The 56,330-nt window shown below is 39.4% G+C and carries 65 protein-coding genes and 1 rRNA gene (1 of these 66 running past the window's edge); 43 read left to right on the top strand and 23 right to left on the bottom strand.

Going from position 1 to position 56,330, the window contains the following annotated elements:
- From PQ578_RS18220 to ytvA, 4 genes are all read right to left on the bottom strand, one after another.
- Positions 1-3, bottom strand: the start of a protein-coding gene (locus PQ578_RS18220) for an STAS domain-containing protein (RefSeq protein ID WP_273835862.1). The gene continues 786 nt to the left of window position 1, outside the view; only the first 3 of its 789 coding nucleotides appear in the window; the start codon lies at positions 1-3; its stop codon lies beyond the left edge, outside the window.
- A gap of 65 nt (positions 4-68) precedes the next feature.
- A complete protein-coding gene (locus tag PQ578_RS18215) occupies positions 69-341 on the bottom strand; it encodes an acylphosphatase (RefSeq protein ID WP_273835861.1) in 273 nt (90 codons plus the stop codon).
- A 25-nt stretch (positions 342-366) separates the two neighbouring features.
- Entirely contained in the window at positions 367-1,134 is a 768-nt protein-coding gene (locus PQ578_RS18210) for a YwaF family protein (RefSeq protein WP_273835859.1), read from the bottom strand.
- A gap of 99 nt (positions 1,135-1,233) precedes the next feature.
- Positions 1,234-2,040: a YtvA family blue-light photoreceptor gene (ytvA, locus tag PQ578_RS18205; protein WP_273835858.1), complete on the bottom strand. Its 807-nt coding sequence runs from the start codon at positions 2,038-2,040 to the stop codon at positions 1,234-1,236.
- Between the two features lie 240 nt (positions 2,041-2,280).
- Between ytvA and PQ578_RS18200 the strand changes: the two genes are divergently transcribed.
- From PQ578_RS18200 to PQ578_RS18175, 6 genes are all read left to right on the top strand, one after another.
- Positions 2,281-3,495, top strand: a complete 1,215-nt coding sequence (locus PQ578_RS18200) for an EAL domain-containing protein (RefSeq protein ID WP_273835857.1) — start codon at positions 2,281-2,283, stop codon at positions 3,493-3,495.
- 110 nt (positions 3,496-3,605) lie between these two features.
- Positions 3,606-4,007 (top strand): secondary thiamine-phosphate synthase enzyme YjbQ, encoded by a 402-nt coding sequence (locus tag PQ578_RS18195; protein ID WP_273835855.1) that lies wholly within the window; start codon positions 3,606-3,608, stop codon positions 4,005-4,007.
- A gap of 2 nt (positions 4,008-4,009) precedes the next feature.
- Positions 4,010-4,480: a low molecular weight protein-tyrosine-phosphatase gene (locus PQ578_RS18190; protein ID WP_160920719.1), complete on the top strand. Its 471-nt coding sequence runs from the start codon at positions 4,010-4,012 to the stop codon at positions 4,478-4,480.
- Entirely contained in the window at positions 4,477-5,337 is an 861-nt protein-coding gene (locus tag PQ578_RS18185) for a fructosamine kinase family protein (protein ID WP_273835853.1), read from the top strand. The genes PQ578_RS18190 and PQ578_RS18185 overlap by 4 nt, the downstream gene beginning before the upstream one ends.
- Positions 5,338-5,406: 69 nt before the next feature.
- On the top strand, positions 5,407-5,808 hold the full coding sequence (locus PQ578_RS18180) for a YtxH domain-containing protein (RefSeq protein ID WP_224883577.1): 402 nt from the start codon (positions 5,407-5,409) through the stop codon (positions 5,806-5,808).
- 22 nt (positions 5,809-5,830) lie between these two features.
- Positions 5,831-6,652: a YihY/virulence factor BrkB family protein gene (locus PQ578_RS18175; protein WP_098446280.1), complete on the top strand. Its 822-nt coding sequence runs from the start codon at positions 5,831-5,833 to the stop codon at positions 6,650-6,652.
- A gap of 26 nt (positions 6,653-6,678) precedes the next feature.
- On the opposite strand, the gene PQ578_RS18170 is transcribed toward PQ578_RS18175, so the two are convergent.
- A complete protein-coding gene (locus tag PQ578_RS18170; protein WP_420541595.1) occupies positions 6,679-8,592 on the bottom strand; it encodes a heavy metal translocating P-type ATPase in 1,914 nt (637 codons plus the stop codon).
- A gap of 299 nt (positions 8,593-8,891) precedes the next feature.
- On the opposite strand from PQ578_RS18170, the gene PQ578_RS18165 reads away from it, so the two are divergent.
- Complete coding sequence (locus PQ578_RS18165) at positions 8,892-9,689, top strand: VLRF1 family aeRF1-type release factor (protein ID WP_273835848.1); 798 nt, start codon at positions 8,892-8,894, stop codon at positions 9,687-9,689.
- A 34-nt stretch (positions 9,690-9,723) separates the two neighbouring features.
- Here the strand turns inward: PQ578_RS18165 and PQ578_RS18160 are convergent, their stop codons facing one another.
- A complete protein-coding gene (locus tag PQ578_RS18160; protein WP_273835847.1) occupies positions 9,724-10,899 on the bottom strand; it encodes a class I SAM-dependent methyltransferase in 1,176 nt (391 codons plus the stop codon).
- Between the two features lie 100 nt (positions 10,900-10,999).
- Between PQ578_RS18160 and PQ578_RS18155 the strand changes: the two genes are divergently transcribed.
- Positions 11,000-11,461, top strand: a complete 462-nt coding sequence (locus PQ578_RS18155) for a VanZ family protein (RefSeq protein ID WP_273835845.1) — start codon at positions 11,000-11,002, stop codon at positions 11,459-11,461.
- A gap of 41 nt (positions 11,462-11,502) precedes the next feature.
- Here PQ578_RS18155 and PQ578_RS18150 read toward each other — a convergent pair whose 3' ends face one another.
- Complete coding sequence (locus PQ578_RS18150; protein WP_273835843.1) at positions 11,503-11,961, bottom strand: TlpA family protein disulfide reductase; 459 nt, start codon at positions 11,959-11,961, stop codon at positions 11,503-11,505.
- Between the two features lie 142 nt (positions 11,962-12,103).
- The gene (locus PQ578_RS18145; protein ID WP_165999519.1) at positions 12,104-13,273 is read right to left on the bottom strand and encodes an MFS transporter; all 1,170 of its coding nucleotides are present in this window, start codon (positions 13,271-13,273) and stop codon (positions 12,104-12,106) included.
- A gap of 142 nt (positions 13,274-13,415) precedes the next feature.
- On the opposite strand from PQ578_RS18145, the gene PQ578_RS18140 reads away from it, so the two are divergent.
- The gene (locus PQ578_RS18140) at positions 13,416-13,805 is read left to right on the top strand and encodes an OsmC family protein (RefSeq protein WP_273835841.1); all 390 of its coding nucleotides are present in this window, start codon (positions 13,416-13,418) and stop codon (positions 13,803-13,805) included.
- A 46-nt stretch (positions 13,806-13,851) separates the two neighbouring features.
- On the opposite strand, the gene PQ578_RS18135 is transcribed toward PQ578_RS18140, so the two are convergent.
- Complete coding sequence (locus PQ578_RS18135) at positions 13,852-14,274, bottom strand: pyridoxamine 5'-phosphate oxidase family protein (RefSeq protein WP_098446626.1); 423 nt, start codon at positions 14,272-14,274, stop codon at positions 13,852-13,854.
- A gap of 185 nt (positions 14,275-14,459) precedes the next feature.
- Between PQ578_RS18135 and PQ578_RS18130 the strand changes: the two genes are divergently transcribed.
- The 6 genes from PQ578_RS18130 to rlmD all read left to right on the top strand — a co-directional run bounded on the left by PQ578_RS18130 (position 14,460) and on the right by rlmD (position 20,778).
- On the top strand, positions 14,460-15,815 hold the full coding sequence (locus PQ578_RS18130) for an MATE family efflux transporter (protein WP_273835840.1): 1,356 nt from the start codon (positions 14,460-14,462) through the stop codon (positions 15,813-15,815).
- A gap of 92 nt (positions 15,816-15,907) precedes the next feature.
- Positions 15,908-16,495, top strand: a complete 588-nt coding sequence (locus PQ578_RS18125) for a YczE/YyaS/YitT family protein (RefSeq protein WP_273836019.1) — start codon at positions 15,908-15,910, stop codon at positions 16,493-16,495.
- Between the two features lie 152 nt (positions 16,496-16,647).
- Positions 16,648-17,442, top strand: a complete 795-nt coding sequence (locus PQ578_RS18120) for a YfkD famly protein (protein ID WP_273835839.1) — start codon at positions 16,648-16,650, stop codon at positions 17,440-17,442.
- A gap of 145 nt (positions 17,443-17,587) precedes the next feature.
- Positions 17,588-18,367: a delta-lactam-biosynthetic de-N-acetylase gene (gene pdaA, locus PQ578_RS18115; protein WP_420541590.1), complete on the top strand. Its 780-nt coding sequence runs from the start codon at positions 17,588-17,590 to the stop codon at positions 18,365-18,367.
- A 125-nt stretch (positions 18,368-18,492) separates the two neighbouring features.
- On the top strand, positions 18,493-19,362 hold the full coding sequence (locus PQ578_RS18110; RefSeq protein WP_273835838.1) for a DNA-3-methyladenine glycosylase family protein: 870 nt from the start codon (positions 18,493-18,495) through the stop codon (positions 19,360-19,362).
- Positions 19,363-19,377: 15 nt separating this feature from the next.
- Positions 19,378-20,778 (top strand): 23S rRNA (uracil(1939)-C(5))-methyltransferase RlmD, encoded by a 1,401-nt coding sequence (rlmD, locus tag PQ578_RS18105; RefSeq protein ID WP_420541589.1) that lies wholly within the window; start codon positions 19,378-19,380, stop codon positions 20,776-20,778.
- Positions 20,779-21,070: 292 nt separating this feature from the next.
- Here the strand turns inward: rlmD and PQ578_RS18100 are convergent, their stop codons facing one another.
- The 5 genes from PQ578_RS18100 to PQ578_RS18080 all read right to left on the bottom strand — a co-directional run bounded on the left by PQ578_RS18100 (position 21,071) and on the right by PQ578_RS18080 (position 24,598).
- Positions 21,071-21,241, bottom strand: coding sequence for a YfhD family protein (locus PQ578_RS18100; RefSeq protein WP_205689130.1), 171 nt, complete (start codon positions 21,239-21,241; stop codon positions 21,071-21,073).
- A gap of 80 nt (positions 21,242-21,321) precedes the next feature.
- The gene (locus PQ578_RS18095; RefSeq protein ID WP_098446293.1) at positions 21,322-21,435 is read right to left on the bottom strand and encodes a YfhE family protein; all 114 of its coding nucleotides are present in this window, start codon (positions 21,433-21,435) and stop codon (positions 21,322-21,324) included.
- 130 nt (positions 21,436-21,565) lie between these two features.
- The gene (locus PQ578_RS18090) at positions 21,566-22,120 is read right to left on the bottom strand and encodes a GNAT family N-acetyltransferase (protein WP_273835835.1); all 555 of its coding nucleotides are present in this window, start codon (positions 22,118-22,120) and stop codon (positions 21,566-21,568) included.
- Positions 22,121-22,400: 280 nt separating this feature from the next.
- Entirely contained in the window at positions 22,401-23,516 is a 1,116-nt protein-coding gene (locus tag PQ578_RS18085) for an amidohydrolase (RefSeq protein WP_273835834.1), read from the bottom strand.
- A gap of 179 nt (positions 23,517-23,695) precedes the next feature.
- Positions 23,696-24,598, bottom strand: coding sequence for a TIGR01777 family oxidoreductase (locus PQ578_RS18080; protein WP_273835832.1), 903 nt, complete (start codon positions 24,596-24,598; stop codon positions 23,696-23,698).
- 133 nt (positions 24,599-24,731) lie between these two features.
- Between PQ578_RS18080 and recX the strand changes: the two genes are divergently transcribed.
- A complete protein-coding gene (recX, locus tag PQ578_RS18075) occupies positions 24,732-25,538 on the top strand; it encodes a recombination regulator RecX (protein WP_273835831.1) in 807 nt (268 codons plus the stop codon).
- Here recX and PQ578_RS18070 read toward each other — a convergent pair.
- Positions 25,525-26,196 (bottom strand): SDR family NAD(P)-dependent oxidoreductase, encoded by a 672-nt coding sequence (locus PQ578_RS18070; protein WP_273835829.1) that lies wholly within the window; start codon positions 26,194-26,196, stop codon positions 25,525-25,527. The genes recX and PQ578_RS18070 overlap by 14 nt on opposite strands.
- Before the next feature lie 95 nt (positions 26,197-26,291).
- Here PQ578_RS18070 and PQ578_RS18065 point away from each other — a divergent pair, with 95 nt between their 5' ends.
- Positions 26,292-26,612 carry a YfhH family protein gene (locus PQ578_RS18065; RefSeq protein ID WP_098446300.1) on the top strand — a complete coding sequence of 107 codons (321 nt, stop codon included), beginning with the start codon at positions 26,292-26,294 and terminating at the stop codon, positions 26,610-26,612.
- Between the two features lie 17 nt (positions 26,613-26,629).
- On the opposite strand, the gene PQ578_RS18060 is transcribed toward PQ578_RS18065, so the two are convergent.
- Both PQ578_RS18060 and sspK read right to left on the bottom strand, forming a co-directional pair.
- Complete coding sequence (locus PQ578_RS18060) at positions 26,630-26,788, bottom strand: YpzG family protein (RefSeq protein ID WP_224883550.1); 159 nt, start codon at positions 26,786-26,788, stop codon at positions 26,630-26,632.
- Positions 26,789-26,813: 25 nt separating this feature from the next.
- Positions 26,814-26,969, bottom strand: a complete 156-nt coding sequence (gene sspK, locus PQ578_RS18055) for a small, acid-soluble spore protein K (protein WP_098446303.1) — start codon at positions 26,967-26,969, stop codon at positions 26,814-26,816.
- Positions 26,970-27,097: 128 nt separating this feature from the next.
- Here sspK and PQ578_RS18050 point away from each other — a divergent pair, with 128 nt between their 5' ends.
- A complete protein-coding gene (locus PQ578_RS18050; protein WP_159781055.1) occupies positions 27,098-27,367 on the top strand; it encodes a YfhJ family protein in 270 nt (89 codons plus the stop codon).
- 67 nt (positions 27,368-27,434) lie between these two features.
- Here the strand turns inward: PQ578_RS18050 and PQ578_RS18045 are convergent, their stop codons facing one another.
- Positions 27,435-28,415, bottom strand: a complete 981-nt coding sequence (locus PQ578_RS18045; RefSeq protein WP_273835826.1) for a metal-dependent hydrolase — start codon at positions 28,413-28,415, stop codon at positions 27,435-27,437.
- A gap of 226 nt (positions 28,416-28,641) precedes the next feature.
- Between PQ578_RS18045 and mutY the strand changes: the two genes are divergently transcribed.
- Both mutY and PQ578_RS18035 read left to right on the top strand, forming a co-directional pair.
- Complete coding sequence (mutY, locus tag PQ578_RS18040; RefSeq protein ID WP_273835825.1) at positions 28,642-29,733, top strand: A/G-specific adenine glycosylase; 1,092 nt, start codon at positions 28,642-28,644, stop codon at positions 29,731-29,733.
- Positions 29,734-29,735: 2 nt separating this feature from the next.
- Positions 29,736-30,497: an SDR family NAD(P)-dependent oxidoreductase gene (locus PQ578_RS18035; protein ID WP_273835824.1), complete on the top strand. Its 762-nt coding sequence runs from the start codon at positions 29,736-29,738 to the stop codon at positions 30,495-30,497.
- Positions 30,498-30,546: 49 nt separating this feature from the next.
- On the opposite strand, the gene PQ578_RS18030 is transcribed toward PQ578_RS18035, so the two are convergent.
- Entirely contained in the window at positions 30,547-30,738 is a 192-nt protein-coding gene (locus PQ578_RS18030) for a hypothetical protein (protein ID WP_098446309.1), read from the bottom strand.
- A gap of 155 nt (positions 30,739-30,893) precedes the next feature.
- Between PQ578_RS18030 and PQ578_RS18025 the strand changes: the two genes are divergently transcribed.
- The 10 genes from PQ578_RS18025 (at position 30,894) to nikC (ending at position 40,802) form a co-directional block, all read left to right on the top strand.
- Positions 30,894-31,217 carry a gamma-type small acid-soluble spore protein gene (locus PQ578_RS18025; RefSeq protein WP_273835823.1) on the top strand — a complete coding sequence of 108 codons (324 nt, stop codon included), beginning with the start codon at positions 30,894-30,896 and terminating at the stop codon, positions 31,215-31,217.
- A gap of 126 nt (positions 31,218-31,343) precedes the next feature.
- Positions 31,344-32,009 carry an SOS response-associated peptidase gene (locus PQ578_RS18020; protein WP_273835822.1) on the top strand — a complete coding sequence of 222 codons (666 nt, stop codon included), beginning with the start codon at positions 31,344-31,346 and terminating at the stop codon, positions 32,007-32,009.
- Positions 32,010-32,177: 168 nt separating this feature from the next.
- Positions 32,178-32,402 carry a hypothetical protein gene (locus PQ578_RS18015; RefSeq protein ID WP_273835820.1) on the top strand — a complete coding sequence of 75 codons (225 nt, stop codon included), beginning with the start codon at positions 32,178-32,180 and terminating at the stop codon, positions 32,400-32,402.
- A 207-nt stretch (positions 32,403-32,609) separates the two neighbouring features.
- Positions 32,610-33,137: a nucleoside tri-diphosphate phosphatase gene (ntdP, locus tag PQ578_RS18010; protein WP_048313631.1), complete on the top strand. Its 528-nt coding sequence runs from the start codon at positions 32,610-32,612 to the stop codon at positions 33,135-33,137.
- 99 nt (positions 33,138-33,236) lie between these two features.
- Positions 33,237-34,955 carry an ABC transporter ATP-binding protein gene (locus tag PQ578_RS18005; RefSeq protein WP_142329621.1) on the top strand — a complete coding sequence of 573 codons (1,719 nt, stop codon included), beginning with the start codon at positions 33,237-33,239 and terminating at the stop codon, positions 34,953-34,955.
- 188 nt (positions 34,956-35,143) lie between these two features.
- Positions 35,144-36,148, top strand: a complete 1,005-nt coding sequence (locus PQ578_RS18000) for an ABC transporter ATP-binding protein (protein WP_098446317.1) — start codon at positions 35,144-35,146, stop codon at positions 36,146-36,148.
- A gap of 14 nt (positions 36,149-36,162) precedes the next feature.
- On the top strand, positions 36,163-37,143 hold the full coding sequence (locus PQ578_RS17995) for an ABC transporter ATP-binding protein (RefSeq protein ID WP_273835811.1): 981 nt from the start codon (positions 36,163-36,165) through the stop codon (positions 37,141-37,143).
- A gap of 28 nt (positions 37,144-37,171) precedes the next feature.
- Entirely contained in the window at positions 37,172-38,785 is a 1,614-nt protein-coding gene (locus PQ578_RS17990) for an ABC transporter substrate-binding protein (RefSeq protein ID WP_273835809.1), read from the top strand.
- Positions 38,786-38,883: 98 nt separating this feature from the next.
- Positions 38,884-39,888 (top strand): ABC transporter permease, encoded by a 1,005-nt coding sequence (locus PQ578_RS17985; RefSeq protein WP_098446321.1) that lies wholly within the window; start codon positions 38,884-38,886, stop codon positions 39,886-39,888.
- A 14-nt stretch (positions 39,889-39,902) separates the two neighbouring features.
- Positions 39,903-40,802: a nickel transporter permease gene (nikC, locus tag PQ578_RS17980; protein ID WP_273835808.1), complete on the top strand. Its 900-nt coding sequence runs from the start codon at positions 39,903-39,905 to the stop codon at positions 40,800-40,802.
- A 27-nt stretch (positions 40,803-40,829) separates the two neighbouring features.
- Here the strand turns inward: nikC and PQ578_RS17975 are convergent, their stop codons facing one another.
- Positions 40,830-41,912, bottom strand: a complete 1,083-nt coding sequence (locus PQ578_RS17975; protein ID WP_160920692.1) for an FUSC family protein — start codon at positions 41,910-41,912, stop codon at positions 40,830-40,832.
- 185 nt (positions 41,913-42,097) lie between these two features.
- A complete protein-coding gene (locus PQ578_RS17970) occupies positions 42,098-43,387 on the bottom strand; it encodes a glutamate-1-semialdehyde 2,1-aminomutase (RefSeq protein ID WP_273835807.1) in 1,290 nt (429 codons plus the stop codon).
- Between the two features lie 152 nt (positions 43,388-43,539).
- Between PQ578_RS17970 and PQ578_RS17965 the strand changes: the two genes are divergently transcribed.
- The 3 genes from PQ578_RS17965 to PQ578_RS17955 are packed head-to-tail and all read left to right on the top strand — an operon-like array spanning position 43,540 to position 46,126.
- Complete coding sequence (locus tag PQ578_RS17965) at positions 43,540-44,553, top strand: ABC transporter ATP-binding protein (RefSeq protein ID WP_098446325.1); 1,014 nt, start codon at positions 43,540-43,542, stop codon at positions 44,551-44,553.
- Positions 44,546-45,337, top strand: a complete 792-nt coding sequence (locus tag PQ578_RS17960) for an ABC transporter permease (protein WP_273835806.1) — start codon at positions 44,546-44,548, stop codon at positions 45,335-45,337. The genes PQ578_RS17965 and PQ578_RS17960 overlap by 8 nt, the downstream gene beginning before the upstream one ends.
- A 3-nt stretch (positions 45,338-45,340) precedes the next feature.
- On the top strand, positions 45,341-46,126 hold the full coding sequence (locus tag PQ578_RS17955; protein ID WP_273835805.1) for an ABC transporter permease: 786 nt from the start codon (positions 45,341-45,343) through the stop codon (positions 46,124-46,126).
- 40 nt (positions 46,127-46,166) lie between these two features.
- On the opposite strand, the gene PQ578_RS17950 is transcribed toward PQ578_RS17955, so the two are convergent.
- Positions 46,167-46,712: an RNA polymerase sigma factor gene (locus PQ578_RS17950; RefSeq protein ID WP_273835804.1), complete on the bottom strand. Its 546-nt coding sequence runs from the start codon at positions 46,710-46,712 to the stop codon at positions 46,167-46,169.
- Positions 46,713-46,882: 170 nt separating this feature from the next.
- On the opposite strand from PQ578_RS17950, the gene PQ578_RS17945 reads away from it, so the two are divergent.
- The 8 genes from PQ578_RS17945 (at position 46,883) to perR (ending at position 54,421) form a co-directional block, all read left to right on the top strand.
- Entirely contained in the window at positions 46,883-47,689 is an 807-nt protein-coding gene (locus PQ578_RS17945) for a DUF4397 domain-containing protein (protein WP_273835803.1), read from the top strand.
- A gap of 24 nt (positions 47,690-47,713) precedes the next feature.
- On the top strand, positions 47,714-48,337 hold the full coding sequence (locus tag PQ578_RS17940) for a class F sortase (protein ID WP_273835802.1): 624 nt from the start codon (positions 47,714-47,716) through the stop codon (positions 48,335-48,337).
- Positions 48,338-48,389: 52 nt separating this feature from the next.
- On the top strand, positions 48,390-48,821 hold the full coding sequence (locus PQ578_RS17935; RefSeq protein WP_224883522.1) for an ion channel: 432 nt from the start codon (positions 48,390-48,392) through the stop codon (positions 48,819-48,821).
- A gap of 53 nt (positions 48,822-48,874) precedes the next feature.
- Positions 48,875-49,345, top strand: coding sequence for a thioredoxin-dependent thiol peroxidase (bcp, locus tag PQ578_RS17930; RefSeq protein ID WP_273835799.1), 471 nt, complete (start codon positions 48,875-48,877; stop codon positions 49,343-49,345).
- Positions 49,346-49,728: 383 nt separating this feature from the next.
- Entirely contained in the window at positions 49,729-52,245 is a 2,517-nt protein-coding gene (locus PQ578_RS17925) for a glycoside hydrolase family 31 protein (RefSeq protein WP_273836017.1), read from the top strand.
- Positions 52,246-52,350: 105 nt separating this feature from the next.
- Positions 52,351-53,322 (top strand): D-2-hydroxyacid dehydrogenase, encoded by a 972-nt coding sequence (locus tag PQ578_RS17920; RefSeq protein WP_273835798.1) that lies wholly within the window; start codon positions 52,351-52,353, stop codon positions 53,320-53,322.
- A 2-nt stretch (positions 53,323-53,324) separates the two neighbouring features.
- The gene (locus tag PQ578_RS17915) at positions 53,325-53,879 is read left to right on the top strand and encodes a cob(I)yrinic acid a,c-diamide adenosyltransferase (protein ID WP_273835795.1); all 555 of its coding nucleotides are present in this window, start codon (positions 53,325-53,327) and stop codon (positions 53,877-53,879) included.
- 107 nt (positions 53,880-53,986) lie between these two features.
- Complete coding sequence (perR, locus tag PQ578_RS17910) at positions 53,987-54,421, top strand: peroxide-responsive transcriptional repressor PerR (RefSeq protein ID WP_098446337.1); 435 nt, start codon at positions 53,987-53,989, stop codon at positions 54,419-54,421.
- A gap of 38 nt (positions 54,422-54,459) precedes the next feature.
- Here perR and PQ578_RS17905 read toward each other — a convergent pair whose 3' ends face one another.
- On the bottom strand, positions 54,460-54,825 hold the full coding sequence (locus tag PQ578_RS17905) for a YgzB family protein (protein ID WP_098446339.1): 366 nt from the start codon (positions 54,823-54,825) through the stop codon (positions 54,460-54,462).
- A gap of 268 nt (positions 54,826-55,093) precedes the next feature.
- On the opposite strand from PQ578_RS17905, the gene PQ578_RS17900 reads away from it, so the two are divergent.
- Both PQ578_RS17900 and PQ578_RS17895 read left to right on the top strand, forming a co-directional pair.
- Positions 55,094-55,963: a nucleotidyltransferase-like protein gene (locus PQ578_RS17900; RefSeq protein ID WP_273835791.1), complete on the top strand. Its 870-nt coding sequence runs from the start codon at positions 55,094-55,096 to the stop codon at positions 55,961-55,963.
- A gap of 267 nt (positions 55,964-56,230) precedes the next feature.
- Positions 56,231-56,330 (top strand): 16S ribosomal RNA (locus PQ578_RS17895); the annotation flags it as partial.

The following is a 56,330-nucleotide window of genomic DNA, read 5'->3' as shown; positions in this document are numbered from 1 at the left end:
CAACTCATTACCTCCGTAATTCAACTAACTTTTCCTTTTATTATAGTGGAAAGAGGTTAGAATGCCTATTAATATCTAATGGAAAAGGAGCGCTCGTGTTCATGGATTTGTTTTTCGTGCACCTGAACTTCATCAACAGCTGAAAAGGGACTACCATTTTGTAAGGCAGATTGGAACTTTGTAAGTGTGCTTTCCTCTCCCTGTGCCTGAATTTCCACAGAATTATCCATCTGGTTCATCACATACCCAGTTAGACCAAGTTGGGCTGCTTTTTGCTGTGTGAAAGCACGAAATCCAACACCCTGCACTCTTCCTTTCACTATAAACTGATACCGTTTCATTTTATGTCATCCTTTCCATAAAGTCTTATAACGTTCTTTTCCTAATTTCTCGTTTATTAAACAGGGGTGAATGGTGAAAAGGTCGCCGGAGCAGAAAATGGAATGGGAGATAAAGTAAGTGAAAAACAATGATTGTGATCACTTCAAGTGAAAGTAAGTAGAATGGCCAGGGACCAAGATATGAGATGAGTGTTAGACTTTCGGGTTCTTTCATTAAAAACATATAGTTTGAGCCAAGTGTAAGGTTAAGTGGGAAGAGCAAAAGAACGTAAATGTTTAATCCTGCAAACGACATCCATAAGGATCGATATGAGGGAAAAGCTTTTTCAACGATTATCATAAACCAGGTGGCAAGAAGTATTCCCCCATGAGCAATAAAGAAGTGAAAAAAACGAAAATGGGGGAAAGCATATGGCCCAAGGTCCGGAGTAATCATAGCAAGTAGGGCGCTAGCGGAACCTGCAAAATAAGTAATCGGAAATAATGCTTTATTCTTTGTTAGAACGAGTGCGATCGCTAGAAATAGGGATATACTACTAAGCTGTAGTGGCAAAGCCGTGGTGATGCTCCACTCATTATAGTAGGCGAACCAGGCATGAAAACTTACCTCTGATAGGAGTAAGAGAAAAGCAATCATTAGTCGAATAACGAGGTTGGGAAGTTTATTTCTTAACGGTTTTCGAAAAAGAAACATTCCAACTATACAACTTCCTACTAGGAAGAGTGTCAAAAGATGTGGAAATGAAAATAGGGTAAATGAACTTTCGGTAAACCATGAAAAATATCTCTCCATTGACAACACCTCTATTTTAATAAGGGAGATATAGAGTTGAGATACAAAATGAAATAAGCTTTCGAGCGTAGTATCGAAAGCTTATTAATCAAGACATACTCAGTTGATTGAACTTGAATCATCTATGTTTATTAAGGCATGTTTAACAGATGGGAAACTTTTCACAGATGATAAAGAGAAATCCGCCTGAATCCCTTCTAAAACAAAATCAGGACGAATTCCTGTTATTCTTAATTCAGCACCCATTAATTTAATTAGTTGATGAAGTTGGTAAACACCTTTGTGAAGTTCAGAAGTGAAATGACTAACTCCAGACAGGTCCAGTATTAGAAACTCATCTCCGCTTTTTTGGATATGAGAACTTACGTGATGTAAGAGAAGCTCAATTCGTTCTTCATCAATTTTTCCAACGAGCGGTACGATGGATACATTCCGATCGATTGGCACAATCGGTGTGGATAAGCGTTTGACCTCATCGAGGTAGTGCTCAGAACGTTCTTCCGCTTCTTTTCTCTTTGTAATATCTTGTTGCACACCGACAAAGTATGTTTGATTTTCACTTTCAATGTGAACGGGATAGATTTGCAGTTCATTCCAAAAATACTGCCCGTTTTTTCTATAGTTTTTAATTTCGATTTTAACTTTTTTTTCTTTATTAATCGCATCTCTTAATTCAGCGATTGTTCCTGAATCCGTGTCTTCTCCTTGCAAAAATCGGCAATTAGAGCCAAGGATTTCTTCCGAAGTATATCCGGTTAGCTTCTCAAATCCTTCATTCGCATACACGATGGGGTTGTCGGGAAGTTCGGGATCAGTAATGACAACACCTGTATCTACATACTCGATTGCTGTTCTGACAAATTCATTTTTTTTCATACGCTTAAATTGTTCTTTGTTTACTTTCATGATAAACAGCTCCATGACGTCGACGTTCTCATTTGATCATCACCTTTTACAATTGAATGGTACTTCTAGTATAAAACGCTATCGTAAAAAATCCAATAAAAACCCATCTAACTCCTTTGAGTAAAAGTATCGGGGTAGATTTTTTTGAAAAATTAGCAAAACATCTTTCGAGAAGAAAGGTAGTTTGGTATACATGGTATAATAAGAGTATTTATTGTGGTCGAATGGGAGGGCCTTGTTATGGATGCACTTGATGTTATGGGAAAAAAAGAAGAGATCTTCCCTTACTTCCAGCCGATTGTTAGTGCTGATAAGCAGCAAATTATTGGATATGAAGTTCTTGGAAGAATTAACACAGAAGAAGGAATGAAAAGTCTCGGCTTTTTCTTTCAGGATCAATCGATTCCTGAAGAGTACATATTGGAAATTGATACACACATTCGTGATTGTGCCATTGATTTATTTTTAGAGCGAGGTACGGGTCAGAGCGTGTTTTTTAATGCTAGTGCAAGACATTTACTATTTGACCATGGTGAAACGCTAACACATTCTCTTGAAGAATACTTTAATAAAGGCATCGCTTATGAACAAATTGTGATTGAAGTGTCTGATTATGATATTGCTGATGAAAGCCTTCAGAAACTGCAACACATTCTTACTTACTATAAAAGCCTTGGGGTACAAGTTGCTATAAGTCATGCCGGAAACACAATGAGTAATATTGAGAAAATCGCTATACTTAATCCAAACATCATTAAAGTAGGATTATTAAACTTAAAAGACAAAGGAATGCCTCCAGAGTATCGAGAAGTTCTCTATGCGTTGTCTATGTTAGGAAGAAAAATCGGGGCAACCCTATTGTTTGAAGGGATTGAAGCGATTGGACAATTAAAGTATGCATGGGAGAATGGTGGAAGGTATTATCAAGGTCATTATTTTGGCAAGCCTGAGGCAGAATTTCATGATGTGAACAAGTACAGAGCACTCCTAACAAAAGAATTTCAACATTTTATTACACATGAGAGAAAGCGCCTTCTTTCACTTTACGAGCTTTCCCAAAATTTTAATCGTCATTTGCAGCAGCAGTTGAAGCGAAATAAACAACATGATTGGAATACGATTGTGTCTGAAGCGGCTCATTCGCTTGGAAATGCGTGTTTTAGAGGATATATTTGCGATGAAGACGGTCATCAAGTTTCAGCTAACTATTATCGTAATGGTGATGGAAATTGGGAATTTCAACCTGAGTATGAAGGTGATAACTGGAGTTGGCGTCCTTATTTCCTAGAGAACATCGTAAGGATGAAACATGATCAGGTAGGGATCCTTTCCGATCTTTATAGTGATATCGAAACAAATGAACTTATTCGTACCTATTCTTATCCTATTAACGAGTCTTACTACTTGTTTCTCGACATTCCATACCTTTATCTCTACGAACGAGATGACTATTAAAATGAGACTCTCATTAGTAATGGATGTTCCACGTGGTTATTCATACTGAAATTTGAATGAAATCACAGTAACAAGGGTAGTAGTAATAGAGTGATTTGAGGAGGGATCGTATGCTTAAAAGAATTTCTGTGAAAACGAGTAAACGAGATGAAATGATTGATATTACAAGTGAGGTGAGAAGCGCAGTTCACGACGCAAATATTAAACAGGGAATTGTAATGGTTTATTCTGCGCATACAACAGCTGGAGTTACGATCAATGAAAATGCTGATCCAGATGTGAAGCACGATATGCTCATGAGGTTGAATGAAGTTTATCCTTGGGAGCACCCTAAGTATCGACACGCTGAAGGGAATTCTGCTTCGCATCTAAAAACGAGTACAGTTGGGGCTTCGCAAATGATCATCATAGAAGAGGGGAAATTGATTCTCGGCACGTGGCAGGGAGTTTATTTCTGTGAATTTGATGGTCCACGGATCCGTACTGTTTACATTAAAGTTATGGAGGGATAATGATGATCCGAGTTCTATTCGTATGTCTTGGGAACATTTGTCGTTCTCCTATGGCAGAAGCTGTGCTACGGTCTAAAGTAGCGAAAGCTGGATTAGCTAATCAAATTGAAATCGACTCAGCTGGAACTGGCGATTGGCACATAGGCGAACCCCCACATGAAGGGACAGCCGACATTCTCTTAAAACAAAACATCTCAACAGATGGTATAAAAGCGAGACAAGTGAAGGAAGCTGATCTGCTTCACTTTCAATACGTCATCGCAATGGATGCAGGAAACCTCGGAGAACTTCACGAAATGGCAGGAATTAATCCAACAACTTCTATTTCAAGGTTAATGGATTATGTGAGTGAAAGTGAAATAGAAGATGTGCCTGATCCTTATTTTGAAGGGAATTTTAAAGAAGTTTATGAAATGGTAGATGCTGGTTGTGAGAAATTATTGGAACATATCAGAAAAGAAGAAGGTATATGAAACATATCGAAGAAGCGATTAGAAAAAGCGGTGACTTGACTTCCGTTGAGGTAGTAGAAGGTGTGTCAGGTGGGTCTATAAATGAAGCTTACTATGTTCGAACAAAGGATAGGGAGTACTTTGCGAAAAGTAATTCATCAGCACCAGAAGATTTTTTTCATGCTGAAAAAGATGGTCTTGAGCTGTTAGGACGACATGGGATATCGGTACCTGAACCTCTCTTAATTCTGTCTCAAGGTAATCGTGAGAGTGTTTTTCTTATGGAATGGATTCGATCTGTGCCATCTAGCAATAAAGGGGACCGAGCACTTGGAAGTCTAGTTGCATCCTTACATCAGAAGAAAGAGAATTTTGCTGGTTTACATCAAGCCAATTTCATTGGTGAATTAGATCAACTAAATGAACCATCCACTGATTGGGTCACCTTTTTTAGGGATCAACGACTAGGGAGAATGCAGAACCTCGCTCGTAAGAAAGGAAAGCTTACTAAGGAACGTGATCAACGTTTGTCAAAACTCCGTCAACGTCTTGATGCAATTATTGGGCATCAACCCGATTTTTCGCTCTTACATGGTGATCTTTGGGGAGGAAATTGGCTCATGACTGATGAAGGACCTTATTTAATCGATCCTGCTGTTTATTATGGAGACCGCGAGATCGATATTGCTTTTACATATTTATTTGGTGGGTATTCGAAAGCATTTTACGATCAATATCAAGCTGATTTTCCACTAGAGAAAGAATTTACAGATCGTCTTCCCATTTATCAATTATATTATTTACTTGTTCATCTGATCTTATTTGGGGAAAGCTATGGAAGTGCAGTGGATCGCATACTGCAAAAGTATACGTTTTGACTGCAATGGTTTCATTATGAACGATTAAGGGAAATAAATGTCATCTTAATCTAATGAGGAGGAAATGAAATGAGTCAAACATATTCAGGCGGTAGTCAAAATAAACTGTTTAAGGCAGTCCTTATTGGTGGACTGGCAGGTGCCCTTATTTCACTTCTAGATCGAGGGACGAGAGAATCCATTCAGAATGGTTCGAAAAAAGCAGGAAGTATTTTGCGTGACGTTAAGAATAATCCTTCTTACTATACGGATAAATGGAAGCAAACGGTGGATGATGCTAGTGAGCTAATGAAGGAAGTACAAGATGATATTTCAACTTTATCAGAGAAGTTTAACGGACTGAAAGAAAGTTCAGTTGAAGCCTTTAATCTTGTGAAAGAAACGCAGCATGATCTTAAAGAAATAGGCTCGAGAGTCGTTGAAGCCGGTGAAGAGCTTACTGGTAACAACGGCGATCCAATGACACACTAATCGAGTCCCAGGAGGGTAAATAGTGGATGCATCGCTAGGACAATTTACAAAACAGCTTTTTTCAAGAATAAAAGAACATCAGGTGACTGACTTGTCAGCGCAACTTGCTTATTATTTCTTGTTATCGCTGTTTCCTTTTCTTATATTTGCGATTACCCTCCTGACTCATTTTGATTTCTCACAGGATCAAATTCTTGATTTAATCGCTCAATATGCACCATCTGAGTCATTTGTCACGATACAAGAGAACATTATTCTCGAAGATGGAGCTCGGAAAGGGCTTTTATCCTTCGGGGTGATCGCGACAATATGGTCTGCTTCCAATGCAATTAATGCCATTATTAAATCACTTAACCGTGCATATAACGTTCAAGAAAGTCGGCATTTTCTACTTGCGCGAGGTTTGTCTGTTCTTTTATCTTTAGCAATGATTTTTGTTATTGTTGTTGCATTGGTATTACCTGTTTTCGGTGAAACGCTGTGGAGATTTTTCGTTACATTTTTTGATTTGCCTGAGTCATTAAGCTTTATGTTTGGGATTATTCGGTGGATTCTAAGTCTTTCGATCATGATTGTTGTGTTTATGTTTATTTATTTCTATGCACCGAATAAACGATTGAATTATAAAGATGTGCTGTTAGGATCTATCTTTGCTTCAGTGCTATGGCAGCTTGTCTCTCTGGCTTTTTCTTATTACATAAATAACTTCAGTAACTATTCTGCAACGTACGGAAGTCTTGGAGGCGTAATCGCGCTAATGCTCTGGTTTTACCTGACAGGTCTTGTCATTATTATTGGTGGAGAAGTGAATGCCACTTCGAATTATTTTAGAAAAAAAGCCTGACAGCGCGGGTGGCGCTATCAGGCTTTTTATTTTAATAACCTCAGTCCATTTAATATGACAAGTATTGTACTACCTTCATGGCCGAGTACTCCTAAAGGGAGGGTTAGGAATTGAAAGAAGTTAGATGCAATTAAAATAAGAATAACGGAAATAGAGAATATCACGTTTTGTTTTACGATTTTGTTTAATCGGTTTGAGAGCTTTACGGCTCGTGTCAGTTTTCCGAGATCATTCTTCATAAGAACAACATCTGCGGTTTCAAGAGCGACATCAGTACCCTGACCCATTGCAATTCCTACATCAGATGCGGCAAGAGCAGGTGCATCGTTAATGCCGTCCCCAATCATTCCAACCGTATGGTATTTTTCTTTTAATTCTTTCATTCGATTTACTTTGTCTTCTGGAAGACAATTGGCGTAATACGTATCGATCCCGACTTCTTCAGCAATGGCTTTTGCCGTTTGCTCGCTGTCACCAGTTAACATCACCGGTTCAATTCCACGCTTTTTCAGTTCCTTCACCATATTCGCTGATTCACTACGAACTTTGTCTTTTAAAGCAATCATTCCAGCTATGCCCTGGTTATCTGCAGCAAGTACGATTGTTTTTCCACTTGATTGCAGTTGACGATAGTTTTCTTCAAATAAATTGAATCCATCCTCTTCAGACAAGAACGCTAATTTACCGACTTTCCAACTAATCCCCTCAATTGTGGCTTCCACGCCCCATCCAGAATGATCCATCATATCATTTGGCTCTAGAAAGATGACGTCTCCGGCATGATCGACAATCGCTTTAGCAAGTGGATGTGTTGATTGTCGCTCGATTGAAGCGACGATTTTGATAAACTTCTTTTCATCTATATCACTTCTTGTGAAAACATCTGTGACAACAGGAGAGCCTTCCGTTAACGTTCCTGTCTTATCAAGCGCAACAGCCTTCATCGAACCTAGCTGTTCAAGATGCACTCCGCCTTTAAAAAGAATACCATTTCGTGCGCCTGCAGAAATAGCGGAGAGCGTGGCAGGCATAATCGATGCGACTAGTGCACAAGGAGAGGCAACAACGAGAAAGACCATTGCGCGATAGATCGTTTCATCCCATGTCCAGCCAAGTAGAAAATGGGGAAGGACCATGAGAAGTGCGCCTACAATTAAAACGATTTTCACGTACCAACCTTCTAGTTTTTCAATAAAAAGCTGGGAAGGTGCTTTTTGATCTTGTGCTTCCTGAACAAGTGCGATAATTTTTTGGAACACCGTATCCTGACTACGTTTGGTCATTTTAATCGTTAAATGACCAGAGATATTTAACGTTCCAGCAAATACCTCTTCGTCAATTCGTTTAATAACTGGAATGGATTCACCAGTAATGGCTGACTGATCAAGAGATGTTTGACCTTTTGTGATCACACCATCAGCAGGCACCCGTTCTCCTGGTTTGACTAGAATGAGATTTCCTATTGAAAGAGATTCTGCTGGTACAATGCGTTCTTCGCCGTTAGATAGAATCGTTGCCGTCTCTGGTTGTATTTCCATGAGAGACTGAAGTTCACTTTCGCTTTTATTAAGAGTGTAAGTTTCAAGAGCTCCACTGAGTGCGAAAATAAAAATAAGAATAGCGCCCTCTGTCCAGTAACCAATACTTCCTGCTCCAATGGCAGCAATAATCATAAGAAGCTCAACATTTACATCTTTTTCAGCAAAAGAGTCTTCTATTCCCTCTTTCGCTTTTGCGAATCCACCGATGATAAATGCGGTGATATATAAGACAGATTCAATCGTAGGAGAGTAGATACCTTCTGTGATCCATGTAAATGCAATAATGATTCCACTTAACAGGGCAGCACCTAGTTCTCCATGTTTTTTTAACGTATTCCACCAGAATGACGAGTGGGAAGGGTATGTGTCTGACCGTAAATTTATCTGTTCCATTATCATTCCTCCTTTTCCTAATTGAGAATAATAGTCATCATCATTCTCCGTATAAACGTGCAATGCTGTGACCACTTTTGAGGTCACAGCATATTAAGTACTGACAAATAAGTCATTTGATTTCGTTACTGAGAATGGATTTCAATAGATTAGAATTATTATTATGTTTTAATGATTTTATTCTACCACATACTTTACTTCTTGACTATGTTTATAATCACAATTGGGCTGTTAGATTTTACGTTTAAGAATAGGAAAATGGAGGGAATGGAGTTAATAACAAAGTAATGATGAGGAGGAGAAAAATGTTACTAAAAGAGAAGTTAGATCAGTTAAAACATGCTCATGTTCAAAAACCTGATAAAGTGTTTACCTTATATTTAAATACGGACCGTCGTGATGCCGACCGACAAAATGGCGAATGGAAGATTCAGCTAAAAAACGGCTTTCGTAACTTTGAAGAATACTTAAAACAAAGTGATAATAAAGAAGAGCTTGAAAAATACGAAAAAGTAAAAGAAAAAGTTCAAGATGAGCTCAATCGCATCGAAAATGATTTAAAGCGTGGTCTTGTTATTATTGCTTCCTCAGACGACCAAATATGGTTTGTGGAGCGCACACAGGTACCAGTTGAAACAAATTTATATTGGGAAGAAGAACCTCAACTCGAAGCGCTAGAGAAGTTGAAAAGTGACTATCCGAACACAGGAATCATTCTTGTTCATCATGATTATGTACGTATTCTTGAAACAGAGCTTGGTTTTCTAACAAAAAGTGAAGAGTATGCTTGGGATCCTGATGAAGACAACTGGAAAATCTACGAAGGAACTACTGGAAATGAGAATATTTCTGGAAACGGTAGTACCGCTCAGCGAGAGCTTTATGAAGATCGCATTAAAGCAAATCGTGAAAGATGGTATAAGTCAATGGCAGCGAAACTTGATAAAAAAGCGAAAAATCGTCAGTGGGAAAAAATATACGTAGCTGGTGAAAAAGAAGAAGCTAGTGAATTGAATGAGTTAATGAACAAAGAGTCGATCGTTGTCGGAAAAAATTATTCTGATAAACGAGATGACGAAGTCATTGAGTCGCTTGTTTCCTAAAGAGAAAAGCACCCATTCGGGTGCTTTTGTTGATTTAATAAGGTTGTTTCGTTGCTTTAACAGTAAAGATCTTTGGGATACCTCGATCATGAAGCTTGATATTTGGTTCCTCTGATACTTGTTTAATAATCAAATCCTCATCTGCCATGCTCGTTAGAATTTCACCGAGCGTCCATTTTCGTTGCAAGACCACACTGTCTTCCTTTTCGTTTGTTAGATGCTTTTCATATGCGACTACAGTTTTGTGAATTGTAGGATCAAAATAGTTACCATCCACTTTATGCTTCTTACCTTTAGATGTAATAAGTTTTGTAGAAATCGGATGGAAATCCTGAAGAACAAACGTGCCGCCGCTTTTCAGGAGGCGAAACACTACTTTAAACAATGGATGAAGATCAAGGAAATAATGTAGGATCCCTAGCTCCATCACAATGACATCAAATTCTCCGTCTTGATGATGATCCATCTTTAAAATATCAGCTACAATATATGTGAGGTCAATACCACATTTAGTGGCTACTTCCTTGGCGTAACGTTCATTTTCATATGAAAAATCAATCACTGTTGCATCGGCGCCCATAAGACTCATCGCTGTTGCTTTCATACCGTGTGAACCCATTAGATTGGCTACTTTCTTTCCTTGTAGTGCAGGAAGATAAGGCAATAATGATTTCATTCGTGAAGTTGGATTTTCTTTTAACTTTATTGCTGCTTCTTCCGGAGTACCGAAACGATTTAATAGAGCTTCATATGTTTGTTGATTCCAAGATTTTTTGTTTTGTTCTGTCACGCTTTCTTGAACATTATTTAGGTGTGCTTCAACAGTCATACGCCACTCTGGAATCTGCTGATAGTAGTAAAGTGAGAGGCAAGGGACGCTTTTTTCTTTAAAATCAACATAAACTAAGTAAGGGTTCGTTCGGATGACCGTGTTATATGTGCATTCTATTCGAACAGATGTATTAGCAATCGGATAGACAGCATAAGAAATATCAGCCTTGTGATCCGGTGTTGCAATGCCGTATTTTAGGTTGAATTTCTCAAGTACGGACTCAAAAGCATCCCATTGAACCGAAACGGCTATAGAATGAGGTGCATCCACTGCACCTTGAAGCCAAAGTGCTGTTTCGTTTATGAAAAAATAAGGAATGTTATAGTTATTCAGGTCAGAAGATAGTTGCAATAAGACATTTTCTTTGGAGCTCGGCATTTTTCCACCTCAATTTTATTACATGAACATATTTTGTATAGAATACTATAGCATATAGACAGCCCATAAGGCATCTGAAGAATAGGGAGAGACAGAGATTATGCAGACTCAGAATGAAGGTGTGTCAACGCAAAAGTGGGTAAAAAGAGGCGGATCCTTCGCATTAGGTATCTACTTACTTGCACTTTTCTATGCAACGTTGTTTATTTATAATTATTATCCGTATGGGAAATCCGTTAACCTTGTTTTATTTGATAGCATTAAGCTTATGTGGGAAAGCGGAAGTTATTGGCTTATCTTAAAAAATATCATCGGAAACATTTTGCTTTTTATGCCGCTAGGGTTTTTGATGCCACTAGTCAGTAAAAAGGGGAAATCTTTCCTTATTATTGGAATCATCGGATTTTTAACGAGCACGATTATTGAATTACTGCAGTACTTTGTGGCTCACCGTATTTTTGATATAGACGATATTCTCTTAAATGCCCTCGGAGCACTTGTAGGTTATGTGGCTTATCATTTCGTTCTTATCATCTATCAGAAAATAATAAAGAGAAAATAGAAAGAGGCAGCACATTCGCTGCCTCTTTCGTGATTCATAGCTTAGTCTTCTTTCTTTGCTTTATCAAGAAGTTTTGTAATTCGTTTCGTAAGCATTTTACGTCCTTCTCCACCTGCCTGGAAATGGCGGAGTTTGCCTTCTGCATCAAATACGTAATAAGCAGGGACATATTGATTGTCGAATGCATCTGTTAGTTTGTGGTCGCTATCGACAAAGATCGGTTGACTAATGTCATGCTGATCGGCAACCTTTTTGATTTCGTCTAGATCAAGATCCTTCTCAGAACGGGGCATATGAACGGCTACAACATTCATGTCTTCACTATACTCGTCACGAAATTCATTTACCATTGGCATTGCTTCTTTACACAGGCCGCAGCTAATCGACCAGAAGTGAACAAGTGTAAGTGGCTTGTTGCCAACGAGATCACTTTTTTTAACTTCTCCGTTAAACCATTGTGTAGCGCCTTCTAATTCAGGCATTTCTTCGCGTAGTTTCATTCTCTATCGACTCCTTTATTCGGAATTAATTATAATCATTATCAGATAATCACAGTTATTATTATAGTACATATCCATCATAAGTCAATGAAAAGGGTTCATTCCATATAGTATTAAAATGGCTATAAAAACGTTTCTTTACTCACGAAGTAGAATATTGTCTCATTGGCTCAGGATTTTTATGAACAGCCGTTGCAATAAATAAAGTTAGCAACATACCGCTAATCGCATAGAAGATGCTTCCCGTAGCAAACCAATCGATAAAAACTCCACCTAGAAACGGTCCGAGAATGCTGCCAAGACCAAAGAAAATGCCTGCTAAAATGTTTCCCGTCGGCAGAAGACTAGTGGGGAGAAGGTCGGCTAGGTAAGTGATGCTCAAGGAAAAAAGTGATCCAACCATCATTCCGGCTAGGAAGAATAGTGTAAATAGCAACGGGATGGATGTTGTAAAGATCGCACTTGAAAAACAAACCCAGCCAATCAGAATACTAATAAGCAGGATGTTTTTACGTCCGAATTTATCACTAATGATCCCAAGTGGCATTTGAAACACCAGACTTCCTACAACAAATGCGGGAAGTAGTATCGAAACAGCTTTTACGTCTAATCCTGCTCGAAGCGCATACACGGGAAAATTCCCATGAAGGGATGCTTCGAGGAAACCGTATCCGAAAGAAGGTAATAGGGCTGCCCAGCCGATTTTTAATACGTGAGCATATTTAGAGAGAACCCGTTCAGAGCCATGTGTTAATGGATCGGGAAACTCATTTTTAATTTTCGATAGTAACAGCCAGGTTACGCAAGCAATTCCTGAAGCAAGTAAGAATGGAAGATACAAGGAATATTCAACTAAAATCGTAGAAAGTGGTCCTGCTGCAAACCCTAGCCCAAAAGCAGAGCCGTATATTGCAATGTTCCTTCCCCGTTTTTCTTTTGGAGTTGTTGTTGTAATCCAGAGCTGTGTGGCAAAGTGTAGAAGATTATCACCAATTCCTACAATTACCCTTAAAATAAACCAGAACCAGAAAGCTTGCCAGATAGGAATCAACGTAATTGAAACGATAACAAGAAAAAGTCCAACAGCAATGGCAGGTTTGTACCCGTATTTACGCACGGGTTTTTCGATAAATGGTGAAGCAAATAAAATTCCGATATAAAGAGCAGAAGCATTTAACCCATTCATACTTGACGAAACGCCCGCTTCTTCAAGAAGAATAGATAATAATGGAAGTAGCATACCTTGAGAGTACCCTGAAATAAAGACAATCGAAATTAAAATTAGGAAACGATATCGTTTTGATTCAAACAAACTGTTCACACTCCATCTGGCCAAAAAAGGAAATTCTTATCAGTGTCATTATAATAGAATGGAAAGAAAAGGGCTACCGTTCGCAATTTTTCATTTCCTGTTTTAAAATAAGAGCAACGTCTAGTAACGAGGAGTGGGCATGTTGGAATTTAACATGAAAAAAGAAGAAACAGGTTTTACAGCTGATTTTGAGTATGGGACACTTCACATATCTGGAGATGAACAGTTTGGCTTTCGACCTTACCAGCTGCTTGTCTCGTCTGTAGCAGTTTGCAGCGGTGGTGTGCTACGACAGATTCTTGATAAAAAGCGAATGAAATATGAAGATATTAAAATAAAGGCTGATGTTACACGTAATAAAGAAGAAGCGAATCGCGTTGAAAAAATTCACCTTCACTTTACATTATATGGTGACCTTGATGATCAAAAGGTTGAAAGAGCGCTTGAATTAACGAAAAAGCATTGCTCTATGGCGCAATCTGTTATTGGCAGTATTGAACTGGAAGAATCCTATGAAATTGTAGCTGAATAAGAAACGAAAGAAGGGACACGAGCGTGTCCCTTCTTTCGTTTTTGCTCTACAATTCTAGCGTTTCTGGAGTGTTTTCTCCCTCGTTCATGAGGCGGATTGTATCCGGTTTGATTTTAAGAACGATGTAGTTAGGATCTTCAGGTGAATCAAACCAGCGTTTCAGTTGATCCCCCCATAGTTTTTCTTTCGTTTCTTTGGAGTCATCGATGGTAACCTGCCCCTGTACTTCTACGAAGCGATCATGCCATCCTTCGCCATCGTAACCAAGTAGGACGTGCACATTCTTATTTTGTTCGATGTCTTCCACCTTATGTGTTTCCTTACTTGTTGGTGTCATGAGCGTTAACTCGTCATTGAAGAAAGTCATAAATCGTGAATGTGGCTTATTATCCTTCACTGTACTTAGCGTACCAACATAGTGAGAATCGAAAATGCTTAAAACCTTATTTTTTATTTCTGATTGAGACATTGACATTACAAATTCTCCTTTCGAATTTAACTCTAGTCTTAATCTTCCTCTATTCTCAAATTCTAAAACACCTGAATATGCCATTATTTCCTACAAGTCATTGTGGCGCATTCGATCGTTTTTCAAACCGATACTAAGGGTATACCAAAGTGAGATTCTAAAACGTTAAGTAAGAAGGGTATCAAATGAACAAAACACACGACTTTACTCAAGGAAATATTGCGAAACAAATGGTCTTTTTTTCGTTACCTATATTCTTAACAAATTTACTCCAAACGTCGTATCAATTTATCGATAGCATTTGGGTGGGGAACTTACTCGGGGCAAATGCTCTTGGAGCGATTTCTATTGCAGCTCCGGTGATCTTTACTGTTCTCTCATTCATTATCGGGGTGAATAGTGCGACGTTAACCGTATTGTCTCAGAGGAAGGGAGCTTCTGATCAAACCGGACTAATTGAGTCGCTAAACGCATTTGTTGTAGCTTTAACGATTCTCTCGGTTCTTTTTGGCATTATTGGATTTATTTTTACTGATCCCATTCTAAAATTTTTAGGAACGCCTGATGAAATATTTGAGAGTACGAAAGTGTACTTACGAATTAATTTTCTCGGTATTTTGTTCTTATTTGGCTATAACTTTATTGGGACAGTTTTACGGGCGCTTGGGGATAGCAAAACTCCGATTCGCTTTGTACTGTTTGCTGTTATATTAAATACCGTATTGGACCCTCTTTTCATTTCTTATTTTAATTGGGGAATTGAAGGGGCAGCTTATGCGACAATTCTTTCACAAGGGGCTGCCTTTTTGTACGGCGTAATTTATTCAGTATGGAAATCTAAAATTCCATTTACAATTCCGCATCTTCCTGACTCAAAAGAAATTAAGCGTATTTCCAAGCTAGGTATACCAGCAGGATTGCAAATGATGACTGTATCTGCAGGAGTAACAGCGATTATGGGAATTGTAGCGAGCTTTGGTACGCAAGTAGTTGCAGGATTTGGAGCAGCACAAAGACTTGATCGTATTATAATGTTACCGGCTTTTACACTTGGAGCAGCGGTGAACAGCATGGCTGGACAAAATATTGGTTCTGGGAAATGGGGGAGAGTTTCTGCGATCTCTAAAAATGGGATTATTTTAATTCTTTCCGTTTCTCTTACCATTAGCGCCATTATCTTTTTTTCTGCTGAATCAATGATTCGCCTATTCATTAACGATCCGGAGACAATTGCCTTTGGTGAAAACTACTTAAAAACGGTTGCCTTTTTCTATCCGTTTCTTGGCATAAACTTTGTTTTAAACGGCGTCGTCAAAGCAGCAGGTGCGATGGTCCAAGTGCTCGTACTTAATATTATTTCGTTCTGGGTCCTTCGTGTACCGCTTACTTACCTTTTCTCAAAATGGTTAGGCGCAGAGGGGATTGCATATGGAATAGGAGTAAGCTTTATCATCTCAAGTCTATTCGCGATTGCATATTACCGTTATGGAAAATGGCGTGAAATTGATTTATTTGAAGGTAATCAAGAGAAGAATGGTTAAATGCTCAAGGAAAGTATCGTCTTTTAACTGTTTCCTGCGTTACAATGGACAATGGAGTCTATGCAGTTAAAGAGAGGATGCCATCATTGAAAATGAAGCGTTTTTTGTTCTATGTAGTTGGGTTATTCGTATTAACAGCTGGGATAACATTAACCATCAAATCAGATATTGGTGCGGGGGCCTGGGATGCCCTTAATGTTGGATTATCGGAAACAATCGGATTTACAGTTGGAAGTTGGGTCATTATTGTAGGGATGATCTTGATTATTGTAAACGCTATTCTAATGAGAGCGTGGCCGGATTTCTTTGCACTCATTACAATTATTGTTACAGGTATATTCATTGATTTTTGGTTATTAACATTATTTGCAGATTGGACGATTTCTGATGTTTTCATAGCATACGCTATTTTTGCAATTGGAATGATCTTGGTAGGACTTGGAATTGCAATTTATCTTCAAGCGAAATTCGCCGTTATTCCGATTGATGGGTTAATGCTTGCGATTCATCACAAAACAGGTCTAAGCATTCGAACTTCAAAAACAATTGGTGAGTTGATTGCCCTACTTGCCGCTGTTATTTTAGGAGGGCCGATCGGAATCGGTACCCTGGCTATTACATTTGGTATTGGTCCACTTGTACAGTTTTTCTATCCTACTTTTGAAAAAATGAACGCTTAAGCGTTCGTTTTTTTTATATAGGAAGAAACATTAATGACGTCTAAGGCTTTAAATATCTCACTTTGTTGGATAAAAGAAAGGTTTCTAGAAAAAAATACGGATATGAGTCTGAATCATTCGTAATGAACAGTTGCCAACAAAGGAGAATTAAAATGAAGAAATTAGTCTTAATTATCCTACTTTTAACCTTTATCTCGCCACTGAATTCCTTAGCTGCCGAGGGGAAGAAAGCAGGAAATAATCAATCGCTACAAGTTCCAGATTCGACGGTCAATATTTCAAAGGAGAACACATACCCGAACCCAGCCCAAGATTTACCCACTTTACAGCCGAGTGAGCTAACAAAAGAATTGACTGGCTCCGCTGAAGTTCGTATCGAAAATCCTGAGCTAATTCAGATATTAAATGACTCCTCAATTTCGCCATCTAAGCTTGCGATTGGCTATCGTGCGAGCATCTATCTCGGCAAGTGGGCACTCAATTATGACTCTGCTGAGACAAATGTTAATTGGCAATATAAGCAGGCGAATGTGAACCGAGTGGACAATAGAGGTGGAAGTGGTCCAGTTCAAATGACATACCGTCAAGAAGAAGAGAAAAAAGTAAACGGCGGACTAACTGCCTCAATTCCTGACAGTGAAGATGTAAAAAAAATGATGATGATGAAGGCTTCTGAAAAAACGAAGCTATCTCTTTCTTTTCAAACAATGATTGGTAAAGATACGAAAAAAGGGAATGTTTATAACGTTGGTCCAAAGCATTATGGCACACTAACAAGTTTTGTACCTGCTGTGAATGAGAAAGGCAAAGTAACCTATGGTGAAGTGTATCTTGTGTTAAAAGGAAGCAAAATGAAATTGGAAGTACGAAATGTAACACAGCAGGGAATTGGGGCATGGATCCCTGTTCAGGATTATTTAAGTTTTGAATTTAATACTCGTCAGTAACCAGCAGAAATGCTGGTTATTTTTACGAAAAAGCACAATTTTTTTGAGATTGGGGATAATTACCTGAGAGAGTTGTAAGGTAATGCGGATAGAAAGCAGATCAAACTTCACAAACTAAATAGGAGGGTAGAGAAGGAGGGGTTAGATGAGGATAGCTTTATTAACAATTGTTCTATTTGTGGGCACGATGACTGGAGCACATGCGATAGATAATGAATCGCATGATTGGTATTTTAAACGTAGTAAAAATCATGCACCCGCTACGACAGAACGTGAATTTCAAGAAATGCTAAAACCGTATGATAGTTATTTTATTGGTGAGTCAGAGAAAAAAGAGCTATATATGACGTTTGATAACGGATATGAAAATGGTTATACAGATGAAATCTTAGACGTTCTAAGAAAAGAAGAAGTACCTGCAACTTTCTTTGTAACGGGACATTACTTGAGAGATCAACCTGATCTTGTGAAGCGAATGGTGAAAGAGGGGCATCTTGTTGGAAATCATTCTTGGAGCCATCCAGATATGACGGCGATTTCTGATGATAAAATAAGGACCGAGTTACGTAAGGTTAAAGAGGAATATGCTCGTTTAACGGGAGATGAAACGATGCAATATTTACGACCGCCGCGTGGGGTTTTTAGCGAACGATCACTCGCAATTTCTCACGAAGAGGGATACCATAACATCTTCTGGTCACTCGCTTATAAAGATTGGGAAACGAATAAGCAAAAGGGTAGTCAGTATGCATATGACTCCATCATGAAACAGGTGCATCCCGGCGCCATCATGCTACTTCATACCGTTTCAAAAGATAACGCAGAAGCTCTTGAAAAGGTGATCCAAGATCTAAAGAAAGAGGGCTATACGTTTAAGAGTCTTGATGATCTTGTTTTGAAGGAAAAACTGCCGACTATGCCTTAAGAAAGACTGCCAGCGATGGCAGTCTTTTGCATGTGGTTTGGGAGAGGGATGCACTTCAATGTACAACTAGTAATCAAGTGTGGTATTTGCGATAATATACAGGACATGATGAAGGGGGCGGTATCGTGTGGGCTGAGAAAATATTTCCTCAAAAACCGTACAATGTGAATCGACTTTTCCGAAGGTTAAACTTAGATCCGCTTCAGTGCGTGGATGATCATAATCAAATCCTTAAAGTTCCGTTAATCATACATCAAGAAAAAGATGTTTATTCTGTTCAGTTCATTGGAACAGACGTACAACCTTGCTTTGAGATAAGTGGAAAAGATGTTAGCAAAAAAAACGAAGCTGTTACTCGCATAAACCAAATGTTTGACTTTCAAATGGATACGCCTAGTATCACTTCAACATTAAGAAAAACAAATATTCATTCATTAGTCGACGATTATATAGGTATGCCTATTATTTGTGAGCCAGATGTGTACAGTGCTTTACTAAAGAATATTGTTCATCAGCAGCTTAATATGAAGTTTGCTTATACACTAATGTATCGCTTTGTGACGCGTTATGGTACTAGAGTGGATGACGTATGGTTTTATCCTAACCCCGAAGTTGTAAGCAGGCTTAAGGTAGATGAGTTGAGAGAGCTACAATTTAGTAAAAGAAAAGCGGAATACGTGATTGGAATTGCCGAGAAGATGCTATCAGGCGATCTTGATTTGGAGAAGCTCTATGCACAAACAAATAATGAAGTGTATGATGAGTTGCTTCCAATCAGAGGTGTTGGCCCGTGGACAGTTGAATGTGTCCTTCTTTTTGGTTTAGGAAGAAAGGATATTTTGCCAGCAGGTGATGTAGGCATTCAAAATGCTCTCATGAAGTGGTATCAACTACCAACGAAGCCGTCAAAAGAAGAAGTACAGGCTTATAAAAAGAAGTGGTCACCGTATGCGAGCTATGTTTCCATGTATTTATGGGAAAGCTTAAGCGGTTAAATAGAAGGAGAGATTTTGTTGGATAACAAAAAGGTGAAAGGGACAGGACTTACGAACGGTCAAACCATTCCTTTAACAATTAAGCGACTAGGCATAAACGGGGAAGGTGTAGGATTCTTTAAGAGAACGGTTGTTTTTGTACCAGGAGCACTGCCTGGGGAAGAAATTACAGCTGAAGTGACAAAAGTTTTCCCTAACCGAGCAGAAGCCAAAGTAAAACGGCTTCGTAAAAAGTCAAAGGATCGTGTTACTCCTCCATGTCCTGTTTATGAAGAATGTGGTGGATGTCAGCTGCAACATATGAGTTATCAGGCTCAATTACGTGAGAAGCGTGATATCGTGATTCAGTCGTTTGAGCGGCATGCAAAATTAGGTGAAAACGATTTAACTATAAAACCCGTTATCGGAATGGAAGATCCATGGAATTATCGAAACAAGAGCCAGCTACAGGTTAGAAAGCAAAAAGGAAAGGTCATTGCGGGGTTATACGGCGCGGGTTCTCATGAACTTGTTGAACTGACAAATTGCCTCGTTCAACATCCTGAAACAAATCGCGTTACACGTCAGGTTGTAGACATTCTACAAGATTTAAACATTTCAATTTATCATGAAAAGAAGCGAAATGGTCTTGTTCGGACCATTGTGACAAGAGTGGGGTTTGAAACAGGTCAAATTCAACTTGTTCTTGTTACTTCAGAAGAAACGATTCCTAGAAAAGAATTGTTAATGAAAGAAATTAAGAAAAGACTGCCAGAAGTTAGATCCGTTATTCAAAATGTAAATGGGAAACGAACTTCGCTAATATTTGGTGAGAAAACTCTTTTATTAGAAGGAGAAGAAGTGATTCAAGAGTCATTAGGTGATTTGAATTTCGAATTATCTGCTCGTGCTTTCTTCCAGCTTAATCCACTTCAAACCGTAAAACTATATGATGAAGTGAAAAAGGCTGCTGATCTTACAGGTAACGAAAATGTCATTGATGCTTATTGTGGTGTGGGTACAATTGGTCTTTGGCTTGCTGAGGAAGCCAAAGAAGTAAGAGGAATGGATGTCATCAAAGAGTCAATTGATGATGCAAGGGAGAATGCTCGAAGACACGGGTATGAGTCAAAAATGACTTATGATGTTGGAAAGGCAGAAGAAGTTGTACCGAAGTGGATCAAAGAAGGGTTTAAGCCAAATGTTATCGTGGTGGATCCACCTAGAACAGGTTGTGATGACACTTTATTAGCTACGATGGTGAAAGCGAAAGCAGATCGCATTGTTTATGTATCGTGTAATCCTTCTACTTTGGCCAAAGATGCTAGCTACTTAATGAAAAAAGGATATAAGCTAGAGCAATTGCAACCAGTTGATATGTTCCCACAAACCTCTCATGTAGAAGTGGTATCGGTTTTCAAGAAGAAACAGCGCTAAAATTGTCAGTGGCGTCGTTTCGACTGAAAAGCGAAAGTAGTCATCAACAATTTCCACAGAGTTATGCACACGTTGAAGAGAGTTTACAAGCGTTACTAACAGATTTATCAACATTATCCACAAAAAATGCGGATGTTATCAACAGTTCTAGATGTTAATAAATTTTCCCGTTGTGGCGAGGATTATGAAACATTGTCCACATTATTAACATCGTGTGGATAACATGTTGTTAACTTCAGAATTGCATGTTTGTTCTGAATTTGAAAAGGGACCAGTGCGGTCCCTTTTTGTGTTATTTGTTTTTCTTGTTACGCTGATCTGCTGCTCGTGCTCTTTCTGCTGCTTTCGCATCAGCTGAATCGAATTCACTTGCGAATTCTACATCTTCGTTTTGTGCTGATGGAATTGGGTTTTTAGCTTGACGTTTTTGTTTACCTTCTGAATAATTTGGACGTTTTGCCATCTTAATCAGCTCCTGTAAATGTGTTTGGAGAGGTTCTCTCCAGTCATTAGGATGGCTTTTTATCAGTTAAATATTCATATTTACTTATGACCAGCCCTGTCAGCGCGTTTAAATTCACGTCCAAAAAGTACGTCTTGTGTTTTGGTTAACGTCATTTTCGATTCTTTGTTATCTCTACCTTTCCGTTTATCCACAATAATCCCTCTCTTCTTTAAGATGGTACTAGCATTGCCATCCAAAAAAGTTCTATGCACATGTGGACAAAGAGCGTTCGCAAACTATTCTAACCAAAGTGAAATGAAAAAAAGTTCCTTTGTAAGGAACTCATGCTTCCATTTGAACTTCAACAGACTCTAGTCCTTCACGCATTACATGAAGATGGTAGTTGTCGCGTTCGATTTCATATAAATGATATGACTTTTCTCCAGAATTGATTTTATGATAAACTTCTGGCCATTTGTCATCGGCTTTTTCAACATAAGGAATTTTTTCAGCTGCTTTTTGCGACCGCGTGTTTTCCTTGTTGATTCTCATAAAAATGGTTTTGATTTGCTTATCAAAAAACAACTCGTTGAAAAAGGCTTCTTTTGCAAGTTGATTGTACCCTTTACCATGATAAGGAGTTCCGATCCAGGTGCCGAGAAATCCAGTTTCTTGTTCAATATCATATAAATTAATCGTACCGATTGGATTACCCCATTCATCTAGAATGGTTCGAGAAACAAGCTCCCCCTGTTCCTCCGCTTCAATGAGTTGTTTGGTTAAGAACAAATATTCTTCGTAAGAGCTTGCTTTATGACGCACGAATGGGAAGACAGATGGGTCAACCATCAAGTCAAATAGCACATGACATTCCGACAGGTCACGATGTTTAATCATGAGTTTCCCTCCTGTCGAGGGCAGACGAATCCCCACCCTCGAATAATAGTATGTTGAATTATTATTCGGGGTGGGAATCGAACCCACTAGGACCAGTCATTGCTGGTGGCGCACCAATTGCCTTCCCATATTCAGATATGAAGTTGTTAGTTCATTTTATTTTAATTACAAAAGTATCATACTCGATTTATTCAAAAAAAGATACTAGTTTTTCGCGTATTTTTCTCTGTAAAATGTAAACTTTTTTTAAGCCTCAACGTGACAGGAAAACCATAGTAATTTAGCGAATAATTTCCCCGTTAATCATGGTTAAAAGAGGGCGGGCATCATACTGAAAAGGATGGTTGGACCAGAGTACTAAGTCGGCATCTTTTCCGACTTCAATGCTTCCAATTCGATGGTCAACGCCAAGACTTTTTGCGGGGTTAAGGGTAATTCCTTCAATGGCTTTTTCTTCACTTAATCCTTCTCTTACCGCAAGTGCAGCACAAATATTTAAGTATTGGATCGGGACGTAAGGATGATCTGTTGTAATCGAAACTTCAATTCCGTGACTATTTAAGATTCCATAAGTAGCCCATGTTTTATTTTTAAGTTCAATTTTAGATCGTCTTGTCATTGATGGTCCTACGGTTACCTTTAAGTTTTGTCCGCTAAGTTCATCGGCAATTAGATGTCCTTCTGTACAATGTTCAATTCTAAGATCGAGATTAAATTCCCGGGCGAAGCGAACGGCTGTTAAAATGTCATCTGCACGATGAGCATGAATTCTTACTGGGATTTCTCGATTTAGTGCCGCCATAATAGGGGCAATACGCGGATGCTCTTTTTGTTTTGAGCGACTAGCATCGTAAAATGCTTCACGGAGTAAACCCATAATCCCCATTCTTGTGATGGAGTCATTGTTTGAGTGGCTGTGCACACGCTTGGGGTTCTCGCCGAGAGCGATTTTTAGACCAGCCGTTTCTCTTACAATCATTTTCTCTACATTTTTTCCATTTGTTTTTAAAACGGTTGTTATGCCTCCGATAATATTAGCGCTTCCAGGCATTACCTGAACAGCGGTGACACCAAAAGCGATGGCATCTTTAAATCCGACATCAAGCGGGTTCACACCATCCAGTGCTCTCACGTGTGGTGTTAGGGCTTCTACCGTTTCATTTGCATCATTTCCAGCCCAGCCTGTTCCTTCATCATAAAGACCTAAATGTGTATGGGCATCAATAAACCCTGGAAGTAGATGATATCCTTTCCCGTCAATAACTGTCATTGTAGGTTCCTCAGGTATAGATGGGGATATTTGATGGATAAGACCGTCTTTTACGAGAACATCAGCACAGGGTAGTAATGGGGAAGCAACCGGATAGACGCGAGCTTGCTTAAATAAAATTGTCATCTTATTCACCTATTATCTATTAGTTTTAATGTTTGACATAGCCGTTATTAGGTTTTTATATAGTATAGCCATTATCGTGAAAGGTTGCTATATAATCGAGTGTAGACAGCGAAGAATTATTTTAATCGGCTTTAAGGGCATTTCTAAGTCTTGGTAAGTTAGAAAAAAACCTGCTGATATTATACCAGCAGGTTCTCGAGAGCATCTTTTAATTTAATATAGCGGAAAGGGTAGCCGAGTTCTTTCGCTTTTTGTGGTAGGACACATTGACCTTTTAACACAATTCCACTCTTTTCTCCTAAAGCAGCCTGCACTGGCGCTTCTGGAACAGGCATCCAGTGTGGTCGATTCAGTACTTCACCGACTGTTTTACCAAAATCATTCATTCTTTTGGGTTCAGGTGCCGTGACGTTTAATGGTCCTTGAACTGATTCGTGATCGACGGCAAATCTGATCATTCCAACAACGTCCATGATATGGACCCAGGAATACCATTGACGTCCGTCTCCAAGTTTTCCACCCATAAATAATTTATATGGGAGTACCATTAATGGAAGTGCACCTTCTTCGCCAAGAATAACGCCAAAACGAGCAAGAACTGTTCTTACACCATGGTTTTGTGCTTTCATTGCTTCATCTTCCCATTTTCTTGAAACATCAGCTAGAAAATCTGAGCCGGGCTCTGTATCATTTTCCGTAAATGATTGATCAAGAGAGGAGCCATAAAATCCAATCGCCGAAGCGTTTACAAGTACGCGAGGTTTTTGATCAAGTTTCTCTATGATTGAAGTGATCTCTCTAGTTGCGGAAATACGACTATCGAGAATACGTTGTTTCCGCTCTTCTGTCCATCTTCCACTATTGATCGACTCGCCGGCTAAATTAATAAAAGCATGAACATTTGGCAGTTCTTTTTCTGGCTCAGCGTCGTCCTGCAACCATTTCACATATGTAACACCTTTTTTAACAGGTTTGTTTGCAGGATTACGTGTTAGGATATACACAGAATGCCCATCATTAACAAATGACTCAGTTAGAGCGCTTCCGACAAAACCTGTTCCTCCGGTGATCGCAATGTTCATATTATTTTCCTCCTAAGCGTGCGCGATGTACTTCTAATACTTCTTTACCCATAATCATAATCCTTTAATCAAATGCTCAAACTTCATGGCTAATTTCAGAAAGTGCTACAATGGAGCTGGAGGTGAGTGCATCGTGAAGGTTACACGAATAACGACTCAGAAAAATAATAATGAGCGTTTTTCAATATTTATTGATAAAGGATCTGGTGAAGAGTTCGGTTTCGGAGTGGATCAAGATGTTTTGATTAGCTTTGGTCTCCGAAAAGGTGTTGAATTAAGTGACGAAATGCTTGAAGGCATTCAGTTTGAGGACCAGATAAAAAAAGGCATGAATTACGCTTTGAATTATCTATCTTACCGGATGCGCTCAGAAAAAGAAGTGAAAGATTACCTTCTAAAAAAAGAGGTACCAGAAGAAGCATTTCCTAAGATAATTGAAAAGCTTAAACGCTATGGCTATATAAATGATCTTGAGTTCGCCATTGCATTTGTAAGAACCAAGATAAATGCGGGTGGAAAAGGACCGTATGTTATTGCACAAGAACTTAACCAAAAAGGGGTTACGAAACCAATGATTGATCAATCACTTGAAGAATACTCTTATGAACAGCAGCTTGAGATTGCTAAAAATTTAGCTGAAAAGAAAGCGTCAAAGCTTAAGAAGTCATCAGCAACGGAGCAAAAACAGAAAGTGAACCAGGAGCTGAGAGCGAAAGGATTCGACCGAGATATTATTCAAGAAGTGATGGAGCAAATCAATTTAGATAAGGGCGATAACGAAGAATGGGAAGCCCTCGTTATGCAAGCTCAAAAAGCCGAACGTCGCTACATTAAGCTAGGACGTAGAGAATTTGATCAAAAGATGAAGCAGTTTTTGTATCGTAAAGGATTCCCATTTCCATTAATTAATAAGTACCTTGAAGAATTTAACGATCAATAAAAATTTCTTTCTGCCCCTTATCTTCTTCAATGATTTGTTTTGCTTTCTCTAAAGCGGATTTTAATCTAGTGGGATCAGATATATGGTTCGAATGAGACCAGAAAGGCGTATTCATTCCACCCATATAGACTGCCGTAGCGCTTACACCAGTGCCTTCAAGTTCTTTCCACAGGCTCTCTGTAAATCCTCTCACAGCGTATTTCGAGGCCACATAAACAGATTCATGTTTCTTTCCTTTCAAGCCTGCCGTCGAGATGATATTCATAATGCGACCTTTCCTTTCTTTTAATATCGGCAGAAAGGCTTGGGTCGTGAAAATCGTCCCTTTTACATTAGTATCTATGACATGATGAATGTCTGAAATCGTCGTCTCTTCTAACGAACCGAATGTCCCTATTCCGGCATTATTCACAAGAAGATCAATGCTAAGATCATCTTCTTTCAGTTTCTTTGTCAAATGCGCTAGATCATCAGGGTTTGTTATGTCGCATTGGTAGCTCAGACATGTCGCGTTTTCTTTCTCGATATGCTGACAGATAGAGGTAAGTTTTTCTTTTGTTCTTCCTACTAATACCATACGATTTCCTTCTTTTGCCCAGCGCTTTGCAAGTTCAGCGCCTAGGCCAGACCCAGCACCCGTAATTAAGATGGTTTTCATAGTAAATCACTCCTTGATGTAAGCGTAGCATATTTTTGTCAGGAAGCAGAAAATAAACTATACTTGGGGGAAGAATAGAGTAGTGGAGGTTAAGGATGGAAAAGCGTTTCAGTGAAATGAGTGAGCAGGAATTACGAAGTGAAATAGCACTTCTTAGTGAAAAAGCACGTCGAGCTGAACAGATGGGAATGGTGAATGAATTTGCTGTTCATGAACGCAGAATAGCCCTTGCAAAATCCTATTTAATAAACCCTGAGAACTTTGCTCCAGGTGAGAAGTATGAAATAGATGGCGACCCAGGTTCAACATTTACAATCGACTATATGAACGGAACGTTTGCCTGGGGATATCGTGAGGGAAATAAGGAAATAGAAGCATTCCCTATCTCGATGCTCATTAAAAAAGAGCAGCAGTAATGCTGCTCTCTTCATTTCTAAGATCGTTTTCGCGTTTGCACTTGAAGAACGATATCGTTATACGTTTGCTTTGATTGTCCATTTACCTGATTGTGCGCGTGTTTTGGGTTTGCAGTTGGAGATTGGAATGGATCCTCATATTTCGGGTGAAGCTGATTTCGGTTATTTTTACCCATAGCTGCTGCCTCCTATATGAGAAAATTATCCCTGACGGTTGCCCGTACGATTAGATGCGCTCATGCGCTCCTGTGGATGAGTGTTAATCGATCCGTCAGCTCGTTTCGATGCATATTCTTCTTTTGCGCGTGGTTCTCCAGAAAACTTTGCATCTGGAAAACCGGTTTTTTTGTTTCTCATTTTTGTGCGCCCCTTTCCAATATCGTGTTGTGAAGCAGGCACACATTTAGTATGCGAATCAGAACGTTATGTTATGTGTGATTTATTAATTTCTACATTGAAAGTACAACATGAAAGGAGCATGCCTCATGGAAGATCTATTTCAAAGGCTTACTCATAACCTTCTTGAGAAAAACGATCATCTTTCTTACGGACAGGCAAGAACAATGGTGGAATTACTGTGGGAGGACTTTGAATCATCAAGAGCGAAGGCTGGAAGAGAGTATAAAGGTCAAGATGTAACTGAAAAAATCGTGAAACAGTGGATTGATTATTATGGTCCAGTTCTTCATGACTTTATGATGAATAATCCAAAATACAAAGGTTATTTTGGAGACGATAGAAGCATAAAGCACTAAATAGAAACCGGCTGGACAATTGTCCAGCCGGTTTCTTATATAATCCTCCAACGAGTCACTTAGCAGATCAGTCGACAGCAGGATCCAATTTTTTTCTAAGCGTGTCTTCACTGTATACCCAACCTGTATAGGAGCTAGTGATTTCAAGCTGATCTTCCATCTGTACAACGGCAACAAAAGGATAGTGACCTTTATTGCGATAGCGAAGATCGATAAATCGCACCTCGTATCCCACTTCTTTTTCTTCAATTTCCCATCGATATACGGGTGAAAAAGAGAGGAAAGCACTCAAGTTCGGGTCTTCTTTTGCAGATTCGAGTACAGGCGTTTTCGGAACGGGAACCCGTTCAAATTCATCTTGAACGTGTATGGTCGTTCCTTCAGCACGGGCGACATAGAACTGTGTTTCAGATTTAACTGCAATGTGCCATCTACTCCAACGAATTGTAGGAGAGACAATGACTTCCACGGCATCAGGAATTCGTTCTCTAACAGCACGAATCACTTTTTTCTGTTCTGAAATCCTCCATAGATAATAGAGAATGAGAACGCCGTATATCGCTAAAAAGGTGAAACCAGGATTTGCACCAATGTACCATAGAATCAGACCAGCAATATGGCTGAGGAAAATAAATGGGTCAAAGATATTTATGACGCCAAGTGCAACCCATCTATTGGAAAATGGTCGAATGGCCTGTGTTCCATAAGCATTAAAAATATCGACAAACACATGAATGAAGACGGCAAGAAATGTCCATAACCAGAGATGAAGCCAGTTTGTTTCAGGATAAAAAAGCATGATACCACTACTAATAATTATGGGCCAGAGAAGGACGGCAGGAATCGAGTGCGTAATCCCTCTGTGATGGCGTATATAGACAGCGTTATTTTTTAATTTTAATACTGTATCAAAGTCTGGGGCCTGCGATCCGATTAGCGCCCCAATTAGAACGCTTTGTGCGGTAATAGGGTCCTGCGCAATAGCTGGATCTAAAGTTGCGAGAGCTCCAATCCCCAGTCCCATGACCACATGTGTCCCAGTATCCATAGGGTAAGATCCTCCTTGTGAAGCAAATCGATTAACTTGCCAATATCGCATAAAGTTTAGCGTTCTCTCTTTAGTTATACCCAATTAAAACAAATGTGAAAAGTTAAAAGGTGAATGATAAGGTATGATGAGTTATTATATGTGATAGATGAAGGTGGAGGAAGTTAAAAGTGAATTTTAATCGTTCTTTAATACCATTTACTATATCATATCGGAGAGTTGATGCATGACAAAGAAAGTGACAGACCTTTTACATTTATTTGACGAACAAAAATTCCAACAAGATCTTATTACTTGGTTTAAAAAAGAACAGCGGACGCTTCCATGGCGTGAAAGTAAGGACCCTTATCGGGTGTGGGTGTCTGAAATCATGCTACAACAAACAAGGGTCGATACGGTCATCCCTTATTACGAGCGGTTTATGAGCCTTTTTCCTACCGTTTATGCACTTGCAGAAGCTGAAGAAGCAGACGTATTAAAGGCATGGGAAGGGCTTGGATATTATTCAAGAGCACGAAATCTCCAGAGTGCTGTTCGCGAAGTGGCAGAGTCGTATAACGGAATCGTACCCAATGAACCGAAGGAAATTTCTGAATTGAAGGGTGTAGGTCCTTATACAGCGGGTGCAATTCTAAGTATTGCTTACGATATCCCGGAACCTGCGGTCGATGGGAACGTCATGCGTGTTCTATCAAGAATTATTGGGATATGGGAAGATATCGCAAAACCCTCAGCTCGCAAGACGTTCGAAGAAATAACACGTCGAATTATTTCAAACGAGGACCCATCATCATTTAATCAAGGAATGATGGAGCTAGGGGCAATCGTATGTACCCCACGATCTCCTTCTTGTCTCTTATGTCCGGTACAGGAGCATTGTAGAGCTTTTGCGGAAGGATCACAAGAAGAGCTGCCGATTAAATCAAAGAAAAAAGCTCCACGCCCTGTCCCAATAGCGGTAGTAGCACTTGAAGATAATTCAGGTAAATTTCTTGTTAGGCAGCGACCGGAAACAGGCCTTCTAGCAAGCTTATGGGAATTTCCAAACGTTGAACTGAGTGAAGGATCAAAAGAGGATCAGCTTAAAAATCATATATGGGAAGAATACCAAATCGATGTTGAAATTGAGAAAGAGTTAGCTACTTTTAATCATATTTTTAGTCATCTAAAGTGGCAATTAACCGTGTATAAAGGAACGTATGATGGTGAAATTTCTCCTAAGAACTTTAAAATGGTAGAGAAAAAGAATTTGAGGAATTTCGCTTTTCCCGTTGCTCATCAAAAAATCACACAAATGGTTCTAGAAGGAGAGGAATAATTGTGGAGTTGAATTTAGAAAATAAACGCGTTTTAATTACAGGTGGTTCAAAAGGCATTGGGAAATCGATTGCGAAGGCATTTTATGAAGAAGGTGCAAAGGTAGGTATTTGTGGAAGGAATCGCGAGGATCTTGAGATGGCGAAAGATGAAATTGGCCCGAACCTTGCTTTATTCGAAGCGGATGTAACAGATGAAAGAAAACGTGTGCAGCTATTGGATTCATTTATAATGGAATTTGGTTCTATTGATATCCTCATTAATAATGCTGGAGGAAGCAGTGGAGGGGCGATTATGGAAACAAATCTCTCTGAATTTCATAAGGCGATGGATCTGAATTTCTATTCAGCGGTTCACCTCAGTCAACTATCAGCAGAAAAAATGAAGGAGCTGGGTGAAGGAGTGATTGTCAATATTTCTTCGATCTTTGGTCGGGAATCTGGCGGCAAGCCAACTTACAATAACTCAAAAGCAGCCATGATTAGCTTTACAAAAGCAATGGGTGATGAATTAATTCAAGATGGTGTGCGGGTAAATGGCGTAGCACCAGGGGCGATTCTTCATCCTTCAGGAAATTGGCAAAAGCGCAAGGAAGAAAATCCAGAAAAAATTGCTCAGTTTGTGGAAAAAGAAATTCCAGGTGGGAGATTTGGTACACCTGAGGAAGTAGCAAATGCCGTCGTTTTTCTAGCTTCTGACAAAGCCTCCTGGATCGTCGGTGCTACCATCACAGTAGATGGTGGCCAATCAAAGTCTAATTTTTAAAGATGTCAAAAGCCCTCCGTGAGTATCCGGAGGGCTTTTGTTTATTATTTTAATCAGGCATAAAGGCAGACAACCCACCACGTTGTTCAATTTCTTTCATGATTTCTCTATGAATTGCCAGGCCTTCACTGTTTAAATAAGGTGCAATTTGCTGCAAACTGTGGTGAAAAAAAGAAAGCTCCTGGTCAGCCCAATCCTTTTTCGCCATCATGGATAGCTCAGTCATATCTCGATGATCCATTTAAGATCCTCCTTTTCAATTATATTTTGCTACAGAAATGTATGTAGTATGAAGGGAAGTTTTGAGAAACCAAGAGAGGATTTTTTATTTTTTGAAATAGCATACATAAGAATGTCTGATCTGGTTATTCTATTGTTTGTGGGAGGTGATAAGCCATGGCAAAGAAACCAGGACAAACTCAAGCTGGTACAAGTATTCAACACGTAAAACAGCAGAATCAACAAGCTTCTGCAGGACAAGCAGGTCAGCAACAATACGGTGCTGAATTTGCAAGTGAAACGGATGCTCAAGAAGTGAAAGCTCGCAATGCGAAGTCTGCTCAAAACAAGCAGCAAGCATCTGCAGGACAAGCAGGTCAGCAACAATACGTTGCTGAATTTGCAAGCGAAACGGATGCTCAGCAAGTGAAAGCTCGTAACGCAAAGTCTGCTCAAAATAAGCAGCAAGCATCTGCGAAGAACAACCAGCAGCAACAATAAGAGAACTTCCCATGCAGGGCTGACTTAGTCAGCCCTGTTTTTCTTTCAAATGGTTAAAAGCGATAGGGACCGATAGGGATTTTAACGAAAACATCGAAACACTTACTAGAAGAAAGGAGGGTTTATATGTGTGGACGCTTTTCCTTAACAACAGAACTCGACGTTCTACTAGAACGGTTTCAAATTGAACAGACAACTATTGTAGGCTATGAGCCAAGGTTTAACATCGCGCCATCTCAACAAATTCCAGTCGTTATTCGAGCAGGGCATTGCAATCGAATGGGAACATTAAGGTGGGGGTTAATTCCTTTTTGGGCAAAGGATGCTTCGATGGCATCCAAATTGATCAATGCAAGGAGTGAAACGGCAGATCAAAAGGCAAGTTTTAAGCACGCACTTAAAAAGCAGAGATGCCTGATCTTATCCAATGGCTTTTATGAATGGAAACAAACAGAAAATAGGAAAGTACCTATGCGAATTCAAGTAAGAAAAGGTGAGCCGTTTGCAATGGCTGGATTATGGGAAAAATGGGATGATGGTAAGCGAACACACTATACGTGTACCATTTTGACGACTGAAGCAAATGTTCTAATGGAAGAAATACATAATCGAATGCCTGTCATTTTAACAAAGGTAACGGAAAAAATTTGGCTTGATTCTTCTGTGAATGATGTAGCCGAATTAAACCAGTGCATGAAGCCTCTTGCATCTTCTGAGATGAATGCTTACGAAGTTTCCACAATTGTCAATTCACCTAAAAATGAAAAGCCTGAATGTATCATACCTATTTAAGCTGCTTTCCGTTACAGGGTGAAAGAGCTCAAGATTTTTGTTTTTGACAAAACCTCCTACTTCTCTACAGAACTTTCCAAAGGTATTTCATCTCACATATGGAATTTGTTTGCTGAAGATGTTTCGTATATGTGAGTTAACACGTTTAGTTTGAAAGGAGAAGGTTAGATGACTGAGTTTGATGAGCTTATTCAACAACAGCTCAGGCTTGCCGATCAGATGATTTATACTAGGGAAGAAATACAGAAGTTAGAAGAGACGTTATGTGGGTCGGATGAAGCGATGAAAACGATTATTGTAGAAAAAAAAGAACGGCTGTTGCATTTGGAAGAAGAGTTTGAACGACTGATTGAGAATGTCATCTCTACCTTTGAAAATACACCAATTTATTAATAGCAATTAAGGTGCCATTCAATTCGAATGGCGCTTTTATTTTAATTTTATTTTGTTAAGCGTTATAATGGAGAAGAATATAGATGAGATGTAAGAAATTTGATGATAGCCATGTATTGAACGGTAAGAAAGAATGGATACTGTGAGTCTGCCTATATGCTAGAGGCATTCATCGTTTTCCGGAATTTCTTAGGAAAGGAGAAGGAGATGAGTTTCCCAACGACCGGGACGAGAATTCAAATTCAAAGTTACAAACATCGCGGTACACTTCATCGTACTTGGGAAGAAAGCATCGTACTGAAAGGTACCTCAAAAGAAATCATTGGGGGTAACGACCGCATTCTCGTGACAGAAGCTGATGGAAGGCAATGGCGTACGCGTGAACCTGCGATTTGCTATTTTAGTGCAAACCACTGGTTTAATGTCATTGGAATGATTCGGACGGATGGACTTTATTACTATTGTAATTTAGGTACACCATTTACGTACGACGAAGAGGCGTTAAAATATATTGATTATGATCTTGATATTAAGATCTACCCTGATATGACCTTTAAACTTCTTGATGAAGATGAATATGAAGCACACCGCGAAGAGATGAATTATCCCGAAGCCATTGACCGCATTATACAACAAAATGTAAAAGAGCTGATGAACTGGATTCATCAGCGTAAAGGACCATTTGCTCCAGGTTTTGTGGATCAGTGGTACGAACAGTTTCTCCAATATAGGTAAGAAAAACCTGTTGAATGTTTTTCAACAGGTTTTTGCATGATATTAAAAAGCACGTGAATAGCTAAAGGATGATGCCATCTGGGTAGTATAAAAAGATACATGACTTTCGTGAGGCCATATAAAAAACAAATTGGAATTACAATTGGAATCGGAATAGTAAAGTTTGGAATTCCTCTTCTCCTGCCATTGATTTTAAAGTATGTCATTGATGATATTATCAATGCAGAAATGCCAGCTGGGGATAAATATGAGCAACTTCTATGGTTGATGGGAGGAGCTTTTTTCCTATTTGTGGTTGTCAGACCACCAGTAGAATACTTCCGTCAGTATTACGCTCAATGGATTGGAAGTAAGATTCTTTATGATATAAGAGATAAATTATTTTCTCATATTCAACAATTAAGTTTGAAGTTCTACTCTAATAACAAAGCAGGCGAAATCATTTCAAGAGTAATAAATGATGTGGAACAGACAAAAACATTTGTGATTACGGGGATGATGAATGTTTGGCTTGATCTCATTACGATCGTCATCATTATTGGTATATTATCGTTTATGAATGTCTGGCTTACGCTTGCAGCAATTGTTCTTCTTCCTCTGTATGGACTTTCAGTTAAGTTTTTCTATAAGCGACTTCGGGACTTAACGAAGGACCGCTCACAAGCACTTGCAGAAGTTCAAGGTCACCTTCATGAACGAGTTCAAGGGATGTCAGTGATTAGAAGTTTTGCCCTGGAAGATTATGAACAAGATCAATTTAACAAAAGAAATACGAATTTCTTAGAACGAGCACTTGATCATACAAGGTGGAATGCCAAAACGTTCGCTGTCGTTAATACAATTACGGATGTAGCGCCTCTTATTGTTATTGCCTTCTCTGCGTACCTTGTAATTTCAGGAGGACTTCAAATTGGTGAGATGGTAGCCTTTGTAACTTATATGGATCGCCTATATAGTCCACTTAGACGTTTGGTAAACTCCTCTACAACACTAACGCAATCCATTGCTTCAATGGATCGAGTTTTTGAATTTGTTGATGAGAAATACGATATTGTGGATAGAGAAGATGCTCGAAAGTTGAGTAACGTTCGAGGAAATATACAGTTTGAAGATGTTTATTTCAAATACAATGAAAATGATCTTCCTGTTCTAAAAGGAATTGATCTTGATGTAAGGGCTGGGGAAACCATTGCTCTCGTTGGTATGAGCGGAGGTGGGAAATCGTCTCTAGTTAGTTTGATTCCTCGTTTCTACGAGGTAACAGGTGGTCGAATTCTTATCGATGGCACGGATATTCGGGATTACGAAGCAAGAAGTCTTCGTGACAATATCGGAATGGTTTTACAGGATAATATCTTGTTTAGTGAATCGGTTCGAATGAATATTATGATGGGAAATCCGAATGCTTCTGAAGAAGATGTCATACGTGCAGCAAAAGCAGCCAATGCGCATGAGTTTATTAACAGCCTTCCGGAAGGTTACGATACGCCAGTTGGTGAACGCGGTGTGAAATTATCCGGAGGACAAAAGCAAAGGATTGCCATCGCCCGTGTCTTTCTCAAAAATCCTCCTATCCTCATTTTGGATGAAGCGACGTCAGCTCTTGATCTTGAGAGTGAACATCTTATCCAGGAGGCGCTCGAAATACTTGCAAAAGATCGAACAACTTTCATCGTAGCGCACCGTCTTGCAACAGTGACGCATGCTGATCGAATTGTTGTCGTTGAAAATGGACAAATTTCTGAGAGTGGAAACCATCAAGAACTGATGAAACAAAAAGGGTCATACCATAATCTGTTTCAAGTACAAAATTTATAATGATTCATCAAAAAGCATCTATTTTAGATGCTTTTTTTGTTTAATTATGCACATTATCGCGTAAAAGCGACAAAGAAAGACAGAAAATTACCTCAATATACGTTGCCAATTGGTTAAAATAATGTAATAATGATAAACAGATTTTAGTTAAATTAAAAAATTCAGAATTTATAGAAAGGGGTGAGGGTGTGGAACAACCAGTATTAAAAGTTAGCGGGTTAGAAACTCACTTTTTTACAGATGATGGAGAAATTCCGGCAGTCGATTCTGTTGATTTTTATGTCAATAAAGGAGAGGTGCTTGGGATTGTAGGGGAGTCCGGATCTGGGAAAAGTGTTACCTCATTATCTATTATGCAGCTCATTCAGGCCCCTGGTAAGGTAGTCGGTGGCGAAATTACATACAAAGGCGAAAATCTTATCGCTAAATCTGAGAAAGAGATGAGGAAGATAAGAGGGAATGAAATTGGCATGATTTTTCAGGAGCCGATGACATCGCTGAATCCAGTCTTTCGAATAGGAAATCAGCTGATCGAAGGAATTCGAATACATAAGAAATGGAACAAGAAAAAAGCCTGGGAGCATGCTGTATCAATTCTTAAGTTAGTGGGATTACCAAGAGCTGAAGAGCTAATGAATGAATATCCTCACCAATTATCTGGTGGAATGCGTCAACGCGTTATGATCGCAATGGCAATGGCATGTGAACCAGAAGTTCTTATCGCGGATGAGCCAACAACTGCTCTAGATGTGACCATTCAAGCTCAGATTCTTGAGTTGATGAAAAAGTTGAATAAAGAAACGAACACATCGATTATTATGATTACACATGATCTCGGCGTAGTGGCAGAGATCTGTGATCGGATTGCTGTCATGTATTCTGGAAAAATTGTAGAGCAAGGGAAAACACAAGATATATTTCAGCACCCTAAGCATCCCTATACGATTGGTTTAATCGAATCAGTGCCTGACGTTCGAGTTCGAAAAGATAGGCTGTATTCAATACCTGGAAATGTTCCAAAACCAGGTTCTATTCATAAGGGATGTCACTTTGCACCGCGTTGTAATTTCGCTTTTGATAAATGTTATGAAGAGAATCCAATGCTTTTAGATGCAGGACCGGCACAACAGGCAAGATGCTGGCTTCATGAAGATGCCGAGAAAGCATCTGTATTAGAGAGAGTGAAAAGCTAAAGGGGGCACCTATTTTGCAAGAAGCACTACTTGAAGTTAAACAGCTCAAGAAACATTTTCCCATTCAGGGAGGCGTACTTAAGCAGCAGGTAGGAACAGTAAAAGCCGTTGATGGTGTGACCTTTACATTACATAAAGGAGAAACTTTTGGACTGGTTGGAGAAAGTGGATGTGGAAAGTCTACAACTGGACGGATGTTAATGAGACTGCTTGAACCAAGCGAAGGTGAAGTTCTTTTTAATGGGAAAGAAATGACTACTTTAAACAAAAAGGATCTTCGTCACCTTAGAAAAGATATTCAGATGGTGTTTCAGGATCCTTTTGCATCGCTTAATCCGAGGCATACAGTTGAGAAAATTATCGAAGAACCTCTTATTGTTCATCAGCTTGGTAATAAAGCAGAGCGTAAAAAAAGGGTAAGAGAACTTCTTGAAATTGTTGGTCTAAGTGCCTATCATGCCAAGCGGTATCCTCATCAATTCAGTGGTGGACAGCGCCAAAGAATAGGTATAGCACGGGCACTTGCAGTTAATCCGAAGTTAATTATTGCGGATGAACCTGTTTCAGCACTTGATGTTTCGATCCAAGCTCAAGTATTAAATCTTTTAGAAGATCTCCAGAAAGAGCTTGGCCTAACATATTTGTTTATCGCTCATGACTTAGGAGTTGTCCGTCATATTAGCGATCGCGTCGGAGTGATGTACCTTGGACGTATTGTTGAAATGGCAGATAGTGAAAAACTTTATTTGGATTCAAAACATCCGTATACACAGGCTCTTCTTTCAGCCGTGCCGGTTCCAGATCCTGATTATGGGAAAGACAGAATTATTCTTACTGGAGATGTGCCAAGCCCATCGAATCCGCCATCAGGATGTCCTTTTCACACAAGATGTCCTAAGGCGATGGACGTGTGCAGCTCCGTTGTTCCTGAATTCAGGGAGGTAGAACCTGGACATCATACGGCATGTCATCTGTATGAAGAAGACCTTGTATAAATCACAAACATGACTAAGGGGGAAGAACATGAAGAAAACCATTTTTTCATTACTATTTGTATTGCTACTTTCGATTGGTCTAGCCGGTTGCGGTGGATCAAACGAAACGAATGGCAACGGCGGGGGTGACTCCGGGGACGGAGGGGAAGAAGCAGGTGGAACATTGATCTTTGGTCGCGGCGGTGACTCCGTATCACTTGATCCAGCATCTGTAACAGACGGGGAATCATTTAAAGTAACAAAGAATATTTTTGATACGCTTCTTGATTACGGCGATGATAACACAGATGTGCAAGAAGCCCTTGCGACAGATTGGGAAGTTTCGGACGATGGCAAGACTTATACATTCACACTTCGTGAAGGCGTGAAGTTCCATGACGGAACAGACTTTAATGCAGACGCCGTTGTTTACAACTTCGAACGTTGGATGAACGGGAATGAAGAGGCATTCTATTACTATAAATCCATGTTTGGTGGATTTAAAGGAGACGAAGGACACGTTATTGAAAGTGTAACGGCGAAAGACGATTACACGGTTGAATTCCAATTGAAGCGTCCACAAGCACCATTCTTGAAAAACATCGCAATGTCTCCATTTGCTATTGCTAGTCCAGATGCACTTGAAAAGCAGGGCGATAAGTTTGGTGAAAATCCTGTAGGTACTGGTCCGTTTGTATTTGATCAGTGGAACAGAAATGACAAAATCGTTCTAAATAAAAACGAAGAGTACTGGATGGATGGTTATCCAAAACTTGATAGTGTTATTTTTAGAGCGATTCCAGATAACTCTGCACGATTGAATGCACTAATGGCTGGTGAAATCGATTTAATGGACGGTCTGAATCCTTCTGATGTTCAACAAGTAGAGGACAATGCTGATCTCCAAACGTTCTTCCGTCCGTCAATGAACGTTGGCTACCTTGGTCTTACATCAAACCGTGAGCCATTAAACAACAAGCTTGTCCGTCAAGCGCTTAACCACGCAGTAGACAAGCAAGCGCTTATTGATTCTTTCTATGCAGGACAAGCGGAGCCAGCGAAAAATCCGATGCCTCCGGTAATTGGTGGGTATAACGATGAGATCGAACCTTATGAGTATGATCTTGATAAAGCGAAAGAACTTCTAAAAGAAGCAGGCTATGAAGATGGATTTGAAATGGAGCTTTGGGCTATGCCGGTTCCACGTCCATATATGCCAGATGGCCAAAAAGTAGCAGAAGTTCTTCAGAAAAGCTTTGCTGAAATTGGCGTAGATGCTGAAATCAAATCCTACGAGTGGGCAACTTATCTTGAAAAAGCGCGTAATGGTGAAGCAGATAGCTTCTTGTTAGGTTGGACTGGCGATAACGGTGACGCTGATAACTTCCTATACGTCCTTCTTGATCAAGATAACATTGGAAGCAACAACTATACGTACTATGAAAATCAGGAGCTTCATGATCTTCTAATCGAAGCACAGTCGACTCCAGATGAAGAAGAGCGTAATAAACTTTATAAAGAAGCACAAGAAATTATCCATGAAGATGCACCGTGGATTCCTCTTGTACACTCTAAGCCAGCACTTGGCGGTTCTAGTACAATTAAAGGTTTCTCACCGCATCCAACTGGATCTGATAAGCTAACGAAAGTAACGCTTCAATAGGAAATAAGGAAGGGGAGTGATGCACTCCCCTTTTATTCTTCATAACGTTACATACATATTATGACGACATGATTTTTACAGATGGAAGAGGTGAGTAGATGCTTGCTTATACAGTTAGACGACTGCTGATGCTCATCCCGGTATTGTTTGGGATGACACTCATTGTATTCTTTATGATTCGAGCCATTCCTGGCGATCCAGCACAGGTTATTTTAGGACAACAGGCAACAGAGGAAGCAATAAAAAGTTTAACAAAACAGCTTGGTCTTGATCAGCCGTGGTATCTACAGTATATCGATTATATTAAAAACTTATTTACAGGAGATTTAGGTACTTCTCTTCGGACAAGTTCAGATATTAGTGGGGAAATTTGGCCATATCTTGCTGCTACTCTTGAACTGTCGCTTGTTGCGATGGTTATTGCGATTTTTATCGGTGTAAATGCAGGGATCATTAGTGCCTGGTTCCAAAACTCATGGTTTGATTACACGGCTATGGTATTAGCGCTAGTTGGTGTATCCATGCCTGTTTTCTGGCTTGGGTTGATGGAACAGTGGGCTTTCTCTCTTGAACTCGGATGGCTTCCATCAACGGGTCGCGAAAATGTGAGAAATCCTGTAGATGCCATTACTCATCTTTATCTTATTGATACCTTACTTCAGGGTAGAATGGATCAATTTGTTGAAGTCATTAAGCATTTGATTCTACCTGGGATTGCTCTTGGTACGATTCCAATGGCTATTATTGCACGAATGACACGCTCAAGCATGCTTGAGGTTATGCGATCTGATTTCGTTCGTACAGCACGTGCAAAAGGAACAAAAATGTTTTGGGTAGTTTATAAACATTCTTTGAAAAATGCTTTTATTCCCGTTCTAACCGTTATTGGTCTGCAAATGGGGTTACTTCTCGGGGGTGCCATTCTGACTGAGACAATCTTTGGATGGCCAGGAATCGGCCGTTATATTTACGATGCGATCAATTTCAGGGATTACCCTGTCATTCAATCAGGTATTCTCATTGTTGCAGTTATCTTTGTTTTTATTAATTTAATTGTCGATCTGCTTTATGCTGCAATTGATCCTCGAATCAAATACAACTAAGGGGGGCTTCTAAAATGGCTGAAATTTCTCCGCAGAAACAAGTGAACGTTCAGAAACAACCAGATGAAGAAGTATTATCGCCATGGCGTGAAGCCTGGAAAGGATTCAGGAGAAATAAGCTAGCGATGGTCGGCATGGGGATTGTACTTTTTTTCATTCTTCTAGCGATCTTTGCAGGGGTCATCGCTCCTGAAGGGATTAACGAACAAAAATTAGGTGAACGACTTCAATCACCATCAGCGAGTCATTGGTTTGGAACTGATGATTTCGGTCGCGATATTTTATCACGTATTATTTATGGGGCACGTATTTCTTTATGGGTTGGTTTCTTTGCCGTACTCGGTTCAGCAGCGGTAGGAAGTTTACTAGGAATGGTAGCGGGATATTACGGTAAATTAGTAGATACAATTATTTCTCGTATCTTTGATATCATGCTTGCCTTTCCAAGTATCCTTCTTGCGATTGCAGTTGTAGCAGTTTTAGGACCATCATTAAGAAATGCGCTGATCGCGATTGCCATTATTAATATTCCAAACTTTGGACGGCTTGTTCGTTCGAGAGTGTTAAGTGTGAAACAGGAAGAGTATGTGATGGCGGCAAGGGCTGTTGGAATGAGGGACTCAAGAATCATTTTTCATCACGTATTACCGAATTCCCTCGCACCTATTATTGTCCAAGGAACGCTTGCGATCGCGACTGCTATTCTAGAAGCGGCTGCGCTTAGTTTTCTAGGTCTCGGTGCACAGGCGCCACAACCTGAGTGGGGGAAAATGCTAGCAGACTCCCGTTCATACATTATCCAGGCTCCGTGGACAGTGTTTTTTCCAGGACTTGCAATTATGCTAACAGTTCTTGGATTTAATCTACTAGGTGACGGTCTCCGTGATGCGTTGGATCCTAAAATGAAGAAATAAAAAAATCAGCCGATTCGGCTGATTTTTTTATTTGGCATGAAGCTCTTGTATGTCGACTTCATTTTCTTCTTGGTGATATGAATGGAAGCTATCGACTAGCAGATCAAGGTGTTCAAGATGGTCGTTGTAATCAATAATCATACCGATTAAAGGAAAGATTGTCATCCAAAGTTCGCGGTTACATTCACCACTTTCGTATAAATCAACATAGCGTTCGGTTAAAGTAGATTCACCGGATCCAACTGTGTTTAACATTTCTTCAGGAGACTGATGTCTCACTTTGCCGATATATTTTAAATGGATACGTTCGTGATAATTTGTCAGCTCATCAAGGTGAGTCTGAATCATCCTTCTTACCTCATCGGGCATGATTAAAATCTTGACATCAAGTTGATCAAGCATTTTTAGAATAGCGAGTGATTTTTCTGTTGTAGCGATCATCTGTCTGAATAGAACGAGCTTACGAGCTTTTACAAAATCTCTTCTTTTGAAATAGGTTCGCTCTTCCTTATAAAGAAGAAAGTACTGATCACTTTTCACTGTGTCTTCTTTTAACTTAATCAAATTTTCTTTAAGGACTTTGTGTTCCGCGTCATTCCTCGTAGCAAGTCGAATCCATTGTGAGATATATTCAGTGTTGCTTACGATTTTATGAAACAATTTTGTTTCATACTTCGGTGGGAGGAAAATCAAATTCACAAAGAAAGAACTGACGACCCCAACCATAATGACGAGAAATCGATTCGTGGCAAAAGTGATGAATTCCTCTTGTGGCGCGTTCATAATTAATATCACTGTTACAACAGCTAGTGGAATTGTACTTTCAATATTTAATTTAATATTAATGGCGATAATTATGATAGCGCCTAAACCAATGACAATGGGCTGATTTCCGAAAAGAAGAACAAGCACGACGGCTAGCAGGGCTCCAATAATGTTTGATTGAAATTGATCGATAATCGTTTGATACGATCTGTAGATGGATGGTTGGATCGCAAACAATGCAGCTACACCAGCGAAAGTAGGTGGCTCTAATCCAAGCCATGTTGCTAAATATAAGGCGATGGTAATCGCAAGCCCTGTTTTAAAAATACGGGCACCAAACTTCATTCTGTTATTATCCTTTCATTGCATACTATTAATATAGAGAGTAACCTCTATTTCCTCTTTTAAACATATGAGACGTTCTAGTTATACATCGGAATGGTTCGGATAGCAAGGCTTATTTCAAATAATACCAAAGATAGTAGAAAAGACAGAATGAAGTTGCTTCATTCTGTCTTTATCCATTTCCATTAAGCCATCTGTTGGAAAACGCGTTTTACTGCTTCAAGCGTTTCATCAATGTCTTCTTCAGTATGTTCTGTTGTTAGAAACCAAGCTTCGTATTTAGAAGGGGCAAGATTAATTCCTTCTTGAAGCATAAGTTTAAAGAATCGTGCAAATCTCTCTCCATCAGAATCCTCAGCCTGTTTGTAATTGATTACTTTCTCGTTATTAAAGTAGACGGTAAGAGCCCCTTTGAGACGATTGATTGTAATCTGAATACCGGCTTCCTTTGCGTGTTGAAGGATGCCTAATTCAAGTCGTTCTCCAAGTTTGTCTAAGTGGTTATATACCCCTTCTTCTTGGAGGACTTCAAGACACGCAATACCTGCTGAGATCGAAGCAGGATTTCCGGCCATTGTTCCAGCTTGATAAGCTGGTCCTAGAGGAGCAACGTGTTCCATAATCTCGCGCTTACCGCCGTATGCGCCAATCGGGAGACCTCCTCCAATAATCTTTCCGAGTGCTGTCATATCTGGCTCAACACCAAGTAAGTTCTGGGCACCGCCGTACATAAAGCGGAACGCCGTGATCACTTCATCGTAGATTACGAGAGCACCGTGTTGGTGAGTGATTTCATTGACCTGTTCAAGAAAACCTTCTTCAGGCTCAACGATTCCAAAGTTCCCAACAATCGGCTCAACGAGAACACCCGCTACTTCATCTCCCCATTTTTCCATTGCTTCTTTATAAGCCTCAATGTCGTTAAACGGTACCGTGATCACCTCTCTGGCAATGCTTTTTGGAACGCCAGCAGAATCCGGACTTCCTAGAGTAGCAGGTCCAGAACCAGCAGCAACTAGGACAAGATCTGAGTGTCCATGATAGCAACCAGCAAATTTCACAATTTTGTTGCGGCCGGTATAGGCCCTTGCAACACGAATCGTTGTCATAACCGCTTCGGTACCGGAGTTTACAAACCGAACGCGCTCAAGAGAAGGAATGGCTTCTTGAAGCATTGATCCAAAGCGATTCTCTAGAACGGTCGGTGTCCCATATAGAACGCCATTCTCTGCAGCTTTTGTGATCGCTTTTGTAATGTGAGGATGAGCATGTCCAGTAATAATTGGTCCATAAGCGGCTAGATAGTCTATGTACTTATTTCCATCTACATCCCAGAAATAAGGCCCCTTTGCTTTTTCCATGAAGATGGGAGTGCCTCCGCCAACGCCTTTATAGGATCGAGATGGACTGTTCACACCACCTAGCATAATATCAAGTGATTCTTTATGGTGTTGTTCTGATTTCGTGAAATTCATGTTAACCTCCTAGTCTTACTTGTTCATCACTGTCCATTGTAGCATGAGTAGAGCGGAACAAAACACTATTCCCACTTGCACTTAAGCGCAATGGTTGTTTAAAAGGAGTGGCTCTTGTAAACTAATTTGGTGTGTAAAAAGGAGGATAACGAATGGAAAAGGTTATTGATGTGCAGTCGTTGCGTAAGGATTTTAAATCTCATTCAAGCCGCTCAGGATTAAAAGGAGCGTTTCGAGATCTGTTTACGCGTAATTATAAAGTGATTTCTGCTGTAAAAGATATATCGTTTACTGTTAACGAAGGGGAAATGGTAGGGTATATCGGAGAAAATGGTGCTGGAAAGTCAACAAGCATTAAAATGCTAACTGGCATTTTAACACCAACTTCTGGGACTGTTCGGGTGAATGGAATGGACCCTCATAAAGAACGTGAAAAATTTGTTCGTTCCATTGGTGTTGTGTTTGGTCAACGTTCTCAATTGTGGTGGGATATTGCCGTACAAGAATCGTTTCGTTTGCTTAAGAAAGTCTATAACGTACCGGATGATGTGTATAACGAACATATGAATCACGTTATTGAATCGCTTGATATTGGACCGCTGCTTGATAAGCCTGTCAGAAAATTATCGCTTGGCCAACGTATGCGGTGTGAATTAGCAGCGGCGCTTCTCCATAATCCAAAGCTTTTGTTTCTTGATGAACCAACTATTGGTCTTGATGTCCTTGTAAAGTTAAAGATTCGTAATTTCTTAAAGGAGATTAATGAGAAGTACAAGACCACCATCTTACTTACCACCCATGACCTTACAGATATTGAGGCGTTATGTGATCGCGTTGTCATGCTTGATGAGGGACAAATTATTTATGATGGAAAACTTGCTAAGCTCCGTTCTAACTGGGGAGAAGGAAAGCAGATTGAATTTCAGTTTGGTGAACAAGTTAGTGGTGAACAACTTCAACCTTTATTGAAAGAACTCGAAGCAGAATGGACAAAAGGTGACCGAGATAACGTATGGATTGCGAATGTGATTAACGAAGAGCACGTGATTTCTGAAGTGATTGGTCGAGTTGTGGCAGCAAATCGAATTACGGATATTAAAATTCATGAAATTTCGACGGAAGAGATTATTCGAAATATCTATGAAGAAGGTATGTTAAATGGGTAAGTATCTCGAAATGATTCGAGTTCGTTTTTTAATGATGCTTGCCTATCGAACGAACTATTATAGCGGAATTCTAATTTATAGCATTAATATCGGAGCGTACTACTTTTTGTGGAATGCCATTTATGGTGGAAAAGGAGAAATTGAAGGATTATCCGTGATTCAAATGACAACCTATGTTGCGGTTGCCTGGATGGCAAGAGCTTTTTATTTTAATAACATTGATCGAGAAATAGCTCAGGAGATTAAAGAAGGTAAGGTAGCGGTAGAATTTATTCGGCCTTATCACTATTTACTAATGAAGACGATGCAAGGACTAGGGGAAGGGATTTTTAGATTAAGTTTCTTCTCAATTCCAGGTATGATTATCGTTAGCCTTATTTTTCCGATTGAATTTTCAGCTGCATTGTCGACGTGGATGTTCTTTATGGTTGCAATTATTCTAAGTTTTATTGTTAATACTCAAATTAATCTGCTCACAGGTGTTATGACCTTTTTCTTCTTTAACAACGATGGACTGATTCGAGCAAAGCGCGTTGTAATCGATTTGTTCTCGGGTTTATTACTTCCAATTAGTTTCTACCCAGGTTGGGCGCAGAATGTCATGGACTTCCTTCCATTTCAAGCTATTAGCTATATCCCAAGTATGATTTTCACAGAAGGTTTTACTGGGAGTGCGGTTTGGGAAGCGATTCTTTTCCAGCTTGTCTGGGCGGTTATTTTGATTCTTCCAATTCAAGCGCTTTGGGTCATTGCCAAAAAACGCTTGATTGTGCAGGGAGGGTAATGGATGAAGCATACGAGTATTTTCTTTCTATATGTAGCACAGTATATGAAAACAAGATTAACCTATCGTGTTGATATGCTGATGGAGATTATGTCAGATTTATTGTTTCAAGCAGTCAATCTCATTTTTATATTGGTAGTATTTGGACATACAAATATGTTGAGCGGCTGGTCGAAGGATGAAATTATTTTTATTTATGGCTTTTTTCTCGTTCCATTTGCCATTTTTGGCGCCTTCTTTAATATTTGGGATTTCAATGAAAGGTATATTGTTAAAGGGGAGATGGATCGAATCTTAACAAGACCTGTGCATAGTTTGTTTCAAATTATTTTAGAACGGATGGAGCTTGAATCATTGTTTGGGGTACTAACTGGTATCGCTGTTATGATATATGCAGGAAGTCGTCTTGATTTAAGCATATCCTGGTATGATCCTATTGTTTTTCTTTTCATGGTTCTAGGCGGAGCTTTTGTCTACGCAGGGATCTTTATTTTGCTGGCCAGTATCAGTTTTTGGTCAGATAGTAGAACAAGCATTATGCCAATGATGTATAATATCGGAAACTATGGTAGATATCCAGTTGATATCTACAATAAAGTCATTCGCTTTGTGTTAACGTGGATCTTACCTTTTGCTTTTGTTGGTGTTTACCCATCTGCTTATTTCTTAGGTCGTGAAGAATGGTACGGTTATGCTTTTCTTACCCCAGTGATGGGCGCTGTCTTTTTTGGATTTGCGATCTTTATGTGGAATATTGGCGTCACGAAATATAGGGGCGCAGGTAACTAAAAAGTCCAGAGGGATCTCCCTCTGGACTTTTTGTTTATGATTAGACAGGTTCTAATAATGATGAATCGATCTTTTCTTTTAATTTTTTTATGCCAAGCCTAACGCGACTTTTCACTGTTCCAAGAGGAATCTTCTTTTTTGAAGCTACTTCTGCTTGACTATATCCTTCTAAATAGATGAGCTTAAGAATTTCCTTTTGTTCCGTATTCAAAGAATTTAAGGCTCCATTAATGATATCTTTATTTCCAAAGTCATCTTGAGTATAAAGTTCTTTATCGACCAAATGGTGAGCTTCAACAACTGTTTCTTTAAAATTGCGCTGTTCTTTCTTAATCCGGTCAATAGCTCGGTTTCGTGTGATCTGGTTTACCCATGAGGAAAGCTTTCCTTTATCAGACTCAAATTGGCTTCTCTTATTCCAAACTTCTAAATAAACATCCTGAACGATTTCTTCGGCAATTTGCTGGTCATTGACTATGCGACGGGCGATGCGTAAAAGCGTCTGATGGTTTTCAATACAAAAGACTTTAAAATGCTCCTCGTTTTCACTATCCCAGTAAGCAATCGCATAATTGCCTTTACTCATTAGTTTGTTCCTCCTCCGAGCTTTGCTAGTAGCTCTATTCCCTTGAATTCGAAATAAAAACAAAAAAAGTGTAAAAAAAAGTGATCCAAATGCCAAGATTATGTCGTATTAACAAGTGAACAAAGGTTGTACAAAAGTATAACAAAAATTAAATCAGGGGAGTGGATGGAATGCTTAGGAAGTTTATGGCAGCTGCGGTTGCAATGGTTATGATGTTCGGAATTATTGGAGGAACAGCGTTTGCGGATAATCACGAAGCGATGGTACGTGTGATCCATGCTTCTCCAGATGCACCTGCAGTTGATGTGTATGTGGATGGTGAAGCAGTAGTAGAAGGTGCTGAATATAAGCAGGCAACAGATTACATGGCACTTCCAGCCGGAGACCATGAAATTGAAGTATTCCCAGCTGGAGAGAATGGAGAAGGCGATCCAGTAATTAGTCAGTCCGTGACACTTGAAGAAGGAATGAAGTATTCTGCTGCAGCTGTCGGTAAACTTGATAGCATTTCGCTTTGGGCACTGAATGATGATATGGAAGCTTCTGAAGGTAAAGCAAAAGTAAGAGTTGTACATGCTTCTCCAGATGCACCTAATGTAGATGTAGCAGTTAAAGATGGGGATGTACTCTTCTCTGATGTCGCATTCAAATCGACGTCTGATTATGCAGAAGTTGATCCAATGACAGTAGACCTTGAAGTTCGACCGGCAGGATCTGAAGATGTTGTTCTTGAAATCCCTGGTGTGGAATTGAAAGAAGGGTATGTTTACTCGGTATATGCTATTGGCCTTGTAGAAGGTGATCCAACTCTTGAAGCTTGGCCAATGGTTGATGCGACAAATATGCCTTCAGAAATGCCGCAAACCGGTATGGGAGGGACAGCGGATCAGTCCAACACAGTTGCATGGGCACTTCTAGGTGGAGCGATTTTAGCTGCAGGAACTGGAATCTATCTTCGTAAGAAGCAAACAGCTTAATCAAGGGAAAAGGGGGGAGCACATATGCCGTGTAAAAAGCTTTTATTAAGTATGTTACTTTTAGGAGCAGCGGCAGGCTGCTCCTCTTCTTCTAATCAATCAGATGAAATGAAAGAAGTTTTACCTAAAATTGAAGAAACACATCTGATCTCTGCTCCAGATTTAACTAAGAGTAACGAATCCGTTGAACCTGCGTTAGTAGGGATCATTCCAGCTCAATTATCCATTCCAGCTATTAATGTAGACGCAGAAGTGGAGCATGTGGGCCAATTACCAGATGGGCAAATGGATGTGCCAAAAGATGAACGTAACGTTGGATGGTATCAGCCTGGAGCAAAACCTGGTGATAGAGGAAATGCCGTCCTTGCCGGTCACGTTGATAACAAAACTGGACCATCGGTGTTCTTTCACCTTGGAGATTTAGAAGATGGAGATCTCGTTACAGTTACGGATGAGCAAGGGTTGGCGTATGATTTTGAGGTGAATGCTGTTGAGTCTTATCCTAGAAATAATGCGCCACTCGAGAAAGTATTTGGAACAAGTTCCAAATCAAGCCTCAATTTAATTACTTGTACAGGGACATTTGATCGAGATGCAGGAACCCACGAGGAGCGGATGGTTGTCTACACGACACTTGTTTCAGAATAGTTCGTCCTAAATTCAACGAACACCTCATAAACCTATTATGAGGTGTTTACTAATGCTCTTATTGATTACTTGTGCTATTATTCTTGCCCTTATTAGTGTGGGGAGAAGTATGATCGCTCTCATGAAAAGAACGAGAGTACCAGGAAGTCTTCTCTCTGTGTATAAGATGTTTCTGCTATTTCTTGTCTATTTAACGATGATTACCGCATTTGGAAGTATGTATTTAAGTCTAATCATACTTGATATCCCTGTTCTTCAAGAAGGACAAGTCGATTTAGCGGACATGACATTAACGCCGCTTACAAGAGTTCAGTCTGTACTCTATTTCAGTGCCGTCACGCTTCTATCTGTTGGCTATGGAGATCTTACACCAATTGGAATAGGGAGATGGATTGCGATTATTGAAGCATTAATTGGCTACTTAATGCCAGCTGCTTTTTTTGTCACTACAATTGTCGATTATCGAGAAAGCTCGAAGTTGTAAGTTAACATGAATTTCGTTACGCTTAACTTAAGATGATTAAAGGAGGCGTAACAATGAGTATTGAAGTTGGCGAAAAAGCTCCTGATTTTAAATTAGAAGCAAGCACGGGGGAGACTGTGTCTCTTTCCGACTACAAAGGAAAAAATGTCGTGCTTTATTTTTACCCTAAAGATATGACACCTGGATGTACGACGGAGGCATGTGATTTTCGGGATCACATTGAAGGATTTGAAGAACTAGATACAGTAATCTTGGGAGTCAGTCCTGATCCTGTCGAAAAACATAAGAAATTTATTGATAAATATGATCTTCCGTTTCTTCTACTTGCGGATGAGGATCATTCTGCTGCAGAGTCATATGAAGTATGGCAGTTAAAGAAAAACTTTGGTAAAGAATACATGGGCATTGTCCGCTCTACTTTTGTTATTGATAAAGAAGGAAACCTTGTCAAAGAGTGGCGCAAGGTCCGTGTGAAAGATCACGTAGAGTCCGCCTTAAGCTATATTAAAGAAAACTTATCTTAAACGTTTGTCTACAGGGCACTTGGCTATACTCGATAGATTTTTGTACATAGAGTATAGTAGATCATATCTTCAGTTGAGGGCGCATCATGCGCTCTTTTTTTTGTCTTTAAAAATCTAAAGTGTAGAAGATACGAGAGAAATATGACAAAAACATTACAAAATCGCGTGAATATGGTGGCTAACACAAAAAGGGGTACTTTGGTTCATTTTAAAAGGAAGTATGATAACCCTTTCAGAAAATGTATTCGTTTTCGTACACTTGTCTATACAGGATGTCTGTGCTAAAAGACTCGTTTATTTTGTTGTTTTCTTCTTTTTGACGCCTCGCATTCCTCAGCCTATAGTTTAAAGCGAAACATAAAATAAGAGGTGAGAATGTGAAAATGACATTTAAGAAAACAGTTCTTTCTTCCGCGCTTGCATTTTCAATGGTCATTACGGCAGCTGCTCCACAAGCATTAGCCGTTACTCAACCGCATCCGGATGAGCCGTTGAATAAACAGGAAGCAAAGAAGATGCTTGAGGTACAGGATGTTAAAAAGCTAGATAATGGTATTGAGCTTAAGCTTGATCAAGGACAAAAAGCGACAATTCGATTATTTGCGGAGGATCTTGTAAAAGTATCTGTACTAGAAAACGGTCAGGAGGAAACGTATTCTCCTGGGATTGCAAAGAAGGACTGGGAAGTTCCGAAGTTTACATTGAAAGAAGAAGACGGAACGATCATGCTTAAAACGGATGAAATTACCGTGATGGTTAACAAAGAACCATTTGGCGTTAAGATGCTAGATAAAGAAGGAAACGTCATTAACGAAGATTCCATGAATTATGGTTCTGGTTATGCAGATGATAAGCCTTACGTTTTTAAGAAAACGAATGAAGACGAGAACTTTTACGGTTTTGGCGAGCAGTCTGGTGATTTCAACAAACGTGGTGAAAGTATTGGGATGTTTAATACTGATGCCTACGCTTATGAAAATGATACAAAGTACTTATATACTTCTATTCCTTTCTTTATTGGATTAAAAGATGATAAAGCATATGGTATTTTCTTTGATAATACTTACAGAACATATTTCGAAATGGCAAGCGAAAGTGATGATTACTACTATTTCTATTCTGATGGCGGAGAGCTTACATATTATATGATGTACGGTCCTGAAATTCAGGATGTACTAGATCGCTATACTGAATTGACTGGTAAAATGCAGAAGCCTGCTAAGTGGACCCTTGGGCTACATCAAAGTAAATGGCAATATTCTGCAGAAGACATTGAACGCGTAGCAGAAACCTATCGTGAAAAAGAGATTCCTGTAGATACCATGCATTTTGATATTGATTATATGGATGAATTCCGAGTGTTTACTTGGGCAGATGATTTTGGAAGTCCCGAACTTCATAACAAGCTCGATAGCATGAATTTCCATAAGATTGCAATTAACGATCCTGCCGTAAAATATGATGAAGATTATCGTATTTACCAAGAAGGAACGCAGAATGATTACTGGGCTAAAAACCCTGACGGCACTACTTTCTTCGGTGAAGTATGGCCTGGTAAATCTGCATTTCCTGATTTCTCGAAGCCTGCCGTTCGAGATTGGTGGGCAACAAATTCTAACGTACTTTTTGAAAAAGGGATCGATGGAATTTGGAATGATATGAACGAACCAGCTGTTTTTGATGGTCCATACCATACGATGCCACTTGATATTCAGTTTGGTGAAGGCGAGAATACAATGCTTCATGAGGAATACCATAACCTTTATGGACATGATGAAGCGGAAGCAACATATGAGGCTTTTGAAATGCATCAGCCTAATGTAAGACCGTTTGTTTTAACACGGGATATGTATGCTGGTACGCAACGTTATGCAGCACTTTGGACAGGAGATAACGTTAGTGAATGGGAACATCTACAAATGTCTCTTCCTATGAACATGAATGTTGGGCTTTCAGGTCAACCGTTTGTTGGAAATGACATTGGTGGTTTTGCTTCACGCCCTGATGCAGAGCTTTTTGCAAGGTGGATTGAAGTTGGTGCATTCTTACCGTTTTCGAGAATTCACTATGATTCAGATGGTAAGTCTGAAGTTGAACAGGCACAAGAGCCGTGGGCATTTGGACCTGAAGTAGAAGAAATCAGTAAGAAATACATTGAACTTCGCTACAAACTAATGCCATACCTATATAATGCATTTAACGATGCAGCTGAGACAGGAAGTCCTGTTCAACAGCCATTAGTTTATCAATTCCAAGAAGACGAGGAAACATATGATATTAATGATCAGTTTATGTTTGGCGAATCTCTAATGGCTGCACCAGTGGTAGAAGAAGGTGTGAACAAACGTGATGTATACCTACCTGAAGGTGCATCGTGGGTAGATTTCTGGACGGGTGAAGAATTTGACGGTGGTCAATCAATTAGCAGAGATGCCGATCTTGGAACTATGCCGTTATTTGTAAAACAAGACTCCATCATTCCAACTCGTGAAGTGCAGCAATATACAGGCGAACTTCCACTGGAGAATTTAATTCTAGATACCCATCTTGAAAAGGAAGCAAGTTATTCCTTCTATGAGGACGATGGTGCAACAGAAGATTATAAAGATGGTGAGTATAACGTAACTAACTTTAATGTTGTTAAGAAGAATAAAAAAATCGAATTTAGTAATGAACAAGTGGTAGAAAATTATAAAACCGATCTTTCTTCGTACACATTAAAACTTCACGATCAAAGTAAGCCTAAGAAGGTACAGGCTGCTAGTAGTAAATACAAAGAAGTGAAAAGTCTTGAAGAAGTTAAAGCAACGAAAGAATCTTATTTCTTTGATAAGAAGCAAAGTATTCTTTATGTAAACGTACCTGCATCTGAAGATAAGAAGGTACAAATTAAATTCTAATTAGTAAAAGCCAGCAGGTTCTTCCTGTTGGCTTTTTTTAGAAGAAAAGAGCTTCTGCTTAAGGGATGAGAGAAAATCAGCTATACTTTATTAAGAGTTTATTTAATGATGAAAGTGGTGAAAAAAATGAAGGTATTATCAACTGGTAAACTTAAAACAACAATTAAAGATCACTTAAATGAAAACTATCCAGAGATCACATTTCAGTTCTTTTCATCAATGGAGGAAGCCGAACCGTATCTTTCCGAAGCGGAAGTTCTTCTTACATATGGGGAAGACTTGGACGATACTCTTATTCAGAAAGCTACCCAACTTAAATGGATAATGGTCCTTTCAGCAGGACTAGAACGAATGCCCCTAAAAGCGATTAAAGAGAAAAAGATTCTTCTTACAAATGCGAGAGGTATCCATCGTATACCTATGGCTGAATATACCCTTTCCGTTATGCTTCAAGTCGCTAGAGACACGAAAGTAGTTCTCGCAAATGAATCATCGAAGATTTGGAAGAAGAAAACCCCGATACGCGAAATCACTGGCAGTACAATCGGAATTATTGGCACGGGTGCTATCGGCAGTGAGATTGCAAGGGTAGCTAAAGCTTTTCGAATAAAAACGCTAGGCGTCAATCGATCAGGTCATAGAGTAGAGCACTTTGATGAAATTTATAAAAATGAAGACCTTTTAACAATGCTTCCAAAATGTGACTTCGTTATTAGTGTGCTACCTAGTACGAATGAAACAATGAATTATTTTAAGAAAGAGCAATTTTTAGCAATGAAAGACTCAGGCGTATTTATTAATATTGGTAGAGGAGATACTGTAAAGGAACAGGATCTTATTGATGCATTAAATGAAAATCATCTAGCCCATGCCGTGCTGGATGTGTTTAAAAACGAACCACTTGATGCGTCTCATCCTTTTTGGGAAATGGAGAATGTAACCGTTACGCCGCATCATTCAGCTATATCTGACAACTATCAACCTAGAGCAATTGAAATTTTTGAGCATAACTTATTACAATACCAAAATAGAATGAACGATTTTAAGAATGTTATTGATCCAGATAGGGGGTATTAAATTTGAAGATTTATACGAAGACAGGCGATAAAGGGGAAACATCCCTCGTTTATGGACAGCGAGTATTAAAAAACGATATTCGGGTTGAAGCTTATGGAACATGTGATGAGGCGAATTCTCAAATTGGACTTGCCTTAAGTTATATTGGTGCGACACACTTTGAGGGAAAAGAAGAGTGGGAGTCTATTTTTCATAAAGTACAAACATGGCTTTTCCATGTTGGCGCTGAGCTTGCAACTCCAAAAGGAAAAAAAGTAGGATGGACAATTGAAGAAACACATATTAATGAAATGGAAAAGCAAATCGACGCCTGGGAGCAGCAACTTGAACCTTTGCATAATTTTATCTTGCCAGGTGGGCACTCAGCGGGAGCATGCTTACATGTTGCGCGCACTATTGTTAGACGTGCCGAGCGTCTGACGACTATGGTTGAAGAGACGAATCCACTTGTTCTTTCATTTTTGAATCGTCTGTCTGATTTCTTATTCGTTGCGGCACGTTTCATTAACTATCATATGGGAGAAAATGAGTCAGTGCTTCATCAAGATCAGAGGTAAGAACCCTTCATAGACGTGCCGTTATTGACAAAACCCTCTTTTACCATGTACACTAATTATAAACATTACAAAGTAAGAATGCTTGTTGAAAGCGAGGTGCATGACGAATGGCTGAAGAGAAACTGCATGAAGCAATTGATGCAATGAAAAATTCAGGAGTGCGTATTACCCCGCAGCGTCATGCCATTCTGGAGCATTTAATCCAGTCCATGTCACATCCTACAGCAGATGAAATATATAAGTCTCTTGAAGGAAAATTTCCTAATATGAGTGTAGCAACTGTTTATAATAACCTGAGAGTATTTAAGGAAATTGGACTGGTGAAAGAATTAACGTACGGAGATGCTTCCAGCCGGTTTGATTGTGTCACAACAGATCATTATCATATTATTTGTGATGATTGTGGTAAGATTGTAGACTTTCATTATCCGGGATTGGACGAAGTAGAAACGCTTGCGGAACAGGTAACAGGCTTCCGAGTCGGCGATCACAGAATGGAGATTTACGGAAAGTGTCCAGATTGCCAAAAAAGCAAACATTAATAAAAAGAGCTTCCGCTTATGTAGCGGAGGCTCTTTTTTCACTGCGTTCTTTTTTGTGCTCTCTTTACATTATATTTCTCATCAAACTCTTTACCATCCAAGTCAGGGTCCATAGTTAAAGGCTGCTTGCAATGCATACAGGCATCTACACGTCCGAGAACTTTCGTTGGTTTTTCACAATTTGGACAGACTACCTGTATCGCTCTTGTTGAGAGCATACCGATCCAAAAATAAACAACAGCACTTGCGATTGTTGCAAGAAATCCAATGAGCATGAAGATGGTCATAAGCAAGACAGAAGTCTTGAAGAATATTCCTATATACATAATCGCAATTCCAATAAAAACGAGACTCAGCGCGAACGTACGAATTTTATTAATCTTATTAGTATACTTTAATTGCATTGCGTGTCCCTCCTGCACCCAATTATAGCATAAGCAAAAGGTGTAAGCACTTTCCTTATCAGGCAAACGGATTAAGGTTATTTCTTCGTAGTGTAATGTTTCTATAGAAGGAACGAGTAGTTTTCTTAGTGAAACTTCAAATTCAGGGATTGCTTAATTTTCGACAGGATTTATAATATGGACTGTTGAATACTTAAGATAATACTGAAAAGAGAAAAATGATTTTTGTAATGAAACAAAAGTATAAGTAGTTCTGGAGGATCGAATAATGGAAAATCTTTTAAGGCCGATTTATCAAGAGAGAGCGAGTCACCCAGGAACGCTAGGTGTACTAGTAATTGAAAAAACAAAGCCTTTTCATCCGCTTACTGATAATTTTGATGTAGTATTACTGATCATCGTTCAAGATAATGAGAAACCATGGTTCGTTAAACATTATGATTTTGAGGGTAAGAAAGCAGCCATGCACGTAGTGTCGGAAGAGCAAGTTAATGAATGGTTGATTTCGGGTAGCCATCGACGTCTTGTAGCTTGGCTTGTTAATGGGAAAATTATTTTCGATCGTAACGAGTACATAGCTGGGGTGAAAGAGAGAATCAGGGACTTTCCTTATGAAGAGCGCACTCGTAAAATCGGCGTGGAGTTTGCAAGGTTAATTCGTCGCTATACAGAAGGGAAAGAATTGTTTGCATCGAGGCAATATATGGACGCTTATAATTTTATTCTTCATGCTTTGCATCATCTTGCTCGTTTATCAGTTATTGAGCATGGATTCCATCCAGAGATTACGGTATGGAATCAGGTAAAACATATTGAACCTGAAATTTTCAAGCTTTATACTGAGCTCTTATCGGGGGAAGACCCGCTTGATAAGCGCCTGGAATTACTGTTGCTTGCTAATGATTTTTCATTATCATCAAAATCAAAAAACGCGACTGTTCATATTAGGAAGGTTATGAATGAACGTAGTAATGCCTGGACTTATCAGGAACTAATGGAAGAAGAGCAGCTTAAAGAATATGGAATAGATCTTGGTGCCCTGCTAGAATATATGATTGAAAAAGGTTTGGTTGAAGTGCATAGAAGCGAGACAAAAGGATCTGGTATATTTATTAGAGAATACAGCGCAATCAAATAAAAGTAATACGCGGAGAAAAAATATCAAAAAAAGGGTTGACCCTATTTTTTCTCCGTGGTATATTATTACTTGTCGCCGCGAGAGATTAACACGGCAACAAAAAACTTTAAAAAAGTTGTTGACGCCAACCGAGTTAATGTGTTACATTAATAAAGTCGCTGAAAACGACATTGAAAGAAATGGATTGCTCTTTGAAAACTGAACGAAACGCCATGTAAGTAGTTGTTTCTACGGAAGCAAATTGTTTTAAAAGCTAGATTAAGCTTTCTATCGGAGAGTTTGATCCTGGCTCAGGACGAACGCTGGCGGCGTGCCTAATACATGCAAGTCGAGCGAAGAGATGGGAGCTTGCTCCCTGATCTTAGCG

Source organism: Guptibacillus sedimenti, from assembly GCF_028610665.1.
GTDB lineage: Bacteria > Bacillota > Bacilli > Bacillales > Guptibacillaceae > Guptibacillus > Guptibacillus sedimenti.
Note: the sequence above shows the minus strand (reverse complement) of the source record. Positions and strands in the feature narration are given on the sequence as shown.

What these genes read in the sequence shown, in the direction of transcription:
- PQ578_RS18185 (WP_273835853.1), top strand. Translation starts at nt 4,477, where the DNA reads ATGAAACATATCGAAGAAGCGATTAGAAAAAGCGGTGACTTGACTTCC.
- PQ578_RS18125 (WP_273836019.1), top strand. Translation starts at nt 15,908, where the DNA reads ATGAAGCGTTTTTTGTTCTATGTAGTTGGGTTATTCGTATTAACAGCT.
- PQ578_RS17900 (WP_273835791.1), top strand. Translation starts at nt 55,094, where the DNA reads ATGGAAAATCTTTTAAGGCCGATTTATCAAGAGAGAGCGAGTCACCCA.
- PQ578_RS17955 (WP_273835805.1), top strand. Translation starts at nt 45,341, where the DNA reads ATGAAGCATACGAGTATTTTCTTTCTATATGTAGCACAGTATATGAAA.
- PQ578_RS17975 (WP_160920692.1), bottom strand. Translation starts at nt 41,912, where the DNA reads ATGAAGTTTGGTGCCCGTATTTTTAAAACAGGGCTTGCGATTACCATC.
- perR (WP_098446337.1), top strand. Translation starts at nt 53,987, where the DNA reads ATGGCTGAAGAGAAACTGCATGAAGCAATTGATGCAATGAAAAATTCA.
- PQ578_RS18020 (WP_273835822.1), top strand. Translation starts at nt 31,344, where the DNA reads ATGTGTGGACGCTTTTCCTTAACAACAGAACTCGACGTTCTACTAGAA.
- PQ578_RS17970 (WP_273835807.1), bottom strand. Translation starts at nt 43,387, where the DNA reads ATGAATTTCACGAAATCAGAACAACACCATAAAGAATCACTTGATATT.
- PQ578_RS17905 (WP_098446339.1), bottom strand. Translation starts at nt 54,825, where the DNA reads ATGCAATTAAAGTATACTAATAAGATTAATAAAATTCGTACGTTCGCG.
- PQ578_RS17990 (WP_273835809.1), top strand. Translation starts at nt 37,172, where the DNA reads ATGAAGAAAACCATTTTTTCATTACTATTTGTATTGCTACTTTCGATT.
- PQ578_RS18215 (WP_273835861.1), bottom strand. Translation starts at nt 341, where the DNA reads ATGAAACGGTATCAGTTTATAGTGAAAGGAAGAGTGCAGGGTGTTGGA.
- PQ578_RS17935 (WP_224883522.1), top strand. Translation starts at nt 48,390, where the DNA reads ATGCTCTTATTGATTACTTGTGCTATTATTCTTGCCCTTATTAGTGTG.
- PQ578_RS18200 (WP_273835857.1), top strand. Translation starts at nt 2,281, where the DNA reads ATGGATGCACTTGATGTTATGGGAAAAAAAGAAGAGATCTTCCCTTAC.
- PQ578_RS18130 (WP_273835840.1), top strand. Translation starts at nt 14,460, where the DNA reads ATGAACAAAACACACGACTTTACTCAAGGAAATATTGCGAAACAAATG.
- PQ578_RS17960 (WP_273835806.1), top strand. Translation starts at nt 44,546, where the DNA reads ATGGGTAAGTATCTCGAAATGATTCGAGTTCGTTTTTTAATGATGCTT.
- PQ578_RS18180 (WP_224883577.1), top strand. Translation starts at nt 5,407, where the DNA reads ATGAGTCAAACATATTCAGGCGGTAGTCAAAATAAACTGTTTAAGGCA.
- PQ578_RS18005 (WP_142329621.1), top strand. Translation starts at nt 33,237, where the DNA reads ATGACTTTCGTGAGGCCATATAAAAAACAAATTGGAATTACAATTGGA.
- PQ578_RS18045 (WP_273835826.1), bottom strand. Translation starts at nt 28,415, where the DNA reads ATGGATACTGGGACACATGTGGTCATGGGACTGGGGATTGGAGCTCTC.
- PQ578_RS18155 (WP_273835845.1), top strand. Translation starts at nt 11,000, where the DNA reads ATGCAGACTCAGAATGAAGGTGTGTCAACGCAAAAGTGGGTAAAAAGA.
- PQ578_RS18120 (WP_273835839.1), top strand. Translation starts at nt 16,648, where the DNA reads ATGAAGAAATTAGTCTTAATTATCCTACTTTTAACCTTTATCTCGCCA.
- PQ578_RS18150 (WP_273835843.1), bottom strand. Translation starts at nt 11,961, where the DNA reads ATGAAACTACGCGAAGAAATGCCTGAATTAGAAGGCGCTACACAATGG.
- PQ578_RS18070 (WP_273835829.1), bottom strand. Translation starts at nt 26,196, where the DNA reads ATGAAAACCATCTTAATTACGGGTGCTGGGTCTGGCCTAGGCGCTGAA.
- PQ578_RS18080 (WP_273835832.1), bottom strand. Translation starts at nt 24,598, where the DNA reads ATGAACATTGCGATCACCGGAGGAACAGGTTTTGTCGGAAGCGCTCTA.
- PQ578_RS18030 (WP_098446309.1), bottom strand. Translation starts at nt 30,738, where the DNA reads ATGGATCATCGAGATATGACTGAGCTATCCATGATGGCGAAAAAGGAT.
- nikC (WP_273835808.1), top strand. Translation starts at nt 39,903, where the DNA reads ATGGCTGAAATTTCTCCGCAGAAACAAGTGAACGTTCAGAAACAACCA.
- PQ578_RS18060 (WP_224883550.1), bottom strand. Translation starts at nt 26,788, where the DNA reads ATGGGTAAAAATAACCGAAATCAGCTTCACCCGAAATATGAGGATCCA.
- PQ578_RS17945 (WP_273835803.1), top strand. Translation starts at nt 46,883, where the DNA reads ATGCTTAGGAAGTTTATGGCAGCTGCGGTTGCAATGGTTATGATGTTC.
- PQ578_RS18165 (WP_273835848.1), top strand. Translation starts at nt 8,892, where the DNA reads ATGTTACTAAAAGAGAAGTTAGATCAGTTAAAACATGCTCATGTTCAA.
- PQ578_RS18195 (WP_273835855.1), top strand. Translation starts at nt 3,606, where the DNA reads ATGCTTAAAAGAATTTCTGTGAAAACGAGTAAACGAGATGAAATGATT.
- PQ578_RS18160 (WP_273835847.1), bottom strand. Translation starts at nt 10,899, where the DNA reads ATGCCGAGCTCCAAAGAAAATGTCTTATTGCAACTATCTTCTGACCTG.
- PQ578_RS18085 (WP_273835834.1), bottom strand. Translation starts at nt 23,516, where the DNA reads ATGACAATTTTATTTAAGCAAGCTCGCGTCTATCCGGTTGCTTCCCCA.
- PQ578_RS17950 (WP_273835804.1), bottom strand. Translation starts at nt 46,712, where the DNA reads ATGAGTAAAGGCAATTATGCGATTGCTTACTGGGATAGTGAAAACGAG.
- ytvA (WP_273835858.1), bottom strand. Translation starts at nt 2,040, where the DNA reads ATGAAAGTAAACAAAGAACAATTTAAGCGTATGAAAAAAAATGAATTT.
- PQ578_RS18065 (WP_098446300.1), top strand. Translation starts at nt 26,292, where the DNA reads ATGGAAAAGCGTTTCAGTGAAATGAGTGAGCAGGAATTACGAAGTGAA.
- mutY (WP_273835825.1), top strand. Translation starts at nt 28,642, where the DNA reads ATGACAAAGAAAGTGACAGACCTTTTACATTTATTTGACGAACAAAAA.
- PQ578_RS18135 (WP_098446626.1), bottom strand. Translation starts at nt 14,274, where the DNA reads ATGTCTCAATCAGAAATAAAAAATAAGGTTTTAAGCATTTTCGATTCT.
- PQ578_RS18170 (WP_420541595.1), bottom strand. Translation starts at nt 8,592, where the DNA reads ATGATAATGGAACAGATAAATTTACGGTCAGACACATACCCTTCCCAC.
- PQ578_RS18190 (WP_160920719.1), top strand. Translation starts at nt 4,010, where the DNA reads ATGATCCGAGTTCTATTCGTATGTCTTGGGAACATTTGTCGTTCTCCT.
- PQ578_RS18210 (WP_273835859.1), bottom strand. Translation starts at nt 1,134, where the DNA reads ATGGAGAGATATTTTTCATGGTTTACCGAAAGTTCATTTACCCTATTT.
- sspK (WP_098446303.1), bottom strand. Translation starts at nt 26,969, where the DNA reads ATGAGAAACAAAAAAACCGGTTTTCCAGATGCAAAGTTTTCTGGAGAA.
- PQ578_RS17965 (WP_098446325.1), top strand. Translation starts at nt 43,540, where the DNA reads ATGGAAAAGGTTATTGATGTGCAGTCGTTGCGTAAGGATTTTAAATCT.
- PQ578_RS17925 (WP_273836017.1), top strand. Translation starts at nt 49,729, where the DNA reads ATGACATTTAAGAAAACAGTTCTTTCTTCCGCGCTTGCATTTTCAATG.
- PQ578_RS17940 (WP_273835802.1), top strand. Translation starts at nt 47,714, where the DNA reads ATGCCGTGTAAAAAGCTTTTATTAAGTATGTTACTTTTAGGAGCAGCG.
- pdaA (WP_420541590.1), top strand. Translation starts at nt 17,588, where the DNA reads ATGAGGATAGCTTTATTAACAATTGTTCTATTTGTGGGCACGATGACT.
- PQ578_RS18015 (WP_273835820.1), top strand. Translation starts at nt 32,178, where the DNA reads ATGACTGAGTTTGATGAGCTTATTCAACAACAGCTCAGGCTTGCCGAT.
- PQ578_RS18025 (WP_273835823.1), top strand. Translation starts at nt 30,894, where the DNA reads ATGGCAAAGAAACCAGGACAAACTCAAGCTGGTACAAGTATTCAACAC.
- PQ578_RS17985 (WP_098446321.1), top strand. Translation starts at nt 38,884, where the DNA reads ATGCTTGCTTATACAGTTAGACGACTGCTGATGCTCATCCCGGTATTG.
- PQ578_RS17920 (WP_273835798.1), top strand. Translation starts at nt 52,351, where the DNA reads ATGATGAAAGTGGTGAAAAAAATGAAGGTATTATCAACTGGTAAACTT.
- PQ578_RS18100 (WP_205689130.1), bottom strand. Translation starts at nt 21,241, where the DNA reads ATGGCAAAACGTCCAAATTATTCAGAAGGTAAACAAAAACGTCAAGCT.
- ntdP (WP_048313631.1), top strand. Translation starts at nt 32,610, where the DNA reads ATGAGTTTCCCAACGACCGGGACGAGAATTCAAATTCAAAGTTACAAA.
- bcp (WP_273835799.1), top strand. Translation starts at nt 48,875, where the DNA reads ATGAGTATTGAAGTTGGCGAAAAAGCTCCTGATTTTAAATTAGAAGCA.
- PQ578_RS18090 (WP_273835835.1), bottom strand. Translation starts at nt 22,120, where the DNA reads ATGATTAAACATCGTGACCTGTCGGAATGTCATGTGCTATTTGACTTG.
- PQ578_RS18050 (WP_159781055.1), top strand. Translation starts at nt 27,098, where the DNA reads ATGGAAGATCTATTTCAAAGGCTTACTCATAACCTTCTTGAGAAAAAC.